This is a genomic window from Tessaracoccus antarcticus, assembly GCF_003688855.1.
GTDB classification, from domain to species: Bacteria; Actinomycetota; Actinomycetes; order Propionibacteriales; family Propionibacteriaceae; genus Arachnia; species Arachnia antarctica.
On record NZ_REFW01000002.1, the window covers coordinates 1 to 57671 of the forward strand.

48 protein-coding genes, 1 rRNA gene, 1 pseudogene and 1 riboswitch (1 of these 51 running past the window's edge) are annotated in these 57671 nt (G+C 66.8%); of the genes and pseudogenes, 17 read left to right on the plus strand and 33 right to left on the minus strand.

Annotated elements, in window-relative coordinates:
* Positions 1-87: ribosomal RNA gene (gene rrf / locus EAX62_RS07300) — 5S ribosomal RNA — on the plus strand; the annotation flags it as partial.
* A gap of 116 nt (positions 88-203) precedes the next feature.
* Here the strand turns inward: rrf and EAX62_RS07305 are convergent.
* The 10 genes and pseudogenes from EAX62_RS07305 to EAX62_RS16880 all read right to left on the minus strand — a co-directional run bounded on the left by EAX62_RS07305 (position 204) and on the right by EAX62_RS16880 (position 9523).
* Positions 204-1097, minus strand: a complete 894-nt coding sequence (locus tag EAX62_RS07305) for an N-acetylglucosamine kinase (RefSeq protein ID WP_121901068.1) — start codon at positions 1095-1097, stop codon at positions 204-206.
* Positions 1094-1927 carry a hypothetical protein gene (locus EAX62_RS07310; RefSeq protein WP_233557858.1) on the minus strand — a complete coding sequence of 278 codons (834 nt, stop codon included), beginning with the start codon at positions 1925-1927 and terminating at the stop codon, positions 1094-1096. The genes EAX62_RS07305 and EAX62_RS07310 overlap by 4 nt, the downstream gene beginning before the upstream one ends.
* A 75-nt stretch (positions 1928-2002) precedes the next feature.
* A pseudogene (locus EAX62_RS17505) lies at positions 2003-2098 on the minus strand (DUF2510 domain-containing protein); the annotation flags it as partial.
* A gap of 29 nt (positions 2099-2127) precedes the next feature.
* The gene (locus EAX62_RS07315; protein WP_121901070.1) at positions 2128-2961 is read right to left on the minus strand and encodes a DUF2510 domain-containing protein; all 834 of its coding nucleotides are present in this window, start codon (positions 2959-2961) and stop codon (positions 2128-2130) included.
* 24 nt (positions 2962-2985) lie between these two features.
* Complete coding sequence (locus EAX62_RS07325) at positions 2986-3840, minus strand: DUF2510 domain-containing protein (RefSeq protein ID WP_199711197.1); 855 nt, start codon at positions 3838-3840, stop codon at positions 2986-2988.
* Positions 3841-3895: 55 nt separating this feature from the next.
* Positions 3896-4528, minus strand: a complete 633-nt coding sequence (locus tag EAX62_RS07330) for a DUF6518 family protein (protein ID WP_199711198.1) — start codon at positions 4526-4528, stop codon at positions 3896-3898.
* 62 nt (positions 4529-4590) lie between these two features.
* Complete coding sequence (locus EAX62_RS17315) at positions 4591-4722, minus strand: hypothetical protein (protein ID WP_267897978.1); 132 nt, start codon at positions 4720-4722, stop codon at positions 4591-4593.
* 1 nt (position 4723) lies between these two features.
* Entirely contained in the window at positions 4724-5539 is an 816-nt protein-coding gene (kduI, locus tag EAX62_RS07335) for a 5-dehydro-4-deoxy-D-glucuronate isomerase (RefSeq protein ID WP_121901072.1), read from the minus strand.
* 70 nt (positions 5540-5609) lie between these two features.
* Positions 5610-6380 (minus strand): 2-dehydro-3-deoxy-D-gluconate 5-dehydrogenase KduD, encoded by a 771-nt coding sequence (kduD, locus tag EAX62_RS07340; protein WP_121901073.1) that lies wholly within the window; start codon positions 6378-6380, stop codon positions 5610-5612.
* Between the two features lie 38 nt (positions 6381-6418).
* On the minus strand, positions 6419-9523 hold the full coding sequence (locus EAX62_RS16880) for a DUF2264 domain-containing protein (RefSeq protein WP_199711199.1): 3105 nt from the start codon (positions 9521-9523) through the stop codon (positions 6419-6421).
* An 83-nt stretch (positions 9524-9606) separates the two neighbouring features.
* Between EAX62_RS16880 and EAX62_RS07355 the strand changes: the two genes are divergently transcribed.
* The gene (locus EAX62_RS07355) at positions 9607-10680 is read left to right on the plus strand and encodes a substrate-binding domain-containing protein (RefSeq protein ID WP_121901723.1); all 1074 of its coding nucleotides are present in this window, start codon (positions 9607-9609) and stop codon (positions 10678-10680) included.
* Positions 10681-10780: 100 nt separating this feature from the next.
* Positions 10781-12073, plus strand: coding sequence for a glutamine synthetase family protein (locus tag EAX62_RS07360; RefSeq protein WP_233557902.1), 1293 nt, complete (start codon positions 10781-10783; stop codon positions 12071-12073).
* A gap of 25 nt (positions 12074-12098) precedes the next feature.
* On the opposite strand, the gene EAX62_RS07365 is transcribed toward EAX62_RS07360, so the two are convergent.
* Complete coding sequence (locus tag EAX62_RS07365) at positions 12099-12593, minus strand: sterol carrier family protein (RefSeq protein WP_121901075.1); 495 nt, start codon at positions 12591-12593, stop codon at positions 12099-12101.
* A gap of 54 nt (positions 12594-12647) precedes the next feature.
* Here EAX62_RS07365 and EAX62_RS07370 point away from each other — a divergent pair, with 54 nt between their 5' ends.
* The 3 genes from EAX62_RS07370 (at position 12648) to EAX62_RS07380 (ending at position 17704) form a co-directional block, all read left to right on the plus strand.
* Positions 12648-15563: a bifunctional [glutamine synthetase] adenylyltransferase/[glutamine synthetase]-adenylyl-L-tyrosine phosphorylase gene (locus EAX62_RS07370; protein WP_121901076.1), complete on the plus strand. Its 2916-nt coding sequence runs from the start codon at positions 12648-12650 to the stop codon at positions 15561-15563.
* A gap of 55 nt (positions 15564-15618) precedes the next feature.
* Positions 15619-15753: riboswitch (FMN riboswitch) on the plus strand.
* 125 nt (positions 15754-15878) lie between these two features.
* A complete protein-coding gene (locus EAX62_RS07375; RefSeq protein ID WP_147454050.1) occupies positions 15879-16718 on the plus strand; it encodes an ABC transporter permease in 840 nt (279 codons plus the stop codon).
* Positions 16715-17704 carry an ABC transporter substrate-binding protein gene (locus EAX62_RS07380; protein ID WP_121901724.1) on the plus strand — a complete coding sequence of 330 codons (990 nt, stop codon included), beginning with the start codon at positions 16715-16717 and terminating at the stop codon, positions 17702-17704. The genes EAX62_RS07375 and EAX62_RS07380 overlap by 4 nt, the downstream gene beginning before the upstream one ends.
* 34 nt (positions 17705-17738) lie before the next feature.
* On the opposite strand, the gene EAX62_RS07385 is transcribed toward EAX62_RS07380, so the two are convergent.
* Entirely contained in the window at positions 17739-19973 is a 2235-nt protein-coding gene (locus EAX62_RS07385) for an MMPL family transporter (protein ID WP_121901078.1), read from the minus strand.
* 63 nt (positions 19974-20036) lie between these two features.
* Here EAX62_RS07385 and EAX62_RS07390 point away from each other — a divergent pair, with 63 nt between their 5' ends.
* A complete protein-coding gene (locus EAX62_RS07390) occupies positions 20037-20561 on the plus strand; it encodes a MarR family winged helix-turn-helix transcriptional regulator (protein ID WP_121901079.1) in 525 nt (174 codons plus the stop codon).
* A 240-nt stretch (positions 20562-20801) separates the two neighbouring features.
* Positions 20802-22169, plus strand: coding sequence for a dicarboxylate/amino acid:cation symporter (locus tag EAX62_RS07395; protein WP_121901080.1), 1368 nt, complete (start codon positions 20802-20804; stop codon positions 22167-22169).
* Positions 22170-22181: 12 nt separating this feature from the next.
* Here EAX62_RS07395 and EAX62_RS07400 read toward each other — a convergent pair whose 3' ends face one another.
* The 16 genes from EAX62_RS07400 to glnA all read right to left on the minus strand — a co-directional run bounded on the left by EAX62_RS07400 (position 22182) and on the right by glnA (position 37762).
* Positions 22182-23195: a zinc-dependent alcohol dehydrogenase gene (locus EAX62_RS07400; RefSeq protein ID WP_121901725.1), complete on the minus strand. Its 1014-nt coding sequence runs from the start codon at positions 23193-23195 to the stop codon at positions 22182-22184.
* 10 nt (positions 23196-23205) lie between these two features.
* Positions 23206-24978 carry a phosphate acetyltransferase gene (gene pta / locus EAX62_RS07405; protein ID WP_121901081.1) on the minus strand — a complete coding sequence of 591 codons (1773 nt, stop codon included), beginning with the start codon at positions 24976-24978 and terminating at the stop codon, positions 23206-23208.
* A gap of 5 nt (positions 24979-24983) precedes the next feature.
* Complete coding sequence (locus EAX62_RS07410) at positions 24984-25319, minus strand: hypothetical protein (protein WP_121901082.1); 336 nt, start codon at positions 25317-25319, stop codon at positions 24984-24986.
* Between the two features lie 9 nt (positions 25320-25328).
* Positions 25329-25964 carry a hypothetical protein gene (locus EAX62_RS07415; RefSeq protein WP_233557859.1) on the minus strand — a complete coding sequence of 212 codons (636 nt, stop codon included), beginning with the start codon at positions 25962-25964 and terminating at the stop codon, positions 25329-25331.
* On the minus strand, positions 25961-26779 hold the full coding sequence (gene eutJ / locus EAX62_RS07420; protein WP_158600585.1) for an ethanolamine utilization protein EutJ: 819 nt from the start codon (positions 26777-26779) through the stop codon (positions 25961-25963). Before eutJ ends, EAX62_RS07415 begins: the two co-directional genes overlap by 4 nt.
* Positions 26780-26807: 28 nt before the next feature.
* Entirely contained in the window at positions 26808-27560 is a 753-nt protein-coding gene (locus EAX62_RS07425) for a hypothetical protein (protein ID WP_121901084.1), read from the minus strand.
* Positions 27560-28150 (minus strand): cupin domain-containing protein, encoded by a 591-nt coding sequence (locus EAX62_RS07430; RefSeq protein ID WP_121901085.1) that lies wholly within the window; start codon positions 28148-28150, stop codon positions 27560-27562. Before EAX62_RS07430 ends, EAX62_RS07425 begins: the two co-directional genes overlap by 1 nt.
* A gap of 37 nt (positions 28151-28187) precedes the next feature.
* Positions 28188-28475 carry an ethanolamine utilization microcompartment protein EutM gene (gene eutM / locus EAX62_RS07435; RefSeq protein WP_121901086.1) on the minus strand — a complete coding sequence of 96 codons (288 nt, stop codon included), beginning with the start codon at positions 28473-28475 and terminating at the stop codon, positions 28188-28190.
* Between the two features lie 160 nt (positions 28476-28635).
* Entirely contained in the window at positions 28636-30111 is a 1476-nt protein-coding gene (locus EAX62_RS07440; RefSeq protein ID WP_121901087.1) for an aldehyde dehydrogenase family protein, read from the minus strand.
* A 3-nt stretch (positions 30112-30114) separates the two neighbouring features.
* Positions 30115-30753: an ethanolamine utilization microcompartment protein EutL gene (gene eutL, locus EAX62_RS07445; protein WP_233557860.1), complete on the minus strand. Its 639-nt coding sequence runs from the start codon at positions 30751-30753 to the stop codon at positions 30115-30117.
* A 38-nt stretch (positions 30754-30791) separates the two neighbouring features.
* Positions 30792-31694: an ethanolamine ammonia-lyase subunit EutC gene (eutC, locus tag EAX62_RS07450; RefSeq protein WP_121901728.1), complete on the minus strand. Its 903-nt coding sequence runs from the start codon at positions 31692-31694 to the stop codon at positions 30792-30794.
* A 3-nt stretch (positions 31695-31697) separates the two neighbouring features.
* A complete protein-coding gene (locus EAX62_RS07455; protein ID WP_121901088.1) occupies positions 31698-33065 on the minus strand; it encodes an ethanolamine ammonia-lyase subunit EutB in 1368 nt (455 codons plus the stop codon).
* A 42-nt stretch (positions 33066-33107) separates the two neighbouring features.
* Positions 33108-34556: an ethanolamine ammonia-lyase reactivating factor EutA gene (locus EAX62_RS07460; RefSeq protein ID WP_121901089.1), complete on the minus strand. Its 1449-nt coding sequence runs from the start codon at positions 34554-34556 to the stop codon at positions 33108-33110.
* A 31-nt stretch (positions 34557-34587) separates the two neighbouring features.
* On the minus strand, positions 34588-34878 hold the full coding sequence (locus EAX62_RS07465) for a EutN/CcmL family microcompartment protein (protein WP_121901090.1): 291 nt from the start codon (positions 34876-34878) through the stop codon (positions 34588-34590).
* 2 nt (positions 34879-34880) lie between these two features.
* Entirely contained in the window at positions 34881-36074 is a 1194-nt protein-coding gene (locus tag EAX62_RS07470) for an ethanolamine utilization protein EutH (RefSeq protein WP_121901729.1), read from the minus strand.
* A 266-nt stretch (positions 36075-36340) separates the two neighbouring features.
* Positions 36341-37762: a type I glutamate--ammonia ligase gene (gene glnA, locus EAX62_RS07475; protein WP_121901091.1), complete on the minus strand. Its 1422-nt coding sequence runs from the start codon at positions 37760-37762 to the stop codon at positions 36341-36343.
* A gap of 116 nt (positions 37763-37878) precedes the next feature.
* Here glnA and EAX62_RS17120 point away from each other — a divergent pair, with 116 nt between their 5' ends.
* Positions 37879-38301, plus strand: a complete 423-nt coding sequence (locus EAX62_RS17120) for an RDD family protein (RefSeq protein ID WP_267897979.1) — start codon at positions 37879-37881, stop codon at positions 38299-38301.
* On the opposite strand, the gene EAX62_RS07485 is transcribed toward EAX62_RS17120, so the two are convergent.
* Positions 38285-39289: an MDR family oxidoreductase gene (locus tag EAX62_RS07485; RefSeq protein WP_199711202.1), complete on the minus strand. Its 1005-nt coding sequence runs from the start codon at positions 39287-39289 to the stop codon at positions 38285-38287. The two genes, EAX62_RS17120 and EAX62_RS07485, sit on opposite strands and share 17 nt — an antisense overlap.
* Positions 39290-39467: 178 nt before the next feature.
* Between EAX62_RS07485 and EAX62_RS07490 the strand changes: the two genes are divergently transcribed.
* From EAX62_RS07490 to EAX62_RS16690, 7 genes are all read left to right on the plus strand, one after another.
* The gene (locus tag EAX62_RS07490; protein ID WP_158600586.1) at positions 39468-40952 is read left to right on the plus strand and encodes a S8 family peptidase; all 1485 of its coding nucleotides are present in this window, start codon (positions 39468-39470) and stop codon (positions 40950-40952) included.
* Between the two features lie 218 nt (positions 40953-41170).
* The gene (locus EAX62_RS07495) at positions 41171-41743 is read left to right on the plus strand and encodes an RNA polymerase sigma factor (RefSeq protein ID WP_147454051.1); all 573 of its coding nucleotides are present in this window, start codon (positions 41171-41173) and stop codon (positions 41741-41743) included.
* A complete protein-coding gene (locus tag EAX62_RS07500) occupies positions 41740-42210 on the plus strand; it encodes a hypothetical protein (RefSeq protein WP_147454052.1) in 471 nt (156 codons plus the stop codon). Before EAX62_RS07495 ends, EAX62_RS07500 begins: the two co-directional genes overlap by 4 nt.
* A 1-nt stretch (position 42211) precedes the next feature.
* Positions 42212-44695 (plus strand): CHAT domain-containing protein, encoded by a 2484-nt coding sequence (locus EAX62_RS07505; RefSeq protein WP_121901096.1) that lies wholly within the window; start codon positions 42212-42214, stop codon positions 44693-44695.
* Between the two features lie 84 nt (positions 44696-44779).
* Positions 44780-46963: a hypothetical protein gene (locus EAX62_RS07510; protein ID WP_147454053.1), complete on the plus strand. Its 2184-nt coding sequence runs from the start codon at positions 44780-44782 to the stop codon at positions 46961-46963.
* An 11-nt stretch (positions 46964-46974) separates the two neighbouring features.
* Entirely contained in the window at positions 46975-49551 is a 2577-nt protein-coding gene (locus EAX62_RS07515; RefSeq protein WP_121901098.1) for a hypothetical protein, read from the plus strand.
* 16 nt (positions 49552-49567) lie between these two features.
* On the plus strand, positions 49568-51013 hold the full coding sequence (locus EAX62_RS16690; protein ID WP_158600587.1) for a peptidoglycan-binding protein: 1446 nt from the start codon (positions 49568-49570) through the stop codon (positions 51011-51013).
* Positions 51014-51120: 107 nt separating this feature from the next.
* Here EAX62_RS16690 and EAX62_RS07535 read toward each other — a convergent pair whose 3' ends face one another.
* Both EAX62_RS07535 and EAX62_RS07540 read right to left on the minus strand, forming a co-directional pair.
* On the minus strand, positions 51121-51753 hold the full coding sequence (locus tag EAX62_RS07535) for a DUF1707 SHOCT-like domain-containing protein (RefSeq protein WP_121901099.1): 633 nt from the start codon (positions 51751-51753) through the stop codon (positions 51121-51123).
* 24 nt (positions 51754-51777) lie between these two features.
* Positions 51778-52938 carry an AAA family ATPase gene (locus tag EAX62_RS07540; RefSeq protein ID WP_121901100.1) on the minus strand — a complete coding sequence of 387 codons (1161 nt, stop codon included), beginning with the start codon at positions 52936-52938 and terminating at the stop codon, positions 51778-51780.
* A gap of 98 nt (positions 52939-53036) precedes the next feature.
* Between EAX62_RS07540 and EAX62_RS07545 the strand changes: the two genes are divergently transcribed.
* Positions 53037-55817, plus strand: coding sequence for a cation-translocating P-type ATPase (locus EAX62_RS07545; RefSeq protein WP_121901101.1), 2781 nt, complete (start codon positions 53037-53039; stop codon positions 55815-55817).
* A gap of 28 nt (positions 55818-55845) precedes the next feature.
* On the opposite strand, the gene EAX62_RS07550 is transcribed toward EAX62_RS07545, so the two are convergent.
* Complete coding sequence (locus tag EAX62_RS07550) at positions 55846-56400, minus strand: DUF421 domain-containing protein (RefSeq protein WP_121901102.1); 555 nt, start codon at positions 56398-56400, stop codon at positions 55846-55848.
* A 132-nt stretch (positions 56401-56532) separates the two neighbouring features.
* Positions 56533-57671 carry the 3' portion of an ABC-F family ATP-binding cassette domain-containing protein gene (locus tag EAX62_RS07555; protein WP_121901103.1) on the minus strand. It continues 622 nt past the right edge of the window, so 1139 of the gene's 1761 nt are visible here — the last part of the coding sequence; its start codon lies beyond the right edge, outside the window; it ends in the stop codon at positions 56533-56535.

Consider the following 57671-nt stretch of genomic DNA (forward strand, 5'->3'; position numbering starts at 1 on the left):
GGTCCCATCCCGAACCCGGAAGTTAAGCCTCTCAGCGCCGATGGTACTGCAGCGGGGACGCTGTGGGAGACTAGGACGCCGCCGGACTTACAAAATACCCCCTGGTAACCCCAGGGGGTATTTTTTTGTCCTTTTTCATATCGGTGCGTGCGTTCCCGGAAGTGGCGAGCGGAGCCGAACTCCAGGCCTGATTGCACGCACTATCACGAGCGGTCCACCAGAGCATCCAGCGAGGAACCCACTGCCACCTGGTTCAGCAGCGCGGCGCCGTCGAGGCCGCTTCCCTGTGCCGGCACCACCTGGACGCCGGGGATCCGCGCCGTGAGGGATTCCTCGAAGGAGGCCGCGACGAGTACGTTGCGGAAGACGTTACCGATCGTGCTGGCCACCGGATCTCCGGCCACGCTCTCCAGACCACTGGCAGCGCTGTGAGCCAACTGGTTGCCGGCGTCCCGGGAAATCTGTGCGCACACCTCGTCGGTGGCCGCCAACTCGGAGACGGTGCGTGCCCACGAGGCGATCCGTGCGACCCGGCCCGGGTCTGCCTGGATATCGAGGTAGAGCTGCGACAGGTCCCCGAACTCCGCCTCGGCCACCGCGGTCAGGGCAGTGGGCTCCCCACGGTGGTCCTGGGCTCGAAGAACCGCTGACAGAGCCTCACGTCCGATCCAGAAGCCAGAGCCCGCGTCACCCAGGAGATGTCCCCATCCGTCGACACGCTGCACGGTGTGGGGGCCGACGGCGAGGGTCACGGCTCCCGTGCCCGCGGCGACCACCACCCCCTCCCGATTTCCCAGTGCCCCGAGGTAGCTCGTGGTGGCGTCGTGGGCCAGCAGAACTGATCCGGCCGCGTCACCCAGCAGGGATGAGAGTTCGACTGCGGTGTCGTGGGCGCCGAGTCCGGATACGCCGAGGGCGACCACGTCCGCGCGCTCACCGTTCAGAGTCGTGAGCACGATGTCGCGGAGTTGGGGAAGCAGGGGATGGTCACTGCGGACACCTCCGAACTCGGGTCCACGGCGAGGGTGCCGGCCGGAGAACAGAAGCGTGCGCATACCTGACTGTCCCCCGTCCAGGGCAAGGAGCGTGATGCTCATGCGAGTCTCACGTCAGTCACCGCATCGCCCACCGCAGTGAAGCCGGGGTCATCCGAGGCGGGGACCGTGGACACCAGTACATGCATGACGCCGCCCTGCAGGATGGTCATGATGTAGACGTAGTCGCTGTCGATGTCTGCGACCCCCGTGACGGCCACATTGGCGGTCATGGCCACGACATCCCCTTCGGGGGCCCTGGCCGACTCGCTGACGATGGCCTGTGTGGCGTGCCCGGCGTAGAAATCGGAGCCCAGCATGCAGCCGACCATGGCGACGGCGGTGGCGCCGGTTTCGGTGAAGCCATCCTCTGCACGCACGGTGCCGACGGTGATGGAGGCCATCCAGTTCGCTCCGTAGAGCTTCGACTGTGAATTCGACTGGTGGATCCACGGGTACTGGACGGGCGTGGCGGCGAAGCCCTTCGCCGCAGCCACACTCAGGCCACCGCCGGATGCAAAGCGGCCGTCTGCACCCAGAACACCGATGGCGTCCGAGGCGGTGGCGGGGCATCCTGCCACGGCGTCGATGACGGTGCCGGCTTTGACGGGCGGCTCGTTGGAGGATGTGCTGGGGGTGGAGGGCGTCGTCGTCGGCGCGGGTGTGGTCGGATCCGGGGTGGGTTCGTCGATGGGCCCGGGCGTGCTGGCCTCGGTCGTCGGGTCAGCGGGTTGTGTGATGATCGGGGTGGGTGTGGGGGTGGGGGTTTGGCGGAAGAAGAGGAGCCAGGCAGCCACCACGATGATCATTGCGACGACGACGCCGAATGCGATCCACAGCCACAGGTTGATCTGAGCGCCGCTGGCGCGGGGAAGCGTCTGGGTGACGCCCACGAAGGATCCGGACTGCTGTGGGGCACTGTGTGCAGCGGGCGCGTCGAAACCGGGGCCTGCTGGGGGCGTGTTCGATGGCGGAGGAGACGTGTTGGATGTCCAATGGCGGCCGTCCCAGTACCGCAGATTGGGTCCCCCCGACGGGTCCGGAAACCATCCTGGCGCAGACATGGCGCCATGGTATCGGTGCCCGGGGCCCGTCAGTCCACACGCAACGAATCCGTCGCCCTGGCCACCTCGGCCAGATTCTTCTCGTCGTCGATGGTGGCACAGGAGATGAACACGGCGAACTTGTCGGCATCGCCGAGGTCAACAACGATGACGTCGACGACATCACCCTTGATGGAGCCCTGGTTCTCCACGTGGACATCTGCTGTGATGCGCCATCCGCCGTGACCATCGAGGCGGAACGATGCGTCGGTCAGGTCCTCACGGCCGGTGAACCCCATGTACAGCCCAGAGGAGGCAAGGCAGCCCATCAACTGGGTGGCGGTGCTGCGAGGATCCGTGAAGCCCTCGGAACGCAGGACCTCGCCGGCGCTCAGGTTACTCATCCAACTGCTTGTGATGGGCCTGATGGTTGAGTTGTGGTCGTACATCCAGGGCATGTAGACGGGCCTTGCTTCCCATCCCTTCGGTGCCTCGAACGACAGACCTCCCCCATGCATGCGGCCATCAGAGGAGACCTCCGAACGGTCGTCGAAGCTGTTCTGGGGGCAGTCGATGGTCTCGCCGGAACCCGTCTCCTCGGGTGGGCTCGGCGTCTCCGTGGGCGGCACCTCGTTCCACTGGCTGCCCGTCGGCCTCGCGGAGTTGGTGTCCTCAGCCGTTGTCGTCAGGCCACCGGGACGAAGAATGAAGACTGCCACCACCACGGCGATGACGCCCATCGCGATGACGAACCACAGCCACGGCCTCTTCGAGGGCGGCGGAGCCGCGCCGGCGGTGGTCTGCTGCGACCATGCGCCGCCGTCCCAGTAGCGCAAACCGCTGCCCGGATGGGACGGATCGGGGTACCAACCGGGCGCAGACACCCCTCCAGTGTAGGCAGGCCCGGCTCAGCGCTTCGACAGTGTGGCCAGCGCGTCGGCCACCTTGTCCTTGCGTCGCTGGTCCTCGATGGGGGCCTGACTGTGGAACAGCGTGAGGGAATCCTTGGCGCCGTTGTCCAGCACCACGATGACCACTTCGTCACCGCTGACGGGCTGGTCCGGGACGTTCCAGTAGTTCTCACGGATGATCCAGCCGGACACGCCGTCGCTGGTGGTGAAGGCCTTGTCCTCCAGTTTCTCGCGGTGATCCAGCGTGCGGTAGTAGTACGACGAGGACATGCAGTCGCTCAATTGCGTCGCGGCAGTGCGGGGATCACTGCTGAAGTCCTCCTTGGACACCTGGCCGATGGCCGTGATGGACACCCAGGAAGACGCAACACTGTCGCTCTGACCGGAGCGGTCCGAGGTGAAGTCGATGGTCCACCCACCGCCGTCCTTCCAGCCGGGGACGCCGCGGTACTGGATTCCTCCCGAGACGTACCACTGACCCTGCGGCCCGTTGTCGGCGTCCTCCACCAGTGGGCACGCCACGGGGCGTCCGTCCCCGTCGGTGGGCTCCGGGGAGGAGGGGGTCTCGGTGGGCTCAAGCTCGTTCCACTGGCTGCCGGTGGGCTTCGACGAGTTCGTGTCCTCGGGGCTGCCCCACGCATCCGTGCGCCACGGCTGCCACACCAGGACGGCCACCACGAGCAGTATCGACAACAGCCCCGCAATGATTCCCGTGACGGGCGCCCTCCGGGGTCCACCGTTTCCGGTGTCCGGTGTGGTGGAGGGTGGGGTGACGCTCGACCACGCCGCGCCATCCCAGTAGCGGGGTGTGCCGGAGCCACTCGGGTCGGGATACCAGCCGGGTTGCGCCATGCACCCATTATGGCCAACGTCGGGGCGAGCCCCCAATGCACGGGGGCGTCCAGGGTCAGGCGCTCCCGAGGAGACTGTAGGCGTAGACGAAGGCGCAGGCCACCGCAGCCGTCGCCGCCACGGCGGAGATCCTGACCATTGGAGCGTCCAGGCGCCGCACCACGACGACCACCAGCAACGCCGCGCCAACCACTCCCACCAGGATCCAGTACAACGGATGAGTGGTGTCGCCGACCACGGTCAGCCCATGGTTCATCTCGCCGATCCCGATTCCGGACAGCAGAGCCACCGCGGAGGCTGCTCGCCAGCCACGGGAGTGCAGCCATGAGGCTGCCACGCCCACGAAGGGGCCGACCACGAGGCCGATGACTCCGAACAGCACCGGGCTGTAGTAGATGCCCCGCATCTGGGAAACGACGGTGTAGCCCACCACCAGCCCGACGAACCCGATGCCCCCCAGCAGCGCGGACAGGGCCGTCCGGCCACGGATGAACCAGAGGATGAGGGCGCTCAGGATCGTCCAGCCACTGGCAGAGTTCGCGAAGGAGCTGAGCGCTTCGGGAAGGAATCCCTGGGCCAAGGACGTCAGGCCCCCCAGAAGGAGACTGGAGGCGACGACGAGGCACAGGGACAGGAGCGGGCCGGTTGGCGGGTCGACTCGTTGAGCTTCAACAGGGGTGGTCTTCACGGCCACATACTTCCAGCCGCTGAGGCGGCTTGGCGTTGCTCCACCGCCTCACCAGGGCTGTCTCAGGGAAGGATCGGGGGAACACCCGGGGCAGGGGTGCGGATGCAACCCAGGACCGCCTCGACCTGCTCGACAGTGCGCAGTGCGGCGCCGATGAGTACCTCACCGCGCCCTGCGAGCGGGTCGTCAGTCATGTCAGCGCATGTCGGTGACCGGAGCGGCGTCCATGTCGGTGAACGCCTGGTTCTCGCCAGCCATGGCCCAGATGAACGAGTACGCCTTGGTGCCGACGCCTGAGTGGATGGACCAACTGGGCGAGATGACGCCCTGCTCGTTGCCGACGATGAGGTGGCGCGTCTCGGAGGGCTCGCCCATGAGGTGTACCACGCGTGCGTCGTCCTCCACATCGAAGTACAGGTAGGACTCCATGCGGCGGTCGTGCGTGTGCGCCGGCATGGTGTTCCACATGCTGCCGGGGGAAAGCGTCGTGACGCCCATCATGACCTGGCAGCTCTTGACGTCGCCGTTGAACAGCAGCTGGCGCAGCGTGCGCTCGTTGGAGGTCTCCTTGGCGCCGAGCTCCAGCACGTTGCCGTCCTCCGGGCCCACGAGCGTGGTGGGGTAGGCGGTGTGGGCGGGCGCGCTGTAGAGGTAGAAGCGGCCCGGCGCCTCGAATGTGACGTCCTTGGCGCCGCGACCGATGTAGAGCAGGCCCTTGCGCGGCAGGGTGTACTCGGTGCCGTCGACACTCACCGTGGCGTCGGCACCAATGTTGATGATGCCGGCTTCGCGGTTGTCGAAGAAGTGGTCCGTGTGCAGGGCCTCGGGAGTCGGCATCCTCAATGCAGCCTCGGTGGGGACGGCGCCGGCCATGATGATGCGGTCGTAGTGGCTGTAGACGAACTTCATCTCGCCGTCGAGGAACAGGTCCTCCACGAGGAAACGCTTCCGCAGCTCGGCGGTCTGCATGGTGGCCACGTGCTCCGGGGCGCTGGCGTAACGGTTCTCCATTGTTGCTACTCCTTCTTGAGTTGCCCCACGGATGCAGGGCGATGGTTCGTGTGGTGTGGGGGTGGCTGTATCAGCGGCCGAGCCAGCCGCCATCGACGGCCAGCAGGGTGCCGTGGACGTAGGCGGAGGCCTTCGAGGCGAGGAACACGACGGCACCCGCCAAGTCCTCTGCGTCCCCCCACCGGCCCGCGGGGATGCGTTCCAGGATGGACTGGGACCGGCCCTCGTCTGCGCGCAGCTGGGCAGTGTTGTCGGTGGCGAAGTAGCCCGGCACGATCGCGTTCACGTTGATGCCCTGGCTGGCCCACTCGTTGGCCATGGCGTGGGTCAGGCCCGCGACGGCGCTCTTGCTGGCCGTGTAGGAGGGCACGTTGATGCCGCCCTGGAAGCTCAGCAGCGAGGCGGTGTTGATGATCTTGCCGCCCTCACCGCCGTCCTTCATCGCCTTGGCCGCAGCCTGCGCCAGGAAGAACACGGCCTTCTGGTTCACCTGGATGACGTCATCCCAGTCGGTCTCGGTGAAGTCCATGGCGGGGGTGCGCCGGATGATGCCGGCGTTGTTGACGAGGATGTCAATGCGGCCGAACTCGGCAACCACGTCGTCGACAAGCTTCGCCAGTTCGGCGACAGGGGCCTTCGACAGGTCGCATGTCAGGGTCAGGGTGCGACGGCCCAGCGCATGGATCTGCGCTGCCGTCTCGTCGGCGGGCTTCGAACTGCCGACGAGGGCGACGTCGGCGCCGGCCTGGGCGAGGGCCACGGCCATGGCCTGGCCGAGTCCGCGGGTGGCGCCGGTGACGAGCGCCACCTTGCCGTGGAGGGAGAAGTTTTCGAGGATCATGAGGGGGATTTCCTTCCGGTGGATGATCAGGCGAATGCTCAGGCGGTGGGTGCCCAGAAGGACACCCAGTCAGGGTTGTGGCGGCGCAGGAGGGCCTCCATGTAGTAGTAGTCGCCCCAGAGGTTGCCCTCGTCGATACCGCGGCCACCGTGCTTGGCGTAGACGCCGTGCAACAGGAGACAGTTCTCGGGGCCCTCGGCAGTGGTGGCGTAGTTGGCCTCGAGTGAGTCGAGGATGCGGTCGGCCGCCTCCTGGTACTCGGCCCTGCCGGTGATGGCGGCCAGCTCGTTCAACCCGCAGACGGCGATGGCGCCTGCCGAGCTGTCGCGCGGCTCATCGCTGCCGTCGGTGAACACCATGTCCCAGAAGGGCACGCTGTCCTCGGGGAGGAGATCGAGGAAGCGCCGGGCGCAACGCTGCGCCACGGCCAGGAGCGCGGGATCTCCGGTGTGGGCGTGGTTGAGGGCGAAGCCGTAGATGCCCCACGCCTGACCTCGTGCCCACGTCGAGTCGTCTGCGTGGCCCTGCGCCGTGGTGCCGTACAACGGTGCACCCGTTGCGACGTCCCAGTGGAACGTGTGGTGGGTGGTGTCGTCATCGCGGACGATGGAGGTGCCCAACAGGCCGGCGTGGCGACGGGCCGCCGCGGCGTAGCGGGTGTCACCCGTGATCTCGGTGGCCCAGTAGAGCAGCGGCATGTTCATGAGGCTGTCGATGATGGCGCGGCCGGCCTGCGCAGGATCGTTCAGGTCGCCCCAGGACTGGATGATGCCGACAGAGGGGATGACGCGGGTCATGAGTTGGTCCGCGGCAGCGATGGCGGCATCGCGTGCACCCTCGTCACGATCGTGGCGCCAGGCGGTGACGCACGACAGTGTGTACAGGAAACCCAGGTCGTGGTGGTCGATGTGTACCTTGCGCTCGATGCGGTCGACGAAGCTGGGGATGTGGCGGCGTGCAGCCTCGACCCACTTGTCGTCGCCGGTCAGCTCCCCGGCTGCCCAGAACATGCCGGGGACGAAGCTCGTCGTCCATTCGGTGTTGCCGCCCTCGGGTTCGCCGAACTGCGCCTCGCGCAGCGGGTAGACGCCGTCAACCGTGACGTCGTCGGGATAGCGCGTACCGAACTGGTCATCGAGCTGCTGGAGAGTCGCGAGGGCGCTGTCAGCTGCGGGGGATAGGGGCATCGAGGTGCCTTTCGGGATGGTGGGGGTGAGGGCCTGGATTGGGGTGGTGACGCCGTCGGGCCAGGTCACGAGGAATGTGGTGGTGCCCCCTGTGGCTGACACGGAAAGGCTGGCCTGACCGGAGTCGGTGGTGGCGCCCAGTTCGGCGAGGACGCCCTGCCACAGGGGCCCGTCGACGGGGAAGCTGACGAACGGGGTTGAGGAGGTCTCCGACAGTGGACTGGCGTCGATGCGGTGGTCGATGCCGAGAGTGCCGCCCGGGGTCAGGGCCGTGAGGCGTGTGGTCAGCCCCTCAGCCGTCGAACTGGTGCTGTCGTCGGTCCGGGCGTCGCGAGGATGGTTGGCGGACAGGGGCCAGCCACCGAAACGCAACCGCACCGCGGTTGTGGCCGGCGTGGTGACACTGGCCACCCGCACCTCCCAGGGGCCTCGCACCAGCGAGACCATCAGTAGGGAACCGGCCGGTGTTGCGGTCCCGGGCCATCCGATTGCCTCATGCTGCGGGGGAGCCAGCGCGTCGACCCAGTGGGCCTCGGCCAGAGAGGACGCAAGCCCCACGGGCCCCGCAGGTGTGCCGATCACGCGGCAGTCCAACCGTTGCATCCCGGTGCGGTGGGTTGCTCGCCCGTCGCCGTCGAGCAGGGCGATGGTGTTGTCGAGGGGATTGGCCCAGCTGTCGTCGTCCAGCAGCGGCGACGTGGCAGTGGAGTAGCCGAGCCGGGCATACAGGGGGCTGTCGGCTGCGTCTGAGTGGATCAGCCCATGGTCGGTGCCGTGGTTGACCACCCGCAGGACGCCGTCGGCCACAGTGCCGTGGACGAGCCATCCGGGCGCCTCGACGGCGATCAACTGGTCGGCCTCATCGATGGGTAGGGGCGCAGCATCCTGGGTCCACACCGCATGGGTCTCGGGCAGGGCAACCCCCAACAGGCCCTTCACAGCCCAGTAGGGGGAGCCGGGGCCGGTGTAGAACTGTGCCAGTTGTGGCCAGGAACGTTTCCAGCCGACGTCGAGGATCCCGGGGGAGTTCGCTGCCCGGGCATCCACGAAGTGCCCGACCACTCGGGAGGCTGCCGTGCGAAGCAACCCCGGCGACGGGCTGTCGACGCCGGCCATCGCGCCGACCCAGAAGGGGGCGGCCGCGGCGAAGCGGTAGGTCAGGCTCCGGCCCTGGATGAGCGGGGAGCCGTCCGCACCCACGAGGCGGATGGCGTCGTCGAGATAGCGCTGGAGGGCGCGTCGATCGGACTCGACGCGCGGGGCGGCCAGGTCGGCTGCGCCGTGCATGCGGGACCAGAGGGTGGGGTACAGGTGGAGCGCCCAGCCCACGTAGTGGTCGAAGTTGCGACCCTCGCCGTCGCTCAGCCAGCCGTTGGCGCGGATGAACGTGTCGTGGGTGGCGAGATCCTCGTCGATGTCGCCGATGCTGTGGTGCGCGCCCACCGAGCGCAGGAAGGTCTGCACGACGATGCGGAACCAGACCCAGTTGTTGCGCCAGTAGTTCTGGTCGCCGACGGCCGGCTCCAGCCAGGCCACGACGCGGTCCTGCACGGCGGGTGGCATCCGGTCCCAGATCCAGGGTTGGGTCATGTCGAGGCCGAGCGCGATCGAAGCGGCTTCCACCTTCGCCTGCGGATGCTCGTCGAGGCGTGGCCAGCGTTCGGGGGAGAAGGGATTGGTTCCTGCGTCGATGCCTGCCGCGTACCACTGCGCGGTGCCCAGCGGGTCCGCTCCTCCGTCGCCCGCGAGACGGAAGGCGGCCAGGAGGAAGGTGCGCGCGAATCCCTCAAGGGCGTCGACGCGGGCCCCCAGAAGGCCTGGTACACCCGGGAATCTGAATCCGGCGTGTGAGGGGGACGCATGGGGCCGCACCGCCAACAGCATCTGGTCAGCGAAAGTGGTCCAGGTGCGGCGGTCGTTCCAGTTCGGTGTCGTTGCCACCGGCCTTGTGGTCACCCAGACCTCCTCCCTGATCGAAATGGATCGTTTATGATCATCACTCTAACAAAAACGGTCGTGGTGTGGGTAAAGTGATCAACATGACGAATGAGTTGCTCCCGGACGGACGCCGCGACCGCATTGTCGCCGAGCTCCGTGCCAGAGGCATGCTCAGGGTCAGTGATCTGGCGGAACTCCTGGGGGTGGCACCTGTCACCCTGCGGCGCGATATTGCCCGCCTCGCGGCCGAGGGGGTGGTCCGCAGGCTCCACGGTGGCGCCGTGCTCAACGAGCCCGTCAAGGAGGTCTCGGTCCAGATGGAGGCTCCTGTTCGCGTCGGGATGCTGGTCCCGTCGCTCGACTTCTATTGGCCCGAGGTGATCCGCGGCGCCCAGGACATGGCCGAGGAACGCGGTGCCGTCCTGATGCTGCGGGGGACCTCCTACGAGGACGCCGATTTCCGCGCCCACGCCACACACCTGATCGCGGCCGGAGTGGATGCCCTGCTCATGGCACCGGATGTCACAACGCGGGCCACGATGGAGCTGCTCGAATGGTTGCAGGAGACGGAGGTGCCCTTCGTGCTGGTGGAGCGTGATGCACGGGGGACCTCCACGGCGCTGCCGTTCGAGTCCGTGACCACCGACCATCTGGGCGGTGCCGGGGCGGCCGTGAGGCACCTCGCCGCGGACGGACACACCCGTGTCGGTTTCGTATGGAACCCCGGGAGTCCGCACCGGGAGGAGATCCGGCGCGGATGGGCGTTGGCGGTGCAGGAATGTGGGCTGCGCCCCGACGCTTTCACCCGTGAACTGCGCCGGCACGAGCCCGGGGATGAGGCGCCCGCCGTCGCCGAGCTGGTGCGGGACTGCATCGACGCCGGAACCACGGCGCTCCTGGTCCACGCCGACCGGGAGGCGATCGCCATCGCCCAGCAGTGCCAGGAGGAGGGGCTGTCGGTCCCCGGTGACCTCTCGATCATCGCCTACGACGACGAGGTGGCAGGCCTGTTCAGCCCCGCACTCACCGCCGTCCGGCCGCCACGTATCTCCATAGGGCGAGCGGCCATGGGGCTGGTGATGGACCGCCTCCGCGACGCGGGCCGACCGACCCACCGCGTGGTCATCACGCCCCGGTTGAACGTGCGTGAATCCACCGGCCCCACGGGTTCCTGAAGGCCTGCGGTGGTCATCTGATGATGGTCACGTGCCACGAGCGTCGATGAGCGGGCACACTAGGGTCATGGACAGGCAGACCGAGTACGTTTTGCGTTCGATGGAAGAACGCGACATCCGCTTCGTGCGGTTGTGGTTCACCGATGTGTTGGGCGTGCTGAAGTCCGTGGCCATCGCCCCCGCAGAGGTTGAGGGCGCCATCTCCGAGGGGGTCGGCTTCGACGGTTCGGCCATTGAGGGATTTGCGCGCGTCTTCGAGTCGGACATGGTGGCGCACCCCGACCCCTCCACGTTCCAGGTGCTGCCCTGGCGTCAGCTGGAGCGTGGCACCGCGCGCATGTTCTGCGACATCAGCCTGCCCGACGGGTCTCCCAGCTTCGCCGATCCCCGCTACGTCCTCAAGCGTGCCCTTCAGAAGGCCGCGAACCTGGGCTTCACGTTCTACATCCACCCCGAGATCGAGTTCTTCCTGCTGAAGCAGCTGAACCCGCCGGTGCCGCTGGACGACGGCGGCTACTTCGACCACACAACGCTGGGTGACGGCACCGATTTTCGTCGCGATGCCATCACCATGCTGGAAAAAATGGGCATCTCGGTGGAATTCAGCCACCACGAGGCAGCCCCCGGCCAGCATGAGATCGACCTGCGCTACGCCGATGCCCTCACCATGGCCGACAACATCATGACCTTCCGCGTCGTCATCCGGGAAGTGGCGGTCAGCCAGGGGATCCACGCCACCTTCATGCCCAAACCCTTCTCGCAGCACGCCGGCTCGGGCATGCACACCCACATGTCCCTGTTCGAGGGCGACACCAACGCGTTCTACGACGGTGCCGACGAGTACCGCCTCAGCAAGACCGCCCGACACTTCATCGCGGGCCTGCTGCGCCACGCCCCCGAGATCACCGCCGTCACCAACCAGTGGGTCAACTCCTACAAACGGCTCAGTGGCGCCAGTGAGGCCCCCACCTACGCGTGCTGGGGAAGGGCGAACCGTTCCGCCCTGATCCGTGTCCCGCAGTTCGCCCCCGGCAAGTCCTCCTCGGCCCGCATCGAGTACAGGGCACCCGACGCTGCCGTCAACCCCTACCTCGCCTACGCGCTCATGCTCAACGCAGGCCTGGCCGGGATCGAGGGGGAGTACGAACTGCAGGAGGAGACGGAGGACGAGGTGTGGCGCCTGTCCGCCCGCGAGCGTCGCGCACTGGGAATCCAGTCGCTGCCACGCAGCCTCGACGACGCCCTGAACATCATGGAGAACAGTGAGCTCGCTGCCGAAACCCTGGGTGAGCACGTGTTCGAGTACTTCATGCGCAACAAGCGTGAGGAGTTCGAGGTCTACCGTCAGCAGGTCACTCCCTGGGAACTGGAACGCCACATCGCCGTCCTGTGACCCCTGGGATTGCGCGCAGTGCCGGTCAGCGCTCAGCAGCCCCGGACCAGATCGGGAACGCCTTCTGCACCTCGTGTGCGTGGGCCCCCGAACTGCGGATGTGGTGCGCGCTGTCCTCCCACGTCCAGCGTCCAGTCGCCAGGTCGATGAAGACCAGGGGAGACATTTCCACGACGTTGGGTGGGGTGCCCCGGGTGTGACGGGGGCCCGTCCCGAAGCCGATCTGCACGGCGGAGAACGGAGGCACCCTCACTTCGATGCTCGCGCCGGGGTGGCGGCTGCCCAACCGGGCGCTCGCCCCGCGACAGATGGCGGCCGTCAATTCTTCCCCGAGCTCGAGGGAGTGCTCTCGCGCGGCCTGCGCGGTGGACAGGAGGACATCGGTGAGATCGGGACGGCGGTTCGCGAGTTCGGCACTGAGCTCCAGACCCAAATCGGCCGCGCGGCCGCACTCGATGGCACCCAGACATGTGAACAGGTCCTGCAGTGCCTCCACGACTGAAACGGCGGGTTTGAACATCAATTCCCCCTCTTCGTCGGTGGGCTCAACTCTATCAATCGGTAGTGTGTTCCCGTGAGCAGGGTCTCTTCCGCCGTGGGCGATTTCGCGCGACGTGGCTTCGACTCGCCCAGAACCGCCGCAGCCACCTGGGATCGGTGGTGCGAGAGGTGCGGCCACGAGCCGAACGTGGCCCTTGAAGACTTCCAGGACGTCGCTGACCGGGATCGCGCCCTCGACATTGTGTCGCGTATCGACGAGGCCGACCCGGGCCTTTTCGCGGAAGTGGCCCGTGACAAGTCCTGGCTGCGCCGGCTCGTCGTCGTGGCTGGCGCCTCGTCGGTGCTGGGGCAGTTCCTCGCACGTCACCCCGAGGAGGTGGAGTGCCTTCGCGCCGAGCGTCCCGCGCGCGATGCCCACGGATGGCGCGCCTTCTACGCTGAGCGGGTGGAGATGGTGGACGACGTGGCCGTCGGTCACTCCGATGACCTGCGACGCGCCCACCATGCGGCACTTGTGGAGATCGCCGCCAGAGACCTGACCGCGGCCGATCCAGTGCTGGTTGTGGACGCCGTGGCACGGGAGATTGCCCATACGGCGGACGCCGTGCTCCATTTCGCCCTGGCCCACGCGCGCGCCGAGGTGCCCGACTGGCGCGACGTGCGGCTGGCGGTCATCACCATGGGGAAGACGGGCGCCCAGGAACTGAACTACCTCTCCGACGTGGACGTGATCCACATCGCCGAGCCGGCCGACGGCGTCTCCATCGAGCACGCCATGCAGGTGGGCACCCAACTCGCCGCTGCACTGGCGCGCATCTGCTCGGCCCACACCAGCCAGGGAACCATCTGGCAGGTGGATGCGGCGTTGCGACCCGAAGGCAATGCGGGACCGCTGGTGCGCACGATCTCGTCCTGCCGCAGCTACTACGAGAAATGGGCGAAGGGCTGGGAGTTCCAGGCGCTGCTGAAGGCGCGCCCAGCGGCCGGTGACCTCGCTCTCGGGGCGGAGTTCTGCTCCATGGTGGGGCCCATGGTCTGGGCGGCGGGTGAGCGGGACGGCTTCGTGGCCGATGTCAGGGCCATGCGCACGCGGGTGGTGTCGATGATCCCCGCCGGCCAGGCCGACCGCGAGATCAAGTTGGGGGAGGGTGGTCTGCGCGACACCGAGTTCGCCGTTCAGTTGCTGCAACTGGTGCATGGCCGCGCCGACGAACGGCTCCGGGTCCGTGGCACGATCCCCGCACTGGAGGCACTTGTGGCCAACGGTTACATCGGGCGCACCGACGGGGCGGAGATGGAGCAGGCGTACCGCTTCCAGCGTGTGTTGGAGCACCGGGTGCAGCTCCGGCAGATGCGACGCACCCACCTGCTGCCCGACGACGACCTGGCGATGGCTCACGTGGCCCGCACGCTCGCTCTCACCGCCGATGAGGTGGTCAAGCGCTGGCGGAGCAGCACGAGGAGCGTGATGAGGCTGCAGCGCAGGATCTTCTTCTCCCCGCTGCTGGAGACTGTCAGTACCATCCCCGCAGAGGGACTCCGCCTCTCCACGGAGGCGGCCAAGACGCGCATGCGTGCCCTGGGGTTCTCGGATCCACGCTCGGCCCTCGGCCACATCCAGGCGCTGACGAAGGGTTCGAGCCGTCGCTCCGAGATCCAGCGTCAGCTCCTGCCGGTGATGCTGGGATGGTTCGCTGAGGGCCCCAACCCGGACTTCGGGCTGCTGGCGTTCAGGCAGTTGTCCGAGAAGCTGGGGGACACCAGCTGGTACCTGCGGGCGCTGCGCGACGAGGGTTGGATGGCGCACCGGTTGGCGCGCGTCGCATCGTCCAGCCGGTACGTGGTGGACCTCATGAAACGGGCACCCGAGATGGTGCAGATGCTGGCGAGCCGCTCCGAACTGGAGCCGCGCTCGGCAGCCGACCTCACCGACGCCATGACGCGTGCCGCCAACCGCCACGACGACGAGGAGAAGGCCATCGCGTCGGTGCGTGGGCTGCGTCGCCGGGAACTGTGCCGTATCGCGCTGGCCGACGTTTTGGGGAACGCGGACGTCAACCCCGTGGGGGTCGCACTGTCCGACCTCGCCTCGGCATCCATCGACGCAGCACTGGCCATCGCTTCCCGCACGGTGGAGTCCCCGCCGGTGGGGGTGGTGGCGCTGGGCAGTTGGGGCGGCAACGAGATGAGTTATTCCTCGGATGCCGACGCCATGTTTGTCGTGGCCGACGACGTCGACGCGCAGGGGCGGGCGGCGGCCACGGCACTGGTGAGGAGGGCCGCCGACATCCTGGGCAAACCCGGACCCGAGCCGGCACTGGTCCTCGACAGTGACCTGCGGCCCGAGGGCAAGGGCGGTCCGCAGGTGCGCAGCGTCTCCTCCTACGCCACGTACTACGACAAATGGTCCTCCACGTGGGAGGCCCAGGCCATGCTTCGGGCACGGCCGGGAGCGGGCGACCTCCAGCTCGCCGCCGCCGTCATCGACGGCACCGACCCGCTGCGGTACCCCAGGGGTGGGCTCACCCACCAACAAACCGCCGACATCAGGCGGCTCAAGTCGCGGATGGAGGCTGAACGGATCCCGAAGGGTGTACCCAAGGAACGACACCTGAAGCTGGGATCCGGCGGATTGTCCGACATTGAGTGGACCATCCAGCTCATCCAGTTGGGTCACGCGCACGAGCATCCGGAACTCCGAACGCCCGCGACACTGGAGGCGCTTGCCGCCGCCGCATCACTGGATCTCGTGACAGCCCGCCAGGCCCACGACCTCCGGGCTGCCTGGGAGCACATCAGCCGCCTGCGCAACGCCATGATGCTGGTGCGGGGGAGGGCCAGCGATTCCCTCCCCGCCGACTTCCGCGAGTTGGCCGCGATTTCCGACCTTCTTGGCTACGGTCCGCGCCAGTCGTCGCAGATGCTCGAGGACACGCGGCGCCTCATGCGACTGGCGTTCCAGGTGGCGGACGAACTCTTCTGGCAGTGAGCGCTGTGGGGCGGCTCAGCCACACCGGAGTCCGTTGCTAGGATGGGGTGCAACATACGTGTTCCGGGGTCGGTGCAAGTCCGAACCGGCGGTGACAGCCCGCGACCCTCTGACGCTCGCAGGAGCGGACGAGGTTGATTCGGTGGAACTCCGAGGCCGACAGTCAAAGTCTGGATGGGAGGAACGCGCGCTGTGGCATCCGTGCCCAGCGACGGCTCATGCATGCCACCGTGCGCATGCATGTGTGTCGTCGCCGGAAACGGCCATGCCGCGGCGTCTCGATCAACCCCGGACCTGACTTGAAAGGTTTCGGGAGTGACTGGTCGCACACAGGCCCGCTCAGTGGCGCACTGGGGGCTGTGGTCCGCCTATCCTGGGCGTGTCAGATCAGACCACGGCGCATGGCGGTGGATTCCCGCACCTCTGGCACTGATGGTGGTCCTGCTCATCTGGTGGGGAGTCACCGCGACCGGACTGGTCCCAAAAATCGTGCTTCCCAACCCCGTTGACGTCGTCGTGCGGGTGGCCGACTGGGTGGTTGACGGCACGGGATGGCGCTATCTGGCGCCGACGCTGGGGGCTGCGCTGCTCGGCAGCGTGATCGCGATGGTGGGGGCGATTCCGCTGGGCGTTGCCATAGCCCACTCACGCCTGCTGGCCGCAATCTTCGAGCCGTTCGTCGCCTTCTCCCAGACCATCCCGCTGGTGGCGATCGCACCCCTGCTCGCGCTGTGGATCGGCTACGGACTGGTGCCCATCGCCGTGCTGTGCGCCATCATCTCGTTCTTTCCCATGGTCACCACGACGGTCATCGGTCTGCGGGGCATGGACATGCGCATCATCGAGCACGCCATGCTCGACGGCGCCTCCCCGGTGCAGCGCCTCCTCCACGTCGAAATGCCCATCGCCGCCCCCGCCGTGCTCGCGGGTATTCGGGCGGGGTTCGTTCTCTCGATGACGGGCGCCATCGTGGGTGAATTTGTCATGGGCGGGGCAGGACTCGGCACACTCCTCACGATCTCCAGGGAGGCAGCCGACAGCGTCGGTGTCTTCGCCGTCCTGGTGTGGATCGCTGTGGCAGCACTCGTGCTGCAGGGCTCCATCCAGATTGCTGAGCGAGCAAGCACCCACCGACTCCAAGGAGAACACTCATGAGAACCACACGTCGTCAACTCCTCAAGGGTGCGCTCGCCGCGGGTGCCCTCACCGGCCTCGCCGCCTGCACCACCCCTGTCGCGGAGCCGACACCGGAGCTCCCGGCACTGACGATCGGCCTCACCTACATTCCCAACGTGCAGTTCAGCCCGTTCTACGTGGCCGTGAACTCCGGGCTCTTCTCCGAGCAGGGCCTCGACGTGACCCTGCGGCATCACGGCGCGCAGGAGGATGCATTCGGTGCACTGCTGGCCGCGCAGGAGGACATCGTGTTCGCCAGCGGGGACGAGGCCGTGGTGGCGTCGGCCACGGGTGCGACGTTGGCCACGTTCGGTACCGGTTTCCAGCAGTTCCCGGGGGTCCTGCTGGCGGCGAAATCCTCCGGCATCACAGGGGTTGAAGACCTCAGAGGCCGAACCATCGGGATGCCCGGGCACTTCGGCTCCAGCTACTACACCGTTCTGGCCGCCCTGCACCACGCAGGCCTGGGCGAGGGCGACGTGAAGTTGCAGGACATCGGCTACACCCAGGTGAGCGCCCTGACCACTGGCAGGGTGGACGTCGTGGTGGGCTACAGCAACAACGAGACCGTGCAGTTCGCCAACACCGGGTTCGACGTTGTGGAGATTGCGGTGCAGGATCCGGCTGAGCCGACGCTCGTGGGTCCGGGACTCGTCACCGTCCCTGGCCGACTGAATGACGAGGTCCTCACCCGCGTCAACGCCGCCGTGTTGGAGGCCGAGAAGCGGATCCTGATGGACCCCGACCTGGCGATCGAAGCCACCAAGCAAGAGGTGCCCACGCTGTCCGACCCTGAACAGGAGAAGACCGCTCGCGCAGTTCTGGAGGCAACCTCGAAGCTGTGGCTCCGCGACGGGGAACCCACCCTGGCCGTGGACCCGGCGGCCTTCGAGCGGATGGGGAAGTTCTTGGCCCAGGCGGGCATCATCAGCGCACCCCCGGCAGGCTCCACCATCGCGCTGTGACGCGACGGCGGAGCTTCTCCCCGAGGAAAGCTGCTCAACCAGGGGCGCTGGTCTCGACCTGCTCCGCGTCGATGCCGTGTCGGCCGAACCGGTCCACGTGCAGCCGCTTCGGCCACCAGATGGCCGGGCCGATGTCGTAGGTCAGGGCAGGTACCAGCAGGGTGCGCACCACGAAGGTGTCGAGCAGCACGCCGAACGCAACAATGAATGCCAACTGCAGCAGGAACAGGATGGGCAGCACAGCCAGGGCGCTGAAGGTGGCGGCCAGCACGATGCCGGCCGACGTGATGACGCCGCCAGTCACTGCGAGGCCCCGGACGATGCCCTGCCGGGTGCCGTGGACCAGGGACTCCTCCCTCACGCGGGTCATGAGGAAGATGTTGTAGTCGATGCCCAGCGCCACCAGGAACACGAACCCGTACAGCGGCACCGACGGGTCTGCCCCCGGCAGCTTCAGGACGTGGTTGAACACGATGGCAGACGTGCCCATGGCGGTGCCGAAGGACAGCACCGTCGTGGCGATGAGCAGCACCGGGGCCAGCACGCTGCGCAGGAGCAGCATGAGGATGACGAGGATGACCACCAGCACCACGGGGATGATGAGGTTGCGGTCGTGGATGGAGGTGTCCTTGGTGTCGATGGCCACCGCGGTCGTCCCACCCACCTTGGCCGTGTTGCCGAGGTCAGCCCTCAGCGACCTGACGGTGGACTCGGCCTCGGGGGTGTCGGCAGGGTCAGTCAGCGTTGCCTGGAGCAGGACCTGGCCGCCGTTGACGGTTGGCTCCGGTGCAGGGGTTCCGGGGGGTCCGAGTGGCTGTACGCCGTCAGTGGTGACGGGCGCCGAGCCCGACGGGGAATCCGTGGCCAGCACGCTCAGCGATGAGACGCCGTCGGAGGCCAGCAGCACGTCGGCCACCCCTTGGAGGCGTGCCGTGTCAACGAGCACGTTGGCAGGGTCGCCGGATCCACCGGGGAAGTGGTCCGCCAGGACAGCCTGCCCGTCGCGTGCATCACTGGTTCCCAGCACGAGTTCGCTGGCGGGGACGCCGTCGGCCTTCAGGGTGGGAACGAATGCGGCACCGGCCGCCAACAGCAGCGCGCACACGATCCACGTGGCCCGTGGCCTCTTCGTGATGAAGCGCCCAGCAGCGGCGTAGGGGCCCGATGTCATCTGGGCCTCGGATGAACGATCGGGGTCGAACAGGGGGCGGCGTGGCCAGAAGGCGCTGCGGCCCACCAGGTACAGCATCGCCGGCAGCAGAGTCAGCGCGGCGAGCATGGCGAACACGATGCCGATGGCGGCCACGGGGCCCAAGGATTTGTTGGAGGACAGGTCGCTGAGCAGGAGGCACAGCAGTCCCGCGATGACGGTGCCGCCGGAGGCGATGATCGGTTCGAAGGCTCCCTTGAGGGTGGCCATCGTCGCCACGTGGCGGGACGTGTGGCGGCGCAGTTCCTCGGCGTAGCGGGAGGTGTACAGAAGGGAGTAGTCGGTGGTGGCGCCGATGACGAGAATGAAGAGGATGCCCTGGGTCTGCCCGTTGAGGGTGAGGATCCCCGCCTTGGCCAGCCACCAGTTCACCAACAGCGCCACGCAGAGAGCGAACAGGCTGGTGGCGAGCACCAGAAACGGCAACAGCACTGCCCGATACACGAGAAGAAGGATGACGAGGACCGCCCCCAGCGCCACGAGCAGCAGGATGCCGTCAATCCCGGCGAAGGCATCCGTGAGGTCTGCGGTGAACCCGGCCGGTCCGGTGACGTGGGCTGTGACGCCGTCGGGGAGGTTCTCGCGGAGCCTGTCGCGGATGGTGTTGACCGTGTCGCCGATCTCGGAATCCGTGGACAGTGGGGCGAAGGCCTGGGCCGCCAATCCGTCCTCGGAGGGGATGAGCGGGGATGTGGAATCCACTCCGTCGAGGTCTGCCAGGGAGGCCACTGTGTCCGACAGCGTCTTGAGGGTGGCCTCGTCGAGAGGAGAGGCGGAGTCCACGATGACGATGGCGGGGATCTGGCTGTCCCCGACGAAGTCGATGAATCGCTCACCCACCGTGGTGGCGTCGGCGTTGGCCGGCAGGAAGCTTGCCTGGTCGTTGCTGGCGACCTCGTCGATGCGTCCGAAATAGGGACCGCCCACGCCGGCCGCCGCGAACCAGATGACGACGAGGACTGCAGGCAGGAGGATGCGCAGAACACTCGATGACCTGGGCCGCGACTGCCTGTCCGGGCGGTGGCGCCCGGCCGCAGTCTTCGTGTCGGTTGCGGTCACGGAATCTCCTTGAACGTTTTATGACTAGTTAATCTAGCTGATGTTTAAGCTAGACTAACTAGCATGTCGTCGTCAATCCCATCCGAGAACTCGGAACAGGTGGGGCGCTACACCGCAGTCGGGAGCTCCGTGACCCGGGCTCTGCGTGATCTGCTCCGCAACTATGGCGACCTTCAGCGCCACGTCGCCGACGAGTTGAAGCTGGGTCGCAACGACGTCGCCGCGCTGGAGCACCTCATCGGCAACTCGGGGGTGGGCCCTGCCGGCCTGGCATCCCTGCTCGGGATCACCACGGCCTCCGCCACCGTCCTCGTGGACAGGCTCGAGGAAGCCGGTCACGTCGAACGACGCAGGCATTCCCATGACCGTCGACGCAAACAGCTCGTGGTGACCGAGCACGCCCAGAACGCGATGTTCGCGACACTGAAACCAGTGTTCGACATGCACAGGGACATCGACACGTACTACACGCAGAACGAGCAGGCCGTCATCGAGTCCTATCTGCGCAGGGTCAGCGAGCACTACCGGGCGCACGTGCACGGCTCTGCCGGCGAAGCGATCCCCAAGGCCCCGCCCGTCCACCATTGAGGGAACCCCACGGGAATGCCGACGGTATTCCCCAGTTCGCTGGTGGCGGACGGAGTTGCTGGATGTGCCGTGCCGCTGGTGTGATGAGGTCATGGTCCTGCTTCTCGTCACCCGTGCGTGGGTCGATCTGCAACGCCAGTCCAGCGCGATCTGTTGAGGGCCCGCCCCTCCTCATCGCCAACATCCCGCCCTGTTGGGGCGGGCGGACCATCCGTTTACCCACTGCCCCAAGGGATCACCATGTCTGCGACCACTCAGGTTGAGGCGCAACCCTCTGCGCCCGAGAAGAAGAATCCGCTCTCCAAGTTCAGCGTGCAGATCGTCCTTGGACTCGTCATCGGTGTCGTGCTCGGCGGCATCGCCGTCGCCATCGGCCCCAACGGTGTTGGCGAGGACGCCCCACCGAACTGGCTTTCCGTCACCCTCGACGAGATCGGCGGCGCCTACGTGGGCCTGCTGAAGCTCCTCGTCGTCCCGCTCGTCGTCACCGCTGTCATCTCCTCCATAGCCCGGCTGCGGGAAGTTGCCAATGCGGCCCGTCTCGCGCTGCAGACACTGTTGTGGTTCGCGATCACGGCATTCATCTCGGTTCTCGTGGGCATCGGTGTGGGCCTCGTCACGCGGCCCTGGCTGACGGGCGGGGTGACGTCGGCCGCCGAGCGTGAGCCGAGCTCCATGGGCTCCTGGACCGCGTTCCTGACGGGCCTGCTGCCGGAGAACATCTTCGGTCTGGGGGTGCGGGTGTCCGGGTCCGTCGACACAGGCTTCACCGGTAGCGCATCGGTCAACGTGCTGCAAATCCTGGTCCTGTCCATCGCCTTCGGTATTGCTGCGCTCAAGGTGGGGGAGAAGGCTGACGGCTTCATCAGCTTCACCGAGTCCGCCCTCGCCGTGGTGCAGAAGGTCCTGTGGTGGATCATCCGCTTGGCGCCCATCGGTACGGCCGCCCTCATCGGACACGCCATCGTTGCCTACGGCTGGGCGTCGCTCGCCTCGCTGGGGACCTTCACCGCCGCCCTGTACGTCGGGCTCATCATCGTCTGGGCCGTCGTCTACCCCGTGATCCTGAAGCTGAACGGTCTGCCCGTCGCCACGTTCTACCGCAACGTGTGGCCCGTCATCACCCTCGGCTTCGTGACCCGCTCGTCCATGGGTGTCATGCCCGTCACCCAGCAGGTGACGGAGCGCAACCTTGGCGTCCCGCGCTCCTATGCCAGCTTCGCGGTACCGCTGGGCGCCACCACCAAGATGGACGGATGCGCCGCGGTGTATCCCGCACTGGCGGCCATCTTCGTGGCCCAGTTCTACGGCATTGACCTCAGCATCACGCAGTACCTGCTCATCATCTTCGTATCCGTGCTGGGCTCGGCCGCAACCGCTGGCACCACCGGCGCCACGGTGATGCTCACGCTGACCCTGTCAACGCTCGGACTGCCGCTGGCTGGCGTCGGCCTGCTGCTGGCCGTCGAGCCCATCGTGGACATGGGCCGCACCGCCCTGAACGTCACGGGCCAGGCGCTGGTGCCCACGATCGTTGCCAAGCGTGAGGGCATTCTCAACCGGGGGATCTACGATGAGGCACCCTCGTTCGATGGGGTGCGCATCTGAGGCACGCGTTGGTCAGGGAAACTCGAGGACCACCCGACCCGGCATGGGCCAGTTGGCCATCTTCTCCAGAATGGCGTTGATGGATGATAGGTCTGCCGGGTGCACGGTGGGGCGGATGTTGCGCTGGGCTGCGAGCGCCAGGGCCCGGGAGAGGTCGTGTCGAGTCCCGACGATGGACCCTCGCATCGTGATCGCCCGCATGACCAGGTCGTAGATGTTGACAGAGAAACTGCCCGGTGGAACGCCGTTGAGCACCACGGTGCCACCGGGGCGCATCATTCCCAGAGCCTGGCCGAATGCTGCGGTGGACACGGCCGTGACGAGAGCGCCGTGGGCGCCGCCGATCTGGCGGTGGATGTATCCGGCAGGATCAACCTTCTTGGCGTTGATTGTCATTGTGGCGCCGAGCGACGCCGCGAGGTCGAGCTTGGTCTCGTCGATGTCAGTGGCGATGACCTGGAACCCCATCGCAGCGGCGTACTGCACCGCGAGATGTCCCAGGCCGCCGATGCCGGAGACAACCACCCAGTCGCCGGGCTTGGCGTCCACCATGCGCAGTCCCTTGTAGACAGTCAATCCGGCGCAGATGAGGGGAGCGGCGTGGAGGAAGTCGATGCCGTGGGGGATGTGGGCGACGTAGGCGGCATCGGCCACCACGTACTCGGCGAACCCGCCCGCGACGTCATATCCACTGCGTTGCTGCTGAGGGCACAGTGTCTCCCAGCCCGACAGGCACGCCTCGCAGTTTCCGCATGCCCGATGCAACCACGGGACACCCACCCTGTCGCCCACCGCGACGGAGGTGACTCGCTCGCCGATCTCCACTACCTCCCCCACAGCCTCGTGGCCGGGAATGATCGGTAACGCGGGCTTGTCGGGCCAGTCGCCGCGCGCAGCGTGCAGATCCGTGTGGCAGACGCCGGATGCACGCACCCTCACCAGCACCTCCCCGGCCCCCGGGGTGGGGATCGGAAGATCCAACAACTCCAGTGGCGCTCCGAACGTGGTGACGACTGCCGCCTTCATGGTGCTCACGTCACTGCACCTCTGATGCCTGTACGGCTGTGATGGCTATCGTGTTCACGATGTCACCGACTGTGGCGCCGCGCGACAAGTCGTTGACCGGCTTGTTCAGGCCCTGCAGCACCTGCCCAATGGCGAGGGCTCCGGCAGTGCGCTGCACCGCTTTGTAGGCGATGTTTCCTGCATCCAGGTCAGGAAACACCAGTACTGTGGCCCGGCCAGCGACTGGTGATCCGGGGCGCTTGCTGCGGGCCACACCGGGATCCACAGCAGCGTCGAATTGCAGGGGACCATCAACGAGCAGCCCGGGCTCTCGCTTCGCCACGAGGGCGGTTGCCTCGGCCACGAGGTCCACATCTGACCCCAATCCGGACTGTCCTGTGGAGTACGACAACATTGCGACGCGTGGCTCAATACCGAAGTCACGAGCCGTGGCGGCGGAGCTGATGGCAATGTCTGCCAGCTGGATCGGTGTGGGGTTGGGGTTGACGGCGCAGTCGCCGAACACCAGCACGTGATCGGCAAGACACATGAAGACAACGGAGGACACGACCGAGACGCCGGGTCGGGTCCTGATCACCTCGAGTGCTGGACGAATCGTGTGCGCAGTTGTGTGCGCTGCGCCGGAAACCATTCCTCCGGCCAAGCCCTCCAGCACCATCATGGTGCCGAAGTAGGAAACATCTGTGACCTTCTCGCGCGCCTGCTCAAGCGTGACCCCCTTCTTCGCGCGCAGTTCGGCGTACCGCATTGCGAACTGCTCGAGGTGCTCGCTGTCGGCTGGGTTGATGAACTCGGCACACGAGATGTCGGCTCCCAGCTCAGCCGCTTTGGCCTTGATGGCCAGCGGGTCGCCGAGCAGCGTGAGTCGGCAGACGCCGCGCGTGAGCAGGGCGGCGGCCGCGAGGAGGATCCTTGGTTCATCGCCCTCGGGGAGAACTATGTGTTGGCGCGCGGCTCGGGCCCGCCGCAGGAGAAGATGCTCAAAACGCAGTGGAGTCATGGCGACCGACTCCTGCGTGCTGACGGCGACATCTGCGTCCAAGCGAGACCGTCCGCAGGCACTACGCAACGCAGTCGCCACCGAGGCACGCGGCGCTGAAGCATTCTCGACTGTGACGCCGGGGAAGGTCGACTGGAGTAGCCGCGTCCATGCGGGATCCATCGTGCCGCAGCACACGATGCTTGCGGGGGTCGCTCTACCAGTCATTCCGGCGACCGCGAGTGCCAGTTGTACGTCCTGACGCTGTGCGTCGAGCACCACCACACAGCCCGGCTTCAACTGCCTCAGCAACTCGTCGACGTCTGCGCCACTGACGACGAGTGAGGAGTCACTCGCCTGTGCCGCGTCGGGGCGCAACGTTCCCCGAACCGTGACATGCCGGGCCCGGGCAGCAGCGATTGCTGCGGCCTCGGCGGCCTCGTCGACCACGAGGAGTGCCGGAGTTCCCAAGTTGGCAGCCAGTTCGGCATTCAGGTCGAACTCCAGAGCCGCCAGAGCGCTGCCCCCGGCAGATCCAACCACCAACACGGCATCGTGGGTTCCCAGCAATTCACCGTGAAGATCGAGCAGGTATGACTGCGTGCTGGCACGGTCGGCAAATGCACTCATGAGGCCGACGCCGGCATGCGTGATGCCGAGTCCCGTATCGGGATGGTCCGTGAAGGGACTGAAAACGGCGATGGACTTGTGGTTCCTTCCCCACACGGCGGTGATGCGTGCAACGAGCCCCGTGATGTCGGCGTCCGACGTCGTGGACAGCAAGAAAAGGGACTGTGCCGTCATGTGTGTCAGCCCTTCAGAACCTTCGCGATGATGGCATCGAGGCCGTCCGGTTCCGTCCCCAACTGACTCATGACGGCGTCCTTGATCTGTCGGGGAGTGGGTGCGCCCTCGTGGACGGTGGACGGTGGTGTCCGAGTGGGGGTGGGTGCACCGCCCGGTGTGGTGGCCGCGGGTGGGGTGGCGCGGGGGGGCACATCGGACCTGACGATCCGTAGCCCCCTCTGCTCCGCCACTTCGATGGCCACCGCCGTGATGATGTCATTTTTCTCGAGGTGAAGCTCAGTGGAGCCTTCCCCGAGTACTTCCAACACGCGGTCTTTGGTGATGATCTGGCGGGACATGGGTGGCTCCTAGCGTCCGGTGACGGATTCGATGGCGTTGAGTGCGGCCTGCCTGGCCGCTGCGATGTCGGATTCTGTTCCCGACATCCATAGCCGCCCGTAGACGCCGACTGCTGAGAAGTGGTTCAGAGAGACGGGAGATGCCTTCTCCGCCTCGTTGGCAGCGAGGGTGATGTAGGCGGCCGGCTCGACCTCAAGGACCAGCAGTGTCTGGCCTGCCACCAGCATCGTGCCGCGATTCATCCGGTTCAGGAGTTGCGCCTGGTAAGGGTTGACGTTGGTGATGACCTGCTCGGAGGCCACCGTTGGTTTGATGCGATCCTCGAGATGCATCCCCAATTCCTCAAGAACGACCTCGCCCGCTCGCAACACGTCCGCCTGGGACATTGAGTGGACCTCGAACATTCCGTACTGGCGTTCGACGATCTGGCTGCCGGGGCGCACATCCGTGCCCTTGACCACCTTGTCCACCACTTTGAACACCCAGTTACCCGGGGACATTTCGACGTACAGACTCGACATACCCTCCACAGGCGGGTCGCCCTGGGTAATCGTGCCGATGAAGGCGGCAAACTGGGGTTGCATCCTGTCCAAGTGGCAGAAGGTGCGGAGCTGGAATTCCTCTGTGGCTGGCAACGTGGTCACCACCCTTTCGTGTCGGTGATGATGTCGGCGAAGCTCGCGACACCCAGCGGGGTGACGAGCATGGGTTCGGGGGCGATCTCGGCAGGAACGCCGGTCACGCGGGTCATGACTTCCTCAATGCCGGTGAAGGCGCTGGTCCCGCCGACCAGGTGGATTCTGGGCACGTGGTGCACGTCGATGGCATCGCGTACGATCGTCGACATTTTTTCCAGTACCGGGACAATGATGGGAAAAAGCCTCGCGTGATTCCGGGTGTCCCTCTTCAACAGCTCTGCCTCTTCAAAAGGGATCTTGAGCGCTCCAGCGATGACCAGCGACATGTGTGTGCCCCCGCTGGGTTCGTCGAACGTGGCGACGATCGTGCCGTCCGACACGACGGCGATGCCTGTGGTGCCACCGCCGATGTCGACGACGGCTCCATCCATGATGCCCAATATGGAATTGGCGGCGGTGGGTTCATCCACGACCGCGGTGCACTCGATGCCGGCTGCCTCCAGCACATACTTGTGCGCGCGGTGGTCGCTGGTGGAGACACCCGGAGGAATGGTCACTGCGCCGCTGGAGAGCTGCCGTCCTGTGCGTTCCTCAAGTTTCTGCTTCAGGCCCACGATGGTGGAGACGGCTCCGGCGAAGTCCCAGACGATGCCGTCTCGCACCACGTCGGCGAACACGTGTGTTCCCGCCAGAGGCCTGCCAGCCTCATCGGTGACGAACATCACACTGAAGGCTGTGCCAAGGTCGACCCCCACCCGGATCGGCAACTCGGGCGGTAGCGCGAACTTCCTTTTGGTGATGGCTCTGGCAGCTGACGCCATGGTCGCTTCCACTGGGGACCGTGCCATGTCAGGCACTTGCCGCGAGGCGCAGAGCCACATAGTAGACGGCGCTGGAGAGACGATTCAGACCATGGCATATCGAGGCGCCGTAGGGGTGGTGGGGGGACTCGAACGTCTGCAGCGCCGTGATCTCGAGTTGGCGGGCCTGGGTGCGCGCCACGTTCAACCAGTGCTGCAGCATCGGCTCAGTGTCGTCAATCGCCAAATGCTGGATGCCAAGCGCCCCGAGAGGATCGTGGGTGGCGTGGTGCATGTCAGACTCGCTGATGCCACCCAGCTCAAGCGCAGCGCACGGGCGTTCGTTGTACTCGGCGCTCATGAGTTCGCGGCAGTAGGCGGCCAGGGTTCCGAGGCTGCTCCGGGTCTCTTCCGCACCCGCGTCACGGGCAAGGCCCTGGACAAGAAGGATCAGAGCGTGGAGAGAATCGATCTGCCCGCGCAGAATGATGCGCGGATGGGTTTTGGGGGCGTAGTGATGGGCGTTCAATTGGGTGAGCGCGCTGGGCTTCTCCGCGACGTGGCCCCCGCAGGCACTGCAACATGGGTCGTCCGTCGATGTCACTGGAAATGCTGCAGGCTTGTCCCAGACAACCTGTTGCGGGGTTTCTCCCCTGTGATCCTGTTCCACCATGACGAGCTGCCACTGGTTGACGAAGTCCCTCGCTGCGGGCGATAGCCTCGCCCCCGCAGGGACGATGATGGTGTCACCGAGCGCTGGTCGGCGGAGTTGGTCGCGCAGATCGACCTCGGTGACAACCATCAGCTCTGGCCCTCCCAGTCGGCGGGGAACGTCACGTAGACGAACTTGGTCCAGCTCGGGGTGCCGAAAGTGATGTGCGAACCCTTCGGGATGTAGAAGATGTCTCCCGGATGACCGATGCGGTCCCCGCCGTCGCCCCCCAGGTGCAGCTCACCCTCCAAGACGATCTGTACTTCGTCGTATCCGAAGTCCCACGAGAAGCTGCCGGCCGTCAAACTCATGTAACCAGCGGCCATCGGCGAGCCATCATCGGACGTGATGACGTCCTTGACCCGGACCTGCTGGTCAGGACTCGGACCTGGGTGGCCGAACGGTTCCAATGTCACGCTCCGAGCCTGCGCCAGCTTCACTGGGTGCCTCCCGGGGACTGCGCCGGGAAGGAGCATCGTGGCGACAATCGAGCGGATCCGTTGCTCGAGGGCGTCTTCCGGGCGGGGCGTTGACGCAGGGGCCTTCGTGGTGAAGGTGACACTGCGCTCACGTGCCACGTCACGGGCGAGCGGGGTGACGAGGGCACCCGGCGGCACCAGGAGGTGTCCGCCGGGCTCCACACCCAGCACGTCATCCGCAGCAATCACGATTCGGGTCACGTCGCCTTCGTTCTCGTGTCAGTTCTTCTGACTCGGCTCAGTTGGCCTGGGGCAGGATGGCCTCGACGTCACCGTGCGGACGCGGAATCACGTGCACGGAGATGAGTTCGCCCACTCGTCCGGCTGCGGCTGCGCCGGCGTCGGTGGCGGCCTTGACTGCACCGACGTCACCGCGAACCATGACGGTGACGTAGGCGGCCCCGATCTGCTCCTTGCCGATCAGCTTGACGTTGGCTGCCTTCACCATTGCGTCGGCGGCTTCGATGGCGCCAATGAGGCCCCTGGTCTCGACCATGCCGAGTGCGATCATCTGAACATCTGCCATTGGAGTGCTCCTTCGTGTGGTTGTGCTGGTGGTTTCGCTGGGTGGATTGTGTTGCGATTCAGTGGTGGTGGGTTCCGGAGACTGCGGTGGGTCCTTCCTGTCCTGCGTATGTGCCCGGGGTTTCGGGTGTGTTGTCTCCGTGGTGTCGGTCATCTGGCCATTACCTCCGCATCTCTTCGACGACGCGTCGGACGACGCGTTCGATCAGGTCGGCTTCGGGAGAAGCAGCTGGTGGGACGGAGCCGGCGCCACCGCCATGGGCGGTGCGTGCGGCCGGATCGACGTCGTGCAGGTGGTAGGCGATGCGTTTCACGTTGAGGACGTGCTCGACCGTGATGTTGTCGCTCACTGCAGCGCCGCCCATGCCTCCCGGCCCCAGGGTCATGGACGGGCGGATACCGGTTGTGAAACCGACGCCGCCGAGCGACCCCCACGTGTTGACGAGGATCCGGAATGCCGGCTTCTCGATACCGAAGGCCATGATTGATTCCTCGTCGCGTGAGTGAATCACCACGGAGTGCCCGTCGCCACCGAATCGCAGCAACTGGATGGATCGCTCGCAGCCAGCGTGCCAGCCATCCTCCACCATGAAGCCCAGCACCGACGTCAGCTTCTCTCGCGACAACGGGAACTTCGGGCCCACGCCCTCGAGATCGGCCACCAACACCCGCGCGGATCCGGGAACGTCGATACCCGCAAGTTCCCCCAAGCGCTGTGGCGTTCGCCCGACATAGTCAGCGATCATCATGCCGTTGGGACGAAACATCCTGCTGGCGAGTTTTTCGGCCTCATCGGGGGTCAGCCAGTGGGCCCCGCGCGAGCGCATCTCCCGCTTCAGTTGCTCAGCGATGGGGCGGTCGGCGATCACGGACTGCTCGGTCGCGCAGATGGTGGAGCAGTCAAACGACTTCGACTCAACGATCATCTCGGCAGCCTTGACGACGTCCGCGCTGCGGTCCACGTATGCGGGCACGTTACCGGGCCCGACTCCAAGGGCAGGCTTGCCGCAACTGTGTGCAGCCTTGACCATGCCCGGTCCACCTGTCGCCAGGATCATCGACACCGCATGGTGGTTCATCAGTTCATTGGTGCCCTGAATGGTGAGGTCCGTCATACAGCTGACCAGACCTTCAGGCATCCCGGCGGCCTCCCCGGCTTCCACCATGACCCGCACTGCCTCCGCAGTGCATGTGGCGGAGGACGGATGGGGCGACACGACCACGCCATTGCGGGCCTTCACCCCAATGAGCACCTTGAAGATTGCGGTGGAGGTGGGATTGGTCGATGGCGTGAGAGCACACAGCACACCCACCGGGGCACCGATCTCGATGACCTTGGCCACGTCGTCGCGGCGCAGCACACCGCACGTCGGGACATCCTTGATGGAGTCCCACACACCTTGGGCCGCGAACTGGTTCTTCAGACGCTTGTGGTCCGGATAGCCGAACCCGGTCTCGTCATGGGCGAGCTGCCCCAGTCGTGCCGCTTCCCGCACGGCGGCCGCCACCATGGCCTCACAGATGCGGTCCACGGTGGACTGCTCAGCGAACTGGAATGACCTCATCGCCTCACGGCTGCGGACCGCGAGATCACGAGCCTGCTGTACCGACGTCAGGTCACGATCGAAAGTGGTCATCGTCTAGTACTTCCGGGGATGTGCGGCAACGTCGAGCACGGCGTCCTGGAATGCGGAACACGCGGCGCGGCAAGCGCTCTGGCTGCCCGTCAGCAAGCCCCCCGCATAGTTCGTCTCCGACGGCGGTTCGAAGAACACCTTCATCTCGACGTCGGCCGCCTTCAGAGCGGCGTCGAGGGCGTAGGTCGCCTCCAATGGAGGGGCGATGAGGTAGGCCAGCGACTCTCCCTGGGATATACCTGCCTCCTTCGACAGGTAGGTTCCGGTGCTGCTGATGAGGTGGGGGAAGAAGGCAAGCTCTCCAGCCTCGTCCGCCGTGTAGAACCACGTCTCGGTCTCGCAGTGGGAGATGCACGCATCCATCCCGGAGCGAACCTCTGCCGGTGTGGGGCCAGCGAGGATGCCGATGATCTCACCCGAGAGAGGACCGGATGCGTGAGCGGAGCCGGCGTAGAAACTCTTTGCGTAGACGACGTCCACTTCTGCAAACTTGGTGGCCTCGTCGAGTGAGACGTACAAGGAGTCATCGATGTCGCAGGTGATGAGCGCCAGCGCACGGTGATTGTCACCCAGGTTGAGTTTCGCCGCGAACGCGCGATCCACGTTGGAGATGATGCGAGCCGCCAAGATGGTCGGTTTCACTGGTTCAAGAATTCCCATGGTCAGCTACCTCTCTGTTCTCAGGCATCGCCTGCAACTTCGCGCAACCGAACGCCGGACGCGCTGTACTTGATCATGCGTTTCACGAACTCCACGACGTAGGCGCCAGCCTCGAGCGGGTTGGTGCCGCCGTGCGTGGTGATCATGCAAATCAGGTCCCGATCTGCGTCGGTCTTGCCGGGTTGCGGATCGAACCCCATGTAGGCGCTCATGGCATCGGCAATTCCGAGGCCGGGACGTTCGCCAATGAGCAGGACGATGACCTTGGCATGGATGATGGCGTTGACATCGTTCATCACGCCAACGCGTGCGTTCTCGATGAAGAACGGCGTGCCCAACGTCAGCCCGGCTGATTTCAGCCCCTGTTCGAGGGCGGGGTAGATGTCCGTGAGGTTGTTGTCGATAGCTGCAGCCGACAGGCCGTCCCCTACGCAGATCTGAACGTCCGGTCCCTGGATACAGTTCTCCTTGATGGTGGCTTTCGCCTCATCGTCAAGAAGACGTCCCCAGTCGGGGCGCAGGAGATACACATCTCGTTCGGGGGCCTTCGTGTGGACGGTGAACAGTCCGAACTTCTCTCGGATCTCCTCGCTGACCACTCCATAGATGGCGTCCTGGGTCACGCCATGGTCCGCCTTGAACAGCAGCAGTGACCTGGTGAGTGGCCGAGGCCCGGCGCGCCCGACGCCCAACCGTGCCGACGTCGAGGCGCACAGGTTCTTGAGACCGTCGGGGTCTGCCGGATCCGTCACCCCGATCGCCCGACGATGTACTTCTTCGGTGGGGTCAGGCAGGTCGATGACGAGCCCGCCTGCGTCATCCACACGGGCCCCGGCGCTGGGTTGCTGCACATCCGGCACCAACCCTTCGTTGCGGAGCTCTGCGAGTACACGGGCAACGACTTCTTCAATGGTCTGAGTCATCATTCACCTCTGCAGGAATAGGGATGCGTCGCCGGCCAGATCAGTGAGCTGGCCGTTCTTCCATATGCCGATGTCTTCCATCCACGCCTCGAACTCGGGTAGCGGCCTCAGGCCGAGTGCTTGACGCAGTGAGGGGGCGTCGTGGTAGCTGGTCGACTGGTAGGACAGCATCGCGTCATCACCCATGGGTACCCCCATGATGAAGCTGCCACCGGCAGAGGCGAACAGTACGGCGAGACTCTCGAGGTCATTCTGGTCAGCCACGGCATGGTTGGTGTAGCAGACGTCGCATCCCATCGAAATGCCTGTCAGCTTCCCCATGAAGTGGTCTTCGAGGGCGGCGCGGCTGATCTGACGTGAATCGTAGAGGTACTCCGGGCCGATGAACCCGACCACGGTGTTGACCTGGTAGGGATCCCATCGCTTGGCGAGGCTGTAGTTCCGAGCCTCCAGTACCAGTTGATCGGCGCCGTTGTGGGCGTCGGCCGACAGTGCGGAACCCTGTCCGGTCTCGAAGTACATGTAGTTGGGGCCGGTCGTCCAGGCGTACTTCTTTGCCATGTCGTACGCCTCGTCGAGGAGCCCGACGCTGATGCCGAAGCTCTGCATGGCCTTTTCCGAACCTGCCAGGCTCTGGAACATGAGCCCCAGTGGGGCCCCCCGCTTCATGGCTTCCATCTGGGTGGTGACATGGGACAGGACGCAGTTCTGCGTGGGGATCTCCCACCGGTCGATGATGTCCTTCGTCATTTCCAGGATGCGGCTGACGTTGCCGACGGAGTCGTCGGAGGGATTGATCCCGATCACGGAGTCACCAGAGCCGTAGGAGAGTCCCTCGTAGGTGGCTGCGCGGATGCCGTCAATGGAATCGGTGGGGTGGTTGGGCTGGTTGCGTGAAGCGAGTGTGCCGGGCAGGCCCATGGTGTTGTTGCAGTGCGTGACCACGTGGATTTTCCTGCCGCCCACCACCAGGTCCAGATTGCTCATGAGCTTGGCGACGCCGGCGACCATCTCACCGGTCAGTGCGTTGCTGACGCGCCGGATCTGGTCGGAGTCGGTCTTGTTCGAGAGGATCCACTCTCGGAACTCGCCCACCGTCCACCCTTTGATCTCTTGGTAGATGGTCTCGTTGACGGCATCGTCGATGGCTCGGGTCACCTCGTCATCGTCGTAGGGCACCACCGGGTTCTCGCGCAACACACTGAGCGGCACCTCAGCCAGCACCAGTCGCGCTGCGACCCGTTCGGCTGCAGTGTTGGCGGCGATGCCAGCCTGCTGGTCGCCGGACTTCTCCTCGTTGGCCTTCGCGAGTACTTCTTTGATCGTGGCGAATTCATATGTCTCGCCAAACAGCTTCGTTCGGAGCAACATCACAGCACCTCCTTCATTGCGGGTTTCACGCGAATCCCTCTCCTACTGGTAAAAAACCAAGGTCTTGACTGAAACGGGTACCACTCGGCCGTCGAACATCGGCTCGCCGATATCGATGAAGTCGCCTTCGCCCAGACCGATCTGGTCGACGACAATCAGGGGTAGCTGCGGCTGGGCACCCTTGATGGTCTGGCCCAGAATCTGGGCGAAATCCTGCTCCGTGACCAGAATGAGCGGCTGGCCGACGGTCAGCGTTCGCGCCGCATACGACCCGACTCCATTGGCAACTGTCTGCAGTTGCTGGTAGTTCATGTCGTGGGGAAGTGTGAGGCTGATGGCGAAGTTTCCCTCTCCCGTGGTGTCCCTGTCCCAACGCTCCACCGCCTTGGCCAGGGCCTGCCCGATGGACCCGTCGGTGGCGCCGGCGAGCGGGGGAAGGTCCGGCTCGATGACGGGCAGGTTCTTGAGGGGCAGCTGGGAGCTTTCGGTCCAGATGGTGGAGCCTGACAGGGTCACCTGCTGGCTGGCGGCTCCGAGGACTGTTGCGCGCAGCGTGTTCGCCGGGCGTTCGATGCGCAGCTTTTTGAAGCGCTCGTTGTGGCGCAGCGACTCGGCGAACAACGGCCCGATGTCGCCCCAACGGACGACCTGCTCCAACGTGTGTGCTGGTGATCCGTCGTAGTACAGGGCGCCAATGCCCCCGGAGATGAAGTACGCGGACACATCGCCATGCTGGGCGAGTGGTTCCGTCAGCGCCACTTTGTCCCCCAGGGGGGACCGTTGACCGGTCATGAGGTCGACGGTGATGTCGGCCATGGCGTCGGTGAGTTTTTTCAGCTCGGACAGGTTGGGTCGAGACCCGACACACAGGTCAAGCCCGAGATCCTTCACGATGGCGACAGCGGAGGGTGCAAGGTGTGTGAGTTGACCGGAACGAGAATCCACAACGGCCTGGCGCCCACCCACCATTGACGCGGCCGACGCCACATGTTTGCCGGCCCGAAACAGTGCGGCATTGGAGGAGCCGCCGCCGATGTCGACGTTGACAACGGTGGCGAAGTGCTTGGAAGACCACTCGGCGGCGCCAGAGCCGCGTGCGGCGATCTGTGCCTCAAGATTGGGGCCCGCCACGGTCACGACGAAGTCACCGGCAAGATCGGCCAGTCCGGCGAGGATGGCTTCGGCATTGCGGGCGCGGGCGGTCTCGCCGGTGACGATGACCGCGCCGGTCTCGACCTGCTTCGGGTCGACGCCCGCGCGCTGGTACTCCTCTTTGATGAAGTCGATCACCCGGGGCACGTCCACCTCGTCGGGGGCAACGAGTGGGGTGAAGCGTGGCTCGCTCTCGTAGAGGACCGTCCTGGCGTCGATGTCGAGGCGGGGCACAAGACCCGCTCTGGCCTGGTTGGTCACGGTGAGCTGCGAGAGCACGAGTTGGCTGGTCGTGGTGCCCACGTCGATGCCCACGCTCAGAATGTCCTTGGTGGTCATGTCCTGGTGCTCCGGTCGATGGCCATGGTCGTCACGACTTCCGGAAACTTGTGGAGCCGTCGAGTTCCACCGAGTCAAGGATGGCCATGATCACGGCATCCACGGGTGCAGCCTCAGTGCCAGTCGTCTGGCGGGCGGAGCTGCCGCGGCTCACGAGGACAAACTCGCCTTCACCTGCTCCCACTGCGTCGACAGCCACGAACGGCTCACCGAACAGATTGTCAGAAGCGTCTGCGGCCCTCAGGACGAGTAGTTTGTGGCCCTTCAGGGCATCAGATTTGATCGTCGCAACGGCTGAGCCAACCACGCGGGCGAAATCCATGGTCAGGACCTCGTGGTTTCGTTGAGCGTGCCACCGAGCGTTGCGGCGGGGCCAGTGGATGCGGCATGGTCCGGGACGTCGGCGTCCGGTTGGGTTGCGGGGACGGAGGCCGGCAGCGACTTGCGGAAGAGGAGCAATGCGATGCCGACGGCCGAGATGCCTGCCACGAGCTTGCCTGCGATGACCGGGAAAATCATGTCGCGTGCGATGCCCGCGGTGAACCCCAGGTGGTCTCCGAACGCGAAGGCGGCTCCGACGGCGAAGGCGGCGTTGACGACCTTGCCCCGTGGGTCCATGTCCTTCATCATTTCGAACATGGGGATGTTGTTTGCCAGCGTTGCGATCATGCCGCCGGCAGCGGAGTCGTTGACGCCGATGAGCCGGCCCACTTTCGAGAGAGGCTTGCTGGCGAACTTGATGATGAGGGCGACTGCCGGGAATGCGCCCAGCAACATCATGCCGATGAGGCCGACGGTGGCGAGTCCTTCGGTGGGCGGAGCCAACTCCCATCCGGCCGGCATGATCTTGACGCCGGTCATGAACTCGAAGACACCAATCACGAGGCCCAGCGAGATCAACGCCACGAGCCCCTTGCCGAACCATTCAAACCCTGTCGTCATTTTGTCGGGCGCGCGCCACAGACCCAGCGCGATCAGCAACGCAGCCAGGACGATGGGGATGAGGTTCATCAGCACCATGGCCGGGTTGAAGCCGGCCAGCAGCCCGCCCACGAGGACGCCAACGGGGATGGCCACGATGCCCGCGAGGATGCCTTTGGCCAGGTAGGGCCGGTCGGCCTTCTGGATGATGCCGAGCGATACCGGGATGGTGAAGACGACGGTGGCGCCCATCATGGATCCGAGGATCAGGCCCGACAGTCGGGCGGCGTCGGCACTGCTCGCCATCTGCTCGGCGAGTGCCCAGCCACCCATGTCGTTGGCGAGGAGCGTGCCGGCGAACATTGCAGGATCTGCACCGAGGAGGTTGTACACGGGACTGATGATGGGTGTCAGGAGCTTCTCGAGGACCGGCGCGAGGGAGATGACCCCCACCATGGCCAGTGCGAGCGGTCCGAGGGCCATGAATCCCTCCTCGAACTTCTCTCCGAGGCCGAACTTGTTGCCGATGGCCCGGTCGATTCCACCCAGAACCATGCAAATCATCAGTACCCAGACGATGACCTCATTGATATCCATGACCGCTCCGATCACTCGTGTGGAAGTCCGTGCCCATCCACATCGACGGGCTGACCGATCCTTGGTGAAAACGACCATAGCAGCGGCATATCGGGCCGGGGCGGGCGGGGTGGATTATCTCCTACACGTTGTCGTACAAGCGTGTGCGCGGACGGTTGTGCAGTCTGTTCGCAGTGTCGACCGACTATTTTCTGCTGTGCTCTGGCTGGGCACGCAACTGCGCCCCCCGGCGTGGCCGAGGGGCGCAATGTGTGCTTGCAGAGGCGTCAGAGTGCGTAGTACAGCTCGAACTCATAGGGATGGGGACGGACCTGGACCGCCAGGATCTCGGCGCGCTTCAGTTCGATCCACGTCTCGATGAGGTCCGGTGTGAACACGTCCCCGGCGAACAGGAAGTCCTGGTCAGCCTCCAGGGCGTCCAACACCTCGCCCAGCGTCGTCGGTACGGTCTCCACCTGGGCGTGCTCGTCGGGTGGCAACTCGTAGAGGTCCTTGTCGATGGGGTCCGGCGGCTCGATGCGGTTCTGGATACCGTCAATCCCTGCGAGCAACATGGCGGCGAATGCCAGGTAGGGGTTGCTGGAGGGGTCAGGGCAGCGGAACTCGATGCGCTTGGCCTTGGGGTTGGACCCCGTGATGGGGATGCGAATGCAGGCCGAACGGTTGCGCTGCGAGTAGACCAGGTTCACGGGCGCCTCGAACCCCGGCACCAGCCGGTGGTAGGAGTTCACGGAAGGATTGGTGAAGGCCAACAGCGCGGGCGCGTGCTTCAGAATGCCACCGATGTAATGGCGTGCCATGTCGGAGAGGCCCGCGTAGCCGCTCTCGTCGTAGAACAGCGGCTTGCCCTGGTCCCAGATGGACATGTGACAGTGCATGCCGGACCCGTTGTCCCCGAAGATGGGCTTCGGCATGAACGTTGCTGTCTTCCCGGCCGCCCAGGCGGTGTTCTTCACGAGGTACTTGAACTTCATGACGTCGTCGGCGGAGCGCAGCATGGTGTCGAAGCGCCAGTTGATCTCGGCCTGACCGGCGGTGCCCACCTCGTGGTGTGCCCGCTCGACGATGAGCCCGGAGGCCTCCATGTGGCGGACGATGTCATCGCGCAGGTCACCGAAGTGGTCGACGGGGGCGACCGGGAAGTAACCGCCCTTGTACCTCGGCTTGTACCCACGGTTGCCGCCATCCTCGACCCGTCCACTGTTCCAGGCGCCGGCCTCGGAATCGATGTGGTAGTACGAGCTGTTGGCGGTGGAGTCGAAGCGGATGTCGTCGAAGACGTAGAACTCGGCCTCCGAGGCGAAGAATGCAGTGTCACCGATACCGGTGGAGGCCAGGTAGGCCTCCGCCTTGCGCACGATGTTGCGAGGGTCCCTCGAGTACGGCTCCTTGGTGAGCGGGTCGTGGACGAAGAAGTTGACGTTCAGCGTCTTGGACTTGCGGAAGGGATCCCGATAGGCGCTGGTTGGGTCTGGCATGAGCGCCATGTCCGACTCGTGAATTTTCTGGAAGCCCGTGATCGACGAACCGTCGAAGGACAACCCGTCGGTGAAGACCTCGGGTCCAAATGATGACACCGGCACCGTGAAGTGCTGCATGACGCCGGGAAGGTCGCAGAAGCGGACGTCGATTGTCTCGATGCCCTCCTCCTTGACGTAGGCGAGCAGTTCGTCTGCGTCTTTGAACATTGATGTTCCTCCAGTCGTGGCTACGTACTTCCACAAGAGACGTTATCGGCTGGAAGTTGCTCAGCCGTTGCGCGTTCATTACAGGCGCGTTACGCGCCCAGATACCCTTGGGTCCCGTGAGCGACGCGTCGTTGTATCCCGGACAAACCCTAGGACTTCCCGAGCATGGGCGTGGTTCCCTGGCAGGGTGGTGGCCACGGATAGGTGCCATGGTGGGCGACTGGGCCGCCAGCATGGTGATTGCCGTCGCCCTGTTCGGAACGGGCGTCATCAATGGTTCCGGATGGCGCGTGTTCATGGTGCTGGCCGTCTATTTCGTGCAGGCCAGTGTGCTGACGGCACTGACGGGCGGTTCCTTCGGACAGCTGATCGTTCGCATCGGCGTCATCCGGCTGGACGGCGAACCGCTCGGATGGTGGCGCCCGTTCGTGCGTACTGCCCTGAAGTGCATGGTGATCCCACACATCGTCGTGGGAGCCGAACGGCGCCCACTCACAGACATGATGTTGTCCACCGTGGTGGTCACGCGTCGGGGTTGATGGCCACGAGGATGCGACCGTGGGACTGCCCGTCCAACAGTCGCTCCGCGGCAGCGATGGCGCCCTCCAGCGGTACCGTCTCCGTCAGTGAGTCCAGCACGTCGAGGTCCAGGTCCCGGGAGAGCAGGTCCCATGCCCTCGTGCGGGCACCCGGCTGGGCCCATACCGAGTCGATGCCTGCGAGCGTCACCCCACGCAGGATGAACGGCATCACGGTGGTGGGCAGATCCGCGGATCCCGCCAGACCGCACGCAGCCACCACACCCCCCGGCCTCGTCTGTGCCAGGGCGTTGGCCAGCACCGCGCCACCGACGGCGTCCACCACCCCGGCCCACCGGGCCGACTGCAGCGGTTTGCCGTACGACGAGAGTTCCGAGCGGTCGACCAGCGACGTTGCTCCGAGCCGGGTGAGGTAGTCCCGGAACTGGTCGGCGCGGCCAGTGAGCGCCGCCACCTCGAATCCTGCGCGGGCCAGGAGCATCGTCGCGATGGAGCCGACGCCACCCGTCGCGCCCGTGACGAGCACGGGTCCATCATCGGGTGAGACACCCTCATGGACGAGGCGGGACACCGCCAGCGCCGCCGTGTACCCAGCGGTGCCAAGTGCCGCGGCACGGGCGGGGGTGATGGCGCGGGGGAGGGGGATGGCCAGGGCAGCGTCGATGTGAGCGCGCGTGGCCAGCCCTCCGTGCCGGTTCTCGGACTGCCCGGCACCGTTGAGGACGATCCAGTCGCCGGGCGCGAATCGTCCGTCGTCGGATGTCACGACGGTGCCCACGAGGTCTATGCCTGCCACCAGGGGTGTCTGGCGCACCACACCCGGACGCCCCGTCAGCGCCAGCGCATCCTTGTAGTTGATCCCCGAGAAGGCGACGTCGACGACGGTCCCGCCGTCGCCCAGAAAGGACTCGGACACATCCTCCAGCGTCGCGACGCGGCTCGGTCGGCTGTCAGAGGGCACTTCCCGAACCACTATTGCTCGAACCATGCCTCCGACCCTATCCATTGATCGAGTGGCTGTAGTGCTGTTCGCCCTGAACAATCCCGGCCACTTCGGATGTGCGCGACCCCGGGGGAATAGGCTCGAGAAACCAGGGATGGCGTATGTGTCAGCGCAGTGCCGGCGCCGCCTCGTGCTTCCCGGGAACAGTGGAAGGGCCACCACCATGAGGAGTGTCGAGCAGCCGGGAAGCAACCCCGTTCCGCAGGTCGATCCGGACGTCGCCGCCGCGTGGGGTGCGCGGCTGTGGGGTCCCGGGGCGGGACGTTCCACCGCCTACATCGCGGATTCGTTGCTGGTGACAGCCGAGCCGGACGAGTTGGCGGGGCTGCTGGAAAAGATCGCTGCAATCTCCAAGGAACTGGGCATCGGCATCGAACCCGTGACATTGGGCATCCGGATGAGGATGCAGGATCCGCCCGTACAGCTCCATCCCGTGACCAACGCGGTGAAGCTGTACGGGGACCCCGAGATCGTCGATGCCGTGCAACTTCTTTTGCGTGTGCGACGCGCAGGCATCACCCAGGTCTCCCTGGATCACCTCCTCGTGGCTGCCCCGTACTACGCGGGGGTTCCGTACTATGCGGGTGTTCCCTACTACGCGGGTGTGCCGTACTACGCAGGGGTGGGCGCCCCGGTCACGACCTATGGCACCCCGGGGATGGGTGGACGCAGCCCGGTGGCCGTGGTCCTGCACGACCCCGCCGCGCACCGACGGCGCCTCGAGCGGCCCCCTGTGGTGGTGGTGCCGGACACAGGGCTCGAAGAGCACCCCTGGTTCACGGACGAGACGATGGCCACGGCCGAGGTGCGGGTGGACGGCCAGCTCCTCGGGCGCCACGGCACGGTCTCCGGCTCCTCCACACCGGAGCCCCCGCGCAATCCCCTCGACGGCAGCCTTCTCCCGTACGCCGGACACGGAACCTTCATCGCCGGCCTCATCCGGCAGCTGTGCCCCGAGGCGCGCATCCTGGGGATACCCGTCATGACTGACGACGGCGTCGTGTCGGAGTCATGCCTCCTCGCGACGCTCCAGTCGTTGCAGGCACGCCAGGTGAGTGCGCTCGGCGGCGGGGAGCAGGACCAACTCATCGACGTTCTCAGCCTGTCGCTCGGGTACTACCACGAGGCGCCTGATGATGCCCTGGCCGACGGACCGCTGGGCCTCCTGCTGGAGAACTTTGGCCGGCTCGGGGTACTCGTGGTGGCGGCGGCCGGCAACAATGCCACCACCTCGCCCATGTTCCCCGCAGGATTCGCCGAGGGCCCCGTGGAGGTGGGGCGCCTGCCACTGGTGGGTGTGGGAGCGCAGAATCCGGACGGCACGGTTGCCTACTTCAGCAATGCTGGCCCGTGGGTGAGCTGCCACCGTATGGGGGCGGCCCTCGTCAGCACCATGCCGGTGGGGTGCGGGGGCGACCGGCAGATGATGGCCTCCCTCGACCACGAGGGTCACCACCGCGGCACCATCGATCCCGATGGGTTCTCCGGTGGGTTCGGCGTGTGGAGCGGCACATCGTTTGCCGCCCCCGTCCTGGCAGGGGCTCTGGCCGCGCATCTGAGTGACGATGATGGCCCGTCCTTCCTCCAGAGCAGCGTGGATCGCGGCTGGAAGGCGCTGGCGGCTGAGCTCGGCTGGAAGCGGCCCTGACGGGCACCTCGGAGCCCGGCCCGAATGCCGTGGGGTGGTTGGACGAACCGCCCCGTCGGGAGGGGCAACAGGCATAGGCTCGGCGTGAGGGGCCGGGCGTCGACGTCGGATGTATCACCAGTGCGCCCTCGTCCCTCTTGGATGTCGAGGAAGCTCTGCGGGAGGACCGACATGACAAGACACGCAAGGCCCCAGCCATCACACGCTGGGGCCCGGCCATGACCGAGACCACCAGCCTCGTGAAGGAGGCCGCCTCGCTGTTCAGCGAGTTCCGCGACGGGCAGCGCGGCAGCATCGACCCTCTCGTCAGGCTGATGACACCCACGATGTGGCACATGGCCCGATCCTGCGGCCTCAGCAGCGGCGACGCAGAGGATGTGGTGCAGAGCGTCTGGCTTGCGCTGGTTGCCAAGGCCGACACAGTGCGTGACCCCGCCACGGTGGTGGCCTGGCTGGGCACCAGCGTCCGGCGTGAGTCCTGGCGTGTGAGCCGCGAACGACGGCGCGCCCAGCTGCGCAACGACCTGCCGGAGCGCCCGGACCCAGCGCCTGGGCCCGCAGAGAAAGTGGTGCTCGACGAGACACAGCAAGCTCTGTGGAGGCATCTGAGTTCCCTCTCGCCCCGCTGCCAGGCGCTGCTGCGCGTCATCAGCCGCGGTGGCCCGCCGGACTACGCCGCGCTGGCGCAGTCGCTGGGGATTCCGGTGGGCTCCATCGGACCAACGCGCGGCCGGTGCCTCGTCGCCCTTCGCCGATCACTCCTGAACGACCCTGCATGGAGCCCGTCATGAACGCATCCCTGGACCCACCGATGGACGGACTCGACGAGATGATCCTGGGTCAGTTGGCCTGCCTCTTCGACGCCGTGGATCCGCCGCCGGCCGGCCTCGCTGACGATGTGCTGTTCACCCTGTCCCTGGCGGCGCTCGACGCAGAACTGGCCACGCTGGCCGACGCGTCGGCGCTGCAGTTGCGCACCAGCGCCGCGTCACCGTCGGACACTGTGACGTTCACGAGTTCGGCGCTGCAGCTGATGGTCTCGGCCACCCCCGACGGGGACGGTCTGCGGATCGACGGCTGGATCACCGGCGGTGGTCTCCGGGTGGAACTGATCGCCGGCACCACATCGTGGAGTGCCACCTCGGACGTCAACGGCCGACTCGTCTGGCATGGAGTGCCGCACGGCGCCATCAGGTTCCTCATGCACCGAGATGATGAAGGCTCCCGCACGGTCCTGACACCGCTGATCGAGCTCTGACGTGGGGGACGCAGCACTTCTGGAGGCGGTGGACTCGGCCTACCGGCAGGCCCGCGCCGCCATCGCCCAGTACCAACTGCCTGAGGCGCGCGTCCATCTCACGGAGGCGAGGCGGCTCCTCAAAGGCCTCGGTGCAACGGAGCGCTTCGAACCTGACGTGCGGATACGGCTGACCGAGTCGTGGCTGATCTTTGACGACCTGGGTCTGGGGGCAGCTCTGAGTCACCTGTCGGCGGCGCGACGCGACGCCGAATCGGCGGACCGGGACGACCTGCGGAGCCTCGCCCACCTCCAGGCAGGGGTACTCAACGCCAGGGCCGGGCACATCGAGGACGCGATGGAGCAGTTGAGGGCGGCCGTGGAAGTCGCCGTGGGGCTGCCTGCCGAGGACCGTGTGCGGCTGCTCATCAACAAGGGAACCATCGGGGCGCAGGCGGGGGCATTGTCCGAGGCCGCCGCGGATCTGAGGGCCGCCGTTGGGCTGGCGACAGACCTGCCCCAGTACCGCTTCATGGCCACCCACAACCTCGGTTTTGTGGAGTACCTGCGCGGAGACCTGCCGGCGGCGCTGCGGTGGATGGCGGAGGCGGACGAGATGGGGGGTGGCGTCGACCGTGCCGTCGCGCGGCTCGACCGGGGGCGGGTCCTCATGGAGGTGGGGCTCGTGGAGGATGCCGCGCCGTTACTGGCGCAGGCCGCCGTGCAGATGCGGGCCGCTCACATGTCCGAGGAGTTGGCGGACACGATGCTGGAGCAGGCCCGCTGCGCGTTGTTGCGTGGAGACACCGGTGACGCTGTGCGCCTCGTGGACGAGTTGGTGAGCAACGATGCCGGGCGCGGCGAGCGGCAACGGGAACTCGACGCCCGTGCCGTGCGCCTCGAAGCGCTCGTGAACGCCACCGCCACCAGCCCCGGCCTCGTGCAGGAGGCAGCCGAGCTGGCCCGGTCAGCCGCGGGGGCCGGCATCGCGTGGGTGGCGGACAGGGCCACCGCATCCTGGGCCATCCTTGCCGGCGGGGCGGGTGAGGTGGTGGACGATCCCGGCGTGGTGCGTCGTTTGCAGCGGATGAGGACCTCGCCGTACCTGTCCACCCGTGTCCTTGCGATCCTCGCCCAACTGAGCCTCCCGTCCACTGCGGGGCGTCGCTCCCACCTGGTGCGCGCCGCCGCGCGGGATGTCGCCGTGGCCAGGGCGGGCATGTCCAGCCTGGACCTGCGCACCGCACTGGCCATCCACGTGGCACCCCTCATGGCGCTCGACATGGAGCACGCGGTGGCTGGGGGACGTGCATGGGTGGCGCTGTCCGCCATGGAGCGGTGGAGGACAGCGCTCGACAGCGTTCCTTCCGTGGTGCCGTCGTCGAACCCTGCCGTGGCGGCCCTGTGGTCCACCCTTCGCCAACGCCACGAAGACCTGCGCAGCGTTCCGGCCAGCGGTGCGCAGAGCCTGCTCCTGCAGGTCTCCGGTATCGAGAGTCAACTGCGCGAGGCCTCCTGGGCGCACGGCACGGCCCCCGCGGTGCCACGCCACGCACCGCTGCGCCGGCGGGACGTGGGGGCGGCCACGGTCCTCAGCTACGCCGTCGTGGCTGGCTCCGTGTGGGTGGTCGTGGTCTCCACCTCCGTGAGGGCTCAACTGCTGCGGGTGGGTGACCGTGATCACACGATGGATCTCGTGGCACGCACGACGGCGGACGCACACGCCGCCGCGCATGCCCCGCACGGACCCCTGGCGGCAGGCATCCGCAGCTCCTTGGATGCCGGCCTCCGGCAACTCGACAGGGCACTGCTGCCCGACCTGCCGGATGGGCCCGTGGTCATCGTGCCGGGCGGGGCACTGGTGCACCTTCCCTGGGGAATGCTGCCGCGGCTGCGCCACCGCAGCGTCACGCTCAGTCGTTCAGTGACCGCCTGGCGCGACGGCCTCACTCTCCTCGGGGCGACGCCCGCCGTCGCGGTGGCCGTGGGGCCCGGTCTCGGGTTGGGGCAGCGCGAGGGGGACGGAGTCCTCTCCAGTTGGGTGAACGCCAGGCAGGTCGACGGGGAGCCGGCGGCTGTGGCGGCGGCGTTGGTGGGCAACGACGTCGTGCATGTGGCCGCACATGGCGTCCACCGGTCGGACAACCCGTTGTTCTCGTCGCTGCACCTGCACGGAGGGTCCCTGTTCGCCCACGAACTGGAGGGTCTCCCGCTCGGGGCGTCCCTCGTGGTGTTGTCCGCGTGCAGCGCGGGACGAGCGAGGCTGAGGCCGGGGGACGAGGCGTTGGGGCTGACATCGAGCCTGCTCGCCATGGGTGTGCGCTCGGTGGTGGCGCCACTCACGGACGTCCCGGATGAGGTGGCGTGCGACACCATGGCGGAATTCCACGTCCGGCTTGCAGCGGGTGAGGAGGGCCCCGCAGCGCTGGCAGCGGCGAGTCAGAGCCTCCTTGCACGCAGCTTCACGTGGTTCGGGTCGAGTTGGCGGATGGAGCACCCAGGGTGACGGGCATGTATCACCGAACAGGGTGGCACCTCTTGGTGGTGTGACGCGAACTGCGTCGAGCACCGAGACGAAAGGCACACCACCATGCCAGCACAAGCCATGGGGCCCACCTACGCGGGAGGCTCCCAGCCGATCATCAAGGACGGCTACTCGATTCTCTACCTGCCGGACGTCAACAACCGTGAGCTGATCGCCGCGGGCGAGTCGCCCGTCTACTACTACATCCCCAACCAGGTCCGGATGGCACGCAAGGAGGGGCCCGACAAGGGCGACTACCTGTTCAACATGCTGCGCTTCGCCGGAACTGGCGGCGAGGGTGTCATCGGCGGTGGCGGGGACGTGGCCGGCGGGGTCCTGACGTTCTCCGTGACGGGTGACCTGCCCGCCACGACGCGGGAGCAGGCCGAGGAACAGATCACGGAGCAGGTGATGGGCTCCACCGACAGCTTCTGGGGGGCCGCCGGTTCCCGGAAGCCACCACTGTTCCGGCCCGCCATCATCGCCGCGTCCACCACGAGCGTCTCCAATGTGGCGCCGACACCGCGTGGCTTCCCCGCCATGCCCACTGGCACGCGCAGCACCACCGGCAGCGACATCACCTACACCGGCGCGCCGCCCGCTCCCGGCCGCCGTGCGCGCGACGGTGACCCCGCGGCCGGCGGTGACCCGGCACCGACCGGCGGCGACAACAACCTCGACCCCTGGTACTGGCTCATGCAGGGGCAGGGCGCCGGGTCCATCGACCCGTCCGGCACCCATGCGTTCAGTGGGCTCCTGGGCTCCTACCCGGCTGCGATCTGCTGGGCCGCCTTCCAGGGCACGGCTTCGCCACTGATCGTGATGCAGAACTACAAGCTGAAGGTCTGGTCGCCAGTGGTGACGGTCAAGATCCACGGGCACTGGGAGAAGATCTTCACGCACTTCTCTGCCGCCGCAAGCGGACGATACCTGTGGGCGTCGGTGGACCTGAAGGCCGAGTTCAACAAGATGAAGACCGACGGCACCATCACGGTGGAGACGCTGGTGGACACCACCCTGCCGGATGCGGACAAGATCGCCGAGCGGCTGCAGGAGCGCACCGACCTCGTGTTCAGCAAGTTCATGGAGCAGGCACAGAAGGTCATCTTCGACCCGCCGCAGCCACAGGTGGAAGCCGCGCAGGCCTCCTCCGGAGGGCTCACGCCGTGGGGGGCGGGTGTGGCGCTGAAGTATCGGCGCGACGAGACACAGCTCGACCTCACCTACGAGGAGACGTCGCAGTTCGCCTACCTGCAGGACCACACCATCTCCAGTTCCCTGGCCGGCATGTTCGACGAGATGCATGCCGACCCCGAGGCCGAACGCAAGTACTTCCAGACCGTCTACCTCGACGACTGGCCCCGTCGACTCGCCCGCGTGCTGCGCCCCGTGGCCGCGTGGGCCGACGGGGCAGTGGAGTTCCTGTCCGTGCAGGTGGGCTACCCGAACACGCAGGGCGCCATCAACTGGGAGGGCCACAGCTTCTCCGGCTCCGACGGCAACGACGGCACCTGGAAGTTCCAGACAGCCCAGAAGCAGGCCTCCGACGTCACGAACGCTCCGACCGGTTGGACGCCGGACATGACGTGGGTGAAGCGGAAGGTGCACCTGGCGGAGCCGCCCAGCGACATCCAGGACCCCTACCACCGCATCCAGATCGAGAGGAACGTCATCGACCTGGACCCCGGACCCAACGGCACACTGCTGAACGACACCACCCTGGAGGTGCGTGCGGACAGCGCCGGCCGTCTGGCGGTGGGCCCCATCCAGCTCGGAGTCATGCTGACCGACAACAGCCAGGTGGTGGAGGCCGTCTTCGAGGCCACCGACGAGACCGGTGAACCCGCCGGCATGCCGCAGGTGCGCTTCCGCTGGAACCACGGCGATGTCGACGTCGATCGGACGTGGGCGATCTTCACGGGCGACCCTGCGTTCCGGCCTTTCTACCGCTACCAGGTGTCGGTGACTGTCAAAGGCACGCTCTTCGAACCGGGACGTGCATGGTCCGGCGGCTGGGTTCGCACCAGTGGCAACGGTCCCATCATCGTCGACATCCCGCGGCCCGACCAGCCGGGCGTGACCGTGCGCTCGGTGCCGGAGGACCGGATCCGGGGTCTGCGCGCACTGGCGGCACCACGGGAAGGGCAGCTGCCCGCGCCAGCCGCCCCCGCCGCCGAGTCCGCCGTCAACGGGACCCGCGGCGGACCGGATGCCTCCACGGTGCTCCGCTTCCGCAACTACCAGGTGTGAGGACGACGACCATGGTTGCCGCCCCCGGTGCCCCCAGTACCCCCGGTTTTTTCGTGTCGCTGGTCCGCGACGCCGCGGGGCGGCCCCGCCTCTCCGCGACGTTCATCGTGTCCCGGCCGCCGACCCCGGACGAGCGCCTCGGCGACCTGGTGGAGCACGTCACGTTGACCGCCGAGCTGCAGGCGGACGTGGAGGGCACGCTGCCCCTGGCGGTCGCGTTCGAGGTGGTGGGCCATCCGAGCAGCTGGGTCTGGGTGGACGGCCCCTTCGGCCGGGGCGCCCTCAGCCTCATCCTCTCCGGGACACAGGCGGCGGACCTCCTGCGGGCCGTCGCCTCGAGGTCCGGGGGTCCGCACCTGCACGCGGAGGTCCTCCTCGCGGGCGGCACCGTCGAGACCGAGGTGCCGCTGGGGGAGTTGCTCGGCACCGAGCTGGACGGTGACCCGGCCTGGTTGCGGGTCGTCACCCTGGGGGGTGACGCCCTGGTGGAGGTACCGCCGGTCCGGCGCCCCCGGGCCACGCCGTCGGGATTCACCAACGTCGTCATGCTGCAGGGGATCCACGCGATGCCCCTGCAGATGGCGGTCCGTCCCGAGGTCACCCGGCCGGAGCCGTTCATACCGATGCAGCCGCAGATGCTGGTGCACGGCACATTCGAGACGTTCACTGCCATGGCGCCGGTCGTGGACACCAGTGGGCCGGTCCTCCCCAGTGCCGGGGCCCTCATGAAGGACCGCGCCGACCCTGCACGGCGGTGGTACGTGCCCACGTGGGGCTTCGACGCTCCCGCGCGGGGCACGGCACCCGAGGCGGCAGCGTTCCGGTTCACGGTGCGCTCCGACGGTCACACCAGCGACGGCCGTGAGGCGATCATCGCCACGATTTCCATCCGGCTGCGCGAGTCCGTGCCTGCGGCGGCCGAGGAGGTTGCCACGGACGTGGACGAGACCGCGGTGCGGCCCGTCGTCCTGGACGACCTCCGCGTGTCATTGGCGATCCCGTTTCGTGACCCCGGTGAGGCAGAACGGGTGCAATACCACCCGGCCGCCTCGACCACGCGCGGCGACGGCGTGCTGGCGGTGACGTTCGAGCTGCGGGACCAGTGGGCCCGCATGGCCTATGGGGCCCTCTCCTCTCGGGGATTCCAGTCCGTCCCCGCCCGACTGGTTGTCACGGCCACCCACCGGGGCTGGCAGAGCGTTCCGTGGTCCCGTGTGCTGGGCGGGACCAAGGAGATCGGGCTCACGGGTGTTGCCGGCGCCATGCAACACCCGGCCATTGCCCAGCTGGCCCAGAACCGGTTGGCGGTCCTCGGCAATCCCCTCCTGCTGGACGCCGCGCAGATCGCGCCACTCATGCAGCGCCGGTGGGTGCCGGGCCAGGCCACCGTGACCGTGCCGCCCATCGATGTCTTCGTCGACTGCGGCATTTCCGGCGACCTCTATCGTCGCGTCCAGGGTGCAGAGGAGAGCGCCATAGGGTGCCAGTCAGCCTTCAGCCTCGGCCAGGGCGACCCCCGCACCCACGAACCCGTTCAGGTGGCTGCGGCCGGCACTTGTGCACGGGTGTTGCGCAGCCTCACGCGCCCAGGGGTGTTCCTGGTGGTGGCGACCACCCACTGCGTGGGGCGCTACGGCCCTGACAGTGGGGAGCGTGCCTACAGGCCCACGCTCCTGCTGTCCTCCACCCTGGACGCTGACGATCCCGGCAACATCCGGTGCGTCCTGGCAGCGGGGTTGCAGCCCGACCTCCCGCCCCACATTCGTGCCGCCATCGTCGACGAACTGGAGGAGGCCGAGGGTGGGCCGGTCCAGCTCGAGGACCCGTGGCAGGCGGGATTGTCCCCCACGCTGGCCTGGGCCGTGCCGCCGACGGTTCAGGTGGAGGCCGTGGCGTCGGACACGGGGTTCGCCGTGCTGCTGGACACCGACATTCCCGGTTTCCTGACGCTGCAGAACCTGCTGCGCACCAGCGGCGTCAGCGGGCTCGCCCGCTGGAGCCTCCCGGACGGTACGGAGGTGACCAGCACGCTGCGGCTGGCCCTGGACCGCATCACCGGTCCCAGGACCGGATTCGTCCAGATCACGGGGTCAGGTACCCGACGCCAGCTCATCAACAGGCTGGGTCGACGGGTCGCCGTGGGGGAGCTCCGCGCAGGTCGCCGGGTGCTGGCCACCGTCGGGCAGGTCCTGGACCCAGCCGGGTCACTCGAGGTCACGCTGGAGCAGGACACCCCCGACGTGGTGGTGGAGGCCACCGTCGAGCCCGGGGCGGAAACCCTGGAGGAGATGCGCGCCTACGTCGAGGACCTGCAACTGAAGCTGACCCTCGTCGCTGACACGGCCATCCCGGCCGGCGACGCCATCGTCGTCACCGCCCACCTGGTGGACGACACCGACATCCGCACCGTGACGCTCCATGCCAGCCACCGTCAGGACGAGCTGGTGTTCGCGCTTCCCCTGACCCGCTACCTCGCCCACCCCGTCCTGAAGGTGAGGACGGAGGGCACAGGCATTCTTTCCACCAGTTTCACCTGGTCCATCCGCGACCAGGGCGTACTCATCCCCATTCCCGCTGCTCACATTTGAGAAAGGACCGATCACCATGACCGGCTATTCACTGCACATCGGCCTCAACCACGTCGATCCCACCGCGTATCCCGCCGACTGGGACTCCACCCTGCAGGGGTGCCACAACGACGCCCACGACATGGAGGCCATCGCCGCCGGTCAGGGGTTCCAGAGCCGAACGATGCTGGACGAGGTGGCAACATCCAGTTCCGTGTTGGCGGCCATCGCCGACATGGCCCGACGCTCCCAGCCCGGCGACATCACGCTCATCTCCTACTCGGGGCACGGCGGTCAGGTCGACGACTACAACGGCGACGAGGAGGACCACCAGGACGAGACCTGGGTGCTGTGGGACCGGCAGGTGTGTGACGACGAACTCCACGCCGTCTACCGCCAGTTCCCGGCCGGCAGCCGCATCATCGTCGTGTCCGACTCCTGCCACAGCGGCACCGTGGCGCGCAGTGTGTTCCAGCTCGCCATGCGCGACGCGATGGCGGCGACACAGGACGGCCACGAGTTCTGGGGGGAACAGATCAGTCTGCAGCCGGGCCGACCCAGGGCCATGCCCGTGGGCACCAGCAGCCGTGACGCCCACGACCGGGCGGATGTGTACCGCATGGTGCAGGCCCTCTCCGGGCCCCGTGACCTGACCGACTTCCCGGCCGAACTGATTCTGCTGGCTGGCTGCCAGGACAACCAGTTCTCCTACGACGGCAACGGCAACGGTGCCTTCACGGGAGCTTTGAAGAGTGTCTGGGCCGGTGGTGGGTTCCAGGGGGACCACCGCAGCTTCCTGAACCGGATCGCATCCCAGCTGCCCAGCGATCAGGTACCCAACTACTTCACGGTGTCGGCCTCCGCAGGGTTCCAGGCGCAACGACCATTCACCGTGGCTCCGGCAGGAGGCGGGGGAGCGGTGGGAGTGACACCCGTGGCGCGACCCACCCTTCGCCAGGGCGACCGGGGTGCAGACGTGAAGTACCTCCAGCAGAAGCTGGTGGAGGGCGGCGCCTGGCTCAGCGTCGATGGTGTGTTCGGTGCCGGCACCGCCGGGGCCGTGCGCACCTTCCAGTCCGCTCACGGACTGGGCGCCGACGCCGTGGTGGGTCCCGCGACCTGGGCTGCACTGGACAGCGGGGGCGCGACCCCGGTGCCCCAGCCGCAACCCGAACCTCAGCCGCAACCCGAACCTCAGCCGCAACCCGATCCGGAGCCCCAACCCGATCCGGAGCCCCAACCAGCACCGGAGCCCGATCCCGCACCGGAGCCGACTGCCCCGGTCCGGCCGACGCTGCGGCGCGGTGCACGCGGCGATGACGTCGTGTACCTGCAGAAGTGCCTGGTGGCTCGCGGGTACTGGCTGTCCGCCGACGGCTCGTTCGGTGCGGCCACCGAGTCGGCCGTCCGATCGTTCCAGCGGAGCCAGAGCCTCTCGGCCGACGGGGTCGTGGGTCCGCAGACGTGGTTGGCGCTGGGCTGAACCGCCTGTGGGGGAGCTGTTCAACAGCCGTGAAGGAGTGGGGTTCGCGCATCGCGGACCCCATTCCCATGCGCACCACAGGACAGGATCACGCGGCGTGTCACGACTCAGCCGGCCCGACCGAGTTCGCGGCGGGTGGGATGGCGGACCTTTAGCGCCCCCGCCGTACGGCCGCGCACCGTGATGCGGGGCAATGCCGCAGGCGAGCGAGTGGCCACACGGCTGGAGATGGTGCCGGACATACCGCTGGTCTGGACCTCGTGGGTGTCCACACACCACCCCTGGGGGACCACGAGGGTGATGGTGCCGCTCGAACTGGTGATCACGAGGTCGACGACCGCACTGTGGCATGTGGCCTGCGTCATGTCCAGCTTCACGTACCCCCACCCGGTGTTGATCTCCAGGAAGGGGGGCACCTCCCAGGCACCGCTACGGACGGTGGTGTGCATCCATTGCCCGTCGAAGACCAGCGGGTTGTCCCACCGGTAGCCGGGCCCGTCCCCCAGCGGCGCAGCCGTCGCCAACGACCGCTCCATGTCCGCACTCGGGACGAGGTCGGCCAGCACTGCGGCGAGGTCCTTGCGGATCCTCGCACCCAGTGCGGACTCGACTCTCTGCGCCAGCTCGTCGAAGTCGAGGCGGCCGTCCGCGGCCGCTTCGCGCAGGATGGCGACGGTGTGGTCCCGTTGCCCCGTTGTCACGCGCAGGCGAGCGTCGGGCACCTCGGGAAGCAGACTCATGCGCACAGACTGCCAGACAGCGGGTCAGCGCGATCCCCACTCCCATGGCGGCCGCGACAGCAACCCCTGGTCCCGGACGATTGTCTCACCGAGGTTCTTGGCGAGCTCTATGACTTCCAGATCATCGGAGCGGCCGTGTTCGGCGAGGGCCACCCGCAGGTGCTCGACGAGGGCCAGGGAGTGCGTCACCACCACGAGTTGCGTGTCGGTGGACGCGCGGGCAATGAGGCGGCCCAGTGGGCCGAGAAGCCCCGGGTGGAGGCTGTTCTCGGGTTCGTTCACGGCCATGAGTGGAGGGCGATTGGGCGCCAGGAAGGCCGCCAGCCACATGAGGTGTCGCAGTGTCCCGTCGGAGAGTTCCGCACTGCGCAGCGGCCGCAGCATGCCTGGCTGCTGCAGTGCCACGTCGAACAGCCCGTCACTGTTCACGACACCCAGTTGGGCGCCGTCGAATGCATCGGCGACGGCCTCGGCCAGCGGTTCCCGTCCCCGTTCGATAATGGTCTGGAGGGCCGCCGCCAGATCGGAGCCGTCGTGATCCAGTGCCCACGTGCGGGTTCCCACACGCGGCTGCCGTGCGGGGGAGCCTGCGTCCACTCGCAGTGCGTCGTAGAACCGCCAGGAGGCGAGCTCGTCGCGCAGGACGCGGAGTTCCCGGAGCGCAGCCCCACTCAGGAGGCTTGCGTGGGTGGGGAGCCGGTCCTCCAGGGTCTGCCACGGCCCATCGTCGCGGACGTCCACCTGTGAGCGCTTGCGCCGGGCCAGGAGGGTGGCGGGTCGCATGATGGGACCCACCCACACGGCCTCCCGCTTGATCTCCGGATCGCGGTTGAACAGTGTCTCGCCGGGCACGGGTAAACCGAGGTCCACCAGGTAGGACAGGGAATCGCCGCCCACGCCCAGCTTCAGGGAGATGGGTCCGCGGCGGAGTGTGCCCTGCACGGCGTGTCCGCGGCGCGCGGCGGCGAGCGACTCCGGTCCGGCCCACAGCACCGAATCCAGTCCACCCTCCCGCGCCAGGGAGCCCGCCACGTCACCCTGCCCGCATGCGGCCAGCAGGCGCAGGGCCTTGTAGAGGTTGGATTTTCCTGCCCCGTTGGGGCCCAGTACCACCGTGACCCGCCCCAACCTCACCACCACGTCCCGCAGCGACCGGTAGCCGTGGATCGCGAGCGTCGTGTACATGCATGGCAGCCTACGAGTCCAGGCCGACAATTCGATCCCGGGCATAGTCTGGAGGCGAAGCCCCGCCGCAGCGGGCCGCGTGCACCCAGGGAGAACCAATGACCGGCACCGATACGCACACCGACCCCAGCCAGGTGGAGGCCGCGCACGTGGCCGAACAGCATGGGGTGAACCCGGCCACAGGTCTGTCCACCACCGAAGCGGCCGGACGGTTGGAGGCCGATGGCCCCAATGCGCTGCGGCAGAAGCCGGCGGAGCCCCTCTGGCGCAAAGTGCTGCGCCAGTTCCAGGACCCGTTGGTGTACCTGCTGTTGGTGGCCATGGTCATCTCCCTGGCGGCGTGGCTGGCCGAGGGGGAAGGGGGGTGGCCCATTGACGTCATCGTGATCGGCATCATCGTGATCGCCAACGCCGTGATCGGTTTCGTCCAGGAGAGGAAGGCAGCCGACGCGGTGGCTGCGCTCGCCAGCATGACGGCTGTGATGTCCACCGTGCTGCGCGAAGGCAGGCTCGAGTCAGTGGCCTCCCGGGACCTGGTGAAGGGCGACATCCTGGCCCTGTCCGAGGGCGACTCCGTGGGGGCGGACGCCCGGCTGCTGACCGCCACGGGTCTGCGGATCCAGGAGTCCTCCCTGACGGGCGAGTCGGAGGCCGTCGACAAGGGCACTGACGTCCTGTCCGGCAGAACGGCCATTGGTGACCGCCGCAACATGGTGTTCAAGGGCACCGCCGTGGTGCAGGGCGTGGGACGTGCCGTGGTGACATCCACGGGCATGGACACCGAGATGGGTGCCATTGCGGACATGCTGGATCGCACCGAGTCGGAGCCCTCCCCCCTCCAGAAGGAGGTGGCGCTCGTCAGCAAGACGCTGGGCATTGCCGTGATCGTGATCGCCGTGGTGGTGATGGTGGCACTGGTGCTCATCAACGGGGTCGAATCGGCGCAGGACCTCGTGACCATCCTCCTCCTGGGGGTGTCGCTGGCCGTCGCGGCGGTGCCGGAGGGTCTGCCGGCCATCCTATCGCTCGTCCTGGCCATCGGCGTACAGGCCCTGGCGAAACGCAATGCGGTGATGAAGGACCTGCACTCCGTGGAGACCCTTGGCTCGGCGTCGGTGATCTGCTCCGACAAGACCGGGACGCTGACGCGCAACGAGATGACGTTGAGGACTGTGGTCACAGCCTCCGGGGAGTTGGATCTCAGCGGTACGGGTTACCGGCCCGAGGGTGGCGTGGTGGGGGACCCGTCGGAGGATGCCCTCTTCGAAGCACGGACGGTGCTGGTGGGCGGCTCGCTCGCCAACAATGCCGAACTGCGCCAGGCAGATGACTGGGACATTCAGGGGGACCCCACCGAGGCGGCCTTTCTCGTGGCCCAGCACAAGTTCGACGGCGCCCCCGAGCGCGTGCAGGCCTACGAGCGACTGGCGGAGGTCCCGTTCACCTCGGAGCGCAAGATGATGTCCGTGCTGAACAAGGAGAACAGCACAGGCACCAGAAGACTGTTCTCCAAGGGTGCACCGGACGTCCTGCTGACCCGATGCACCAGTGTCCAGGTGGGCGGCGGCATGATTCCCCTGGACGAGGAGCAGCGTGCCGTGATCTCAGCGTCGGTCGACCGGCTCTCATCAGAGGGGTACAGGACGCTGGCGGTGGCCCACAGGAACCTTGACGACGAACCCGGGGACGACGTCGACGGGTCCGCGGAGGAGTGCCTCATCTTCGTGGGCGTGGTGGGCATCATGGACCCGCCGCGCGAAGAGGCTGCCGCTGCCATCAGGGAGGCACACCGGGCCGGCATCCGGACCGTCATGATCACGGGCGACCACCCCGTTACCGCGGCACGAATCGCTGCTGACCTGGGCCTCGCGGAGCCTGGCGCGGTGGCGCTGACGGGTGCGCAGCTGGACGAGCTGGACGAGGACGGCTTCAGACAGGCCACGCGGGTGACGTCCATCTACGCCCGCGTGGCCCCCGAGCACAAGCTGAGGATCGTCGACGCGCTGCGGGCCGACCGGCAGGTGGTCGCCATGACGGGTGACGGTGTGAACGACGCCCCCGCACTCAAGGCAGCCGACATCGGCGTGGCCATGGGGATCACCGGCACGGAGGTCACCAAGGAGGCCGCCACCATGATCCTCGCCGACGACAACTACGCCACCATCGTCGCCGCCGTCCGACAGGGCCGCGCCATCTTCGACAACATACGCAAGTTCCTGCGCTACCTCCTGTCCTCCAACATGGGGGAGGTGACCACCGTGTTCTTCGGGGTGGTCCTTGCCGGCGTCCTCGGCATCGAGGACGCCGCGACCGCCGGTGCCATTGCCGTCCCGCTGCTGGCCACCCAGATCCTGTGGATCAACCTGGTCACCGACTCCGGCCCGGCGTTGGCCATGGGCGTGGACCCCGAGGACGGCGACGTCATGGCACGCAGCCCCCGCGGACCGGGGGACCGCATCATCGACCGCCACATGTGGCAACGCGTCGGTTTCATCGGGGTGGTGATGGGGGCCGTCACCCTGCTGACCATCGACATGTTCCTGCCCGGCGGTCTCATCGAGGGCTCCGACTCCCTGACCGTGGCCCGCACCGCCGGATTCACCACGCTGGTGTTCGCCCAACTGTTCAACGCGCTGAACGCACGCTCGGAGACCACGTCGGCTTTCACGGGCCTCTTCACCAACAAGTGGCTGTGGGCCTCCATCGTGCTGGGAGTGGTGCTACAGGTCGCTGTGGTGGAGATCCCGTTCCTGCAGGTGGCGTTCGGAACGGCGTCGCTGGACCTGGCGCACTGGGCCATGGCGACGGCGATGGCGTCGGTGGTGCTGTGGGCCGAGGAACTGGTCAAGCTGGTGCGACGGCTCCGAGGGCGTCGCTGACGGAAATGCCCCGTGCGGGGTTGCTGGATCACTGGGGCGAGTCGTCGAAGAACTGCTCCGGGAGGTGCTCGATGCCGCGGACGTCGGCCATGAGCTTGCGGTCGATGGGAATGCCGCGGCGCATGACGCTGATCTCACCGGTCGTCTCAAGGATCACGCAGGCCACCTCGGTGAGGTGTCGTATGCCTGCCAGCCTGATCTGGCCCAGCAGTTCCTCCTCCGCAAGATGTGTCCGGCGGAGGTTGTCGGTGATGGGCACTGTTCCTGCCATGAGGAGCCACGGGACGTTGTTGAGAGTCCGCGGGTAGAGCGTGAACCGGCGGATCTGGCCGGCCATTGCCTGCATGGCGAACAGGGTGACCAGCGCCAACAATCCGGCCCCGAGCGTGGGGGTGTACCCGAGGGCTGCACGGCCGATGACGGCGCCGAGCGCCACGACCGTGGCGAGGTCGGGGCTGGAGATCCGGGCGAGTGCCCGTTGACCCAGAACCCGGATGATGAGGATGAAACCCCAGTACAGAGCAGCCGTGGAGATGACGACGCTGAGTCCTTCGGCCGGCGTGACCAGCAGTTTCTCCAGCATGGTGGCTCCTTCGCGTGCGTCACGGCCCCCGGGATACTGGTGCGCCAGTGAACAGTAGAACACCGCAGACCAATGTCACACGCCAGTGAGCGCAGCGATGCCCAGATCAGGGCAGCGCAGCGCCTGCGGCACTCACTCGTCGGCCGCCACCAGCCACGCTTCCTCGAGCTCGTCGCGACGGGCCTCCGCGGTGCGCAGGTCCGCAGTGAGCTTGGCCAGATGTTCGTAGTCGCTGGCGGCGCTCGTCATCTGCTCATGGAGCTTGCGAATGATCTTGTCCACCTTCGACAGTTGCGACTCGAGCCGGCTCAGATCCTTCTTCCGCTGCCGTTCACTCGCGGCATCGGAGACGGGCCTGTCACCCACGGTCGCGGTTGCCGAGCCGGCAGCGTGCATGGCCCGGCGTCGGGCAAGGTACTCCTCGACGCCACCGGGAAGCAGCACACAGGAACCGTCGCCGAGCAGCGCATAGCTGACGTCGGTGACGCGCTCCAGGAAGTACCGGTCGTGGCTGACCACGATCAGTGTGCCGGGCCAGGTGTCGAGGTAGTCCTCGATGACGGTGAGCGTGTCGATGTCGAGGTCGTTGGTGGGCTCGTCGAGGATCAACACGTTGGGCTCCGACAGCAGCAGCCGCAGGAACTGCAACCGTCGACGCTCCCCGCCGGACAGGTCGCCGATGCGGGCGACGAGCTTGTCGCCCGTGAAGCCGAACTCCTCCAGCAGGTTGCCGGCCGAGGCCTCGCGCCCGGTGGCGAGCTTCGTCTGCTCCTTGAGGCGGTTCACGGACTGCAGGACACGGTCGCTGTCGTCGAGCTCGCCCACGGCCTGCGACAAGTAGCCCAGCCGCAGGGTCTGGCCACGCTTGATTTTCCCGGCATCCGGCTCGCGCAGGCCTGACAGGAGCTCAAGAAGCGACGTCTTGCCCGCGCCGTTGACGCCCACGAGGCCAATGCGATCGCCGGGACCGATGGACCAGGTGAGGCTGCTCAGCAGGGTGCGGCCGCCGATGGTGTACGTCACGTTCGTGACGTCGAAGACGTCCTTGCCGAGGCGCGTCATGGCGAACTGTTGCAGCGCGATCATGTCGCGCGGCGGAGGCACGTCACTGATGAGTGTCTCGGCAGCGTCGATGCGGAACTTCGGCTTCGAGGTGCGCGCAGGTGCGCCGCGGCGCAGCCAGGCCAGCTCCTTGCGGGCAAGGTTCTGGCGGCGGGCCTCATTCGTGGCCGCCTGCCGTTGCCTCTCCACACGGGCCAGCACGTAGGCGG

Coding starts and splice junctions, on each gene's coding strand:
- EAX62_RS07305 (WP_121901068.1), bottom strand. CDS start 1,097: ATGAGCATCACGCTCCTTGCCCTGGACGGGGGACAGTCAGGTATGCGC.
- EAX62_RS07325 (WP_199711197.1), bottom strand. CDS start 3,840: ATGGCGCAACCCGGCTGGTATCCCGACCCGAGTGGCTCCGGCACACCC.
- EAX62_RS17315 (WP_267897978.1), bottom strand. CDS start 4,722: ATGACTGACGACCCGCTCGCAGGGCGCGGTGAGGTACTCATCGGCGCC.
- kduI (WP_121901072.1), bottom strand. CDS start 5,539: ATGGAGAACCGTTACGCCAGCGCCCCGGAGCACGTGGCCACCATGCAG.
- kduD (WP_121901073.1), bottom strand. CDS start 6,380: ATGATCCTCGAAAACTTCTCCCTCCACGGCAAGGTGGCGCTCGTCACC.
- EAX62_RS07355 (WP_121901723.1), top strand. CDS start 9,607: ATGACGAATGAGTTGCTCCCGGACGGACGCCGCGACCGCATTGTCGCC.
- EAX62_RS07360 (WP_233557902.1), top strand. CDS start 10,781: ATGGAAGAACGCGACATCCGCTTCGTGCGGTTGTGGTTCACCGATGTG.
- EAX62_RS07365 (WP_121901075.1), bottom strand. CDS start 12,593: ATGTTCAAACCCGCCGTTTCAGTCGTGGAGGCACTGCAGGACCTGTTC.
- EAX62_RS07380 (WP_121901724.1), top strand. CDS start 16,715: ATGAGAACCACACGTCGTCAACTCCTCAAGGGTGCGCTCGCCGCGGGT.
- EAX62_RS07390 (WP_121901079.1), top strand. CDS start 20,037: ATGTCGTCGTCAATCCCATCCGAGAACTCGGAACAGGTGGGGCGCTAC.
- EAX62_RS07395 (WP_121901080.1), top strand. CDS start 20,802: ATGTCTGCGACCACTCAGGTTGAGGCGCAACCCTCTGCGCCCGAGAAG.
- EAX62_RS07400 (WP_121901725.1), bottom strand. CDS start 23,195: ATGAAGGCGGCAGTCGTCACCACGTTCGGAGCGCCACTGGAGTTGTTG.
- pta (WP_121901081.1), bottom strand. CDS start 24,978: ATGACGGCACAGTCCCTTTTCTTGCTGTCCACGACGTCGGACGCCGAC.
- EAX62_RS07410 (WP_121901082.1), bottom strand. CDS start 25,319: ATGTCCCGCCAGATCATCACCAAAGACCGCGTGTTGGAAGTACTCGGG.
- eutJ (WP_158600585.1), bottom strand. CDS start 26,779: ATGGCGTCAGCTGCCAGAGCCATCACCAAAAGGAAGTTCGCGCTACCG.
- EAX62_RS07425 (WP_121901084.1), bottom strand. CDS start 27,560: ATGGTTGTCACCGAGGTCGATCTGCGCGACCAACTCCGCCGACCAGCG.
- eutM (WP_121901086.1), bottom strand. CDS start 28,475: ATGGCAGATGTTCAGATGATCGCACTCGGCATGGTCGAGACCAGGGGC.
- EAX62_RS07440 (WP_121901087.1), bottom strand. CDS start 30,111: ATGACCACTTTCGATCGTGACCTGACGTCGGTACAGCAGGCTCGTGAT.
- eutC (WP_121901728.1), bottom strand. CDS start 31,694: ATGACTCAGACCATTGAAGAAGTCGTTGCCCGTGTACTCGCAGAGCTC.
- EAX62_RS07455 (WP_121901088.1), bottom strand. CDS start 33,065: ATGTTGCTCCGAACGAAGCTGTTTGGCGAGACATATGAATTCGCCACG.
- EAX62_RS07460 (WP_121901089.1), bottom strand. CDS start 34,556: ATGACCACCAAGGACATTCTGAGCGTGGGCATCGACGTGGGCACCACG.
- EAX62_RS07465 (WP_121901090.1), bottom strand. CDS start 34,878: ATGGATTTCGCCCGCGTGGTTGGCTCAGCCGTTGCGACGATCAAATCT.
- EAX62_RS07470 (WP_121901729.1), bottom strand. CDS start 36,074: ATGGATATCAATGAGGTCATCGTCTGGGTACTGATGATTTGCATGGTT.
- glnA (WP_121901091.1), bottom strand. CDS start 37,762: ATGTTCAAAGACGCAGACGAACTGCTCGCCTACGTCAAGGAGGAGGGC.
- EAX62_RS07485 (WP_199711202.1), bottom strand. CDS start 39,289: ATGGTTCGAGCAATAGTGGTTCGGGAAGTGCCCTCTGACAGCCGACCG.
- EAX62_RS07490 (WP_158600586.1), top strand. CDS start 39,468: ATGAGGAGTGTCGAGCAGCCGGGAAGCAACCCCGTTCCGCAGGTCGAT.
- EAX62_RS07495 (WP_147454051.1), top strand. CDS start 41,171: ATGACCGAGACCACCAGCCTCGTGAAGGAGGCCGCCTCGCTGTTCAGC.
- EAX62_RS07500 (WP_147454052.1), top strand. CDS start 41,740: ATGAACGCATCCCTGGACCCACCGATGGACGGACTCGACGAGATGATC.
- EAX62_RS07510 (WP_147454053.1), top strand. CDS start 44,780: ATGCCAGCACAAGCCATGGGGCCCACCTACGCGGGAGGCTCCCAGCCG.
- EAX62_RS07515 (WP_121901098.1), top strand. CDS start 46,975: ATGGTTGCCGCCCCCGGTGCCCCCAGTACCCCCGGTTTTTTCGTGTCG.
- EAX62_RS16690 (WP_158600587.1), top strand. CDS start 49,568: ATGACCGGCTATTCACTGCACATCGGCCTCAACCACGTCGATCCCACC.
- EAX62_RS07535 (WP_121901099.1), bottom strand. CDS start 51,753: ATGAGTCTGCTTCCCGAGGTGCCCGACGCTCGCCTGCGCGTGACAACG.
- EAX62_RS07540 (WP_121901100.1), bottom strand. CDS start 52,938: ATGTACACGACGCTCGCGATCCACGGCTACCGGTCGCTGCGGGACGTG.
- EAX62_RS07545 (WP_121901101.1), top strand. CDS start 53,037: ATGACCGGCACCGATACGCACACCGACCCCAGCCAGGTGGAGGCCGCG.
- EAX62_RS07550 (WP_121901102.1), bottom strand. CDS start 56,400: ATGCTGGAGAAACTGCTGGTCACGCCGGCCGAAGGACTCAGCGTCGTC.